Raw genomic sequence first — 55534 nt, 5'->3', positions numbered from 1 at the left:
CCGCACCATCAATCCTTCTTCGGGCGCCCCGTTTTCAGCTGCGGCAGGCCGGCCAGCACGTTTTGCAGGGTCGCCAGGTCGATCTGGCTGATCAGCGCCACGCCGATGCGCAGCAATTCGCTTTTCTTGATCTCGAAACCGGCCTTCAAGCAGGCTTTCTTGACCTGGCCCAGGACTTCGTATTCCGCTTCCGGCATGGTGAAGCTGTCGCGCACCAGTTTCGGCTTGCGGGCTTTTTCCTTGACGGCGGCGACCTTGGCGACCGGCGCTTTTTTCGCTGGCGCAGGCTTGGCGGCCGCCTTGGCTACCGGTTTGGCGGCGGCTTTCGCGGCCGGCTTGGCGACGGTTTTCACCGCAGGCTTGGCCGCCGGCTTGGCGACAGCTTTCACGGCTGGCTTGGCTGCCGGTTTGACGGCGGCTTTGACGACGGCTTTGGCCGCAGGCTTGGCAACGGCGGCCTTCGCTGCCGGCTTGGCGGCTGGCGCCTTGACCGCGGCTGGCTTGGCCGCCGCTGGTTTGGCTGCCGCCGGCTTGGCGACTGCCGGCTTGACGGCGGCTTTTGCCACAGGCTTGGCGGCTGGTTTCGCAGCTGGTTTAGCGGCGGGCTTGGCAGCCGGGGCGGCCTTGGCCGCTGCCGCATTGATCGAAGCGCTGGTAGGGAACATCGATACGGGCGCGCTGTCGGCTTTTTTCGCTGGGACGGTTTTGGTCATGGATTTTCCAATCTAGTAATTAATATAAACAATATATACTGTTTTTTGAAATCTTGCTTGCTGCACATCAAGTCATGTGCACGACATGACCTCCTAGGCGCTGGCGCGGATGGTAAAATCGACCCCGACCTCATCCCAGAATTCCTGCTCCTTCTCGATCCAGAACGACACGGTGGGATGGTGCGCCACCCAGCCGCGCTTGATATCGAGTTCGATGCGGTTCTTCATGCGCAGGCGCAGTTCGCTGAAATCGGCTTCGATACGTGCATGCATGAGCAGGATCGACAGGCGCAGCGCCAGCACGGCCTTGGCAAAATCGGGGTCGGACAGCACTTCGCCGATCTTGCGCAAGTTGCCCTTCTGCGCCAGGATCAGCCGGCTCATGGTCTTCTGTTCGCGCGTGGTAAAACCGGGCAAATCCGCGTTCTCCACGATATACGATGCATGCTTGTGGTAGCCCGTCTGCGACACGGCCAGGCCCACTTCGTGCAGCAGGCTGCTCCAGCGCAGGGATTTCACCAGGGCGTCGGACGTGGGCTTGAGCTGCGCATACATGGCCAGCGCCTGCTCGGCCACCCGGCCGGCGCGCTGCTGGTCGATATGGAATTTCTCCATGCAGCCCTGCACCGACTGTTCGCGGCGGTCGCGCTTGGTCGAGCGCAGGTACAAATCCCACATCACGCCCATGCGCAGACCCGCCTCGATCGGCGTCATGGCGGGAATGGCCAGTTCGCGGAACAGGCCGATCAAGATGGCCAGGCCGCCGACGATGGTGCTGGCGCGGTCGGGGCGCAAGCCGGGCATGTCGATGCGGCTGGTGTGACCGAGCTCGATGAAGCGGCGCGCCAGTGCGTCGAGGCTGGCGCTCGTGAGCAAGCCGTCGCCCAGCTTGTTGCGGGCGATGATGTCAGCGATGGTGCGGATGGTGCCGGAAGAGCCGTAAGCCGTCTTCCAGTGCTGCGGGCGGTACGGCGGCGCGGCATCCTCGAAATGGCTGCGCGCCGACAGGATGGCCGCCTCGAACGACGGCGCGTCGATGCGCCCGCCGATGAAGAACGACAGGCTTTGCTTGACGGTGCCCAGGCTGAAGGACTCGACGCGCTCGATATCGTTGCCGCGTCCCAGTATCAGTTCGGTCGAGCCGCCGCCGATATCCATCACCAGCCGGCGTTCGCCGGGAATGGCCAGCGCATTGGCCACGCCCATGTAGATCAAGCGCCCTTCTTCCTCGCCCGAGATGATCTCGATCGGATGGCCGATGGCTTGCTCGGCCAGCGGCAGGAAGACGGCGCCGTTGCGCGCCACGCGCATGGCCGACGTGGCCACCACGCGCACGGCATCGAGTTCGAAGCCGGCGAGAATGGCGCGAAAGCGCTGCAGGCAGGCCAGCGCGCCCTGCATGGCCGCCTCGGTCAGGTCGCCATTGGCATCCAGGCCGGCAGCCAGGCGTATCGGGTCGCGCACGCTCTTGACCACGCGGATCGTGTCGCCATCATGCTTGCCGACGTGTAAACGAAAACTGTTGGACCCCAGGTCCACCGCTGCATACATACTGGCCTCTTGTCTTGTCATTACTGTGCCAACTGAAAAAGTTGGCAAAATCAGTTACTAAACTATATAAATCATTTAAACGATTTAAAAATCCTACCACACTACCCTCATCGTATGACAGCGGCGTGACAGGATTGTGACAAAACGGCGGCCAGCCGTGGCGCTTACGGCACGATGGTGGTAAATAAATAAACGGCGAAAATCACCAGGTGCACCGTACCCTGCATGACCGTGGTGCGGCCCGTGCCCAGCGACAGGGTGGCCACCATCAGCGACAGCAGCAACAGCACCGTCGACTTGATATCGAGACCCAGGGTAATCGTCAGGCCCGTGGCCAGCGACACCACCACCACAGCCGGAATAGTCAGGCCGATGCTGGCCAGCGCGGAGCCGAGCGCCAGGTTCAAGCTCGTTTGCAGGCGATTCGCGCGCGCGGCGCGCACGGCGGCCAGGCCTTCGGGCAGCAGCACGATGGCGGCGATGACGATGCCGACCAGGGTTTTCGGCGCACCCATGGCGGCAATCGCCGTCTCCAGCGCGGGCGCCAGCGACTTGGCCAGCAACACCACGGCGCCCAGGCACACCAGCAGCGCGCCGGCGCTGACCCAGGCGACGGTGGGCGTGGGCGGCGCCGCATGCACCTCTTCATCGCCGACGGCTTCCTTGGGCAGGAAGTAATCGCGGTGGCGCACCGTCTGCACCAGCACGAAGGTGCCGTACAGGACCAGGGAAATGACGGCGATGAAGATCAGCTGGCTGGAATTGTAGAAGGGGCCGGCGGCGCTCGATGTGTAGTTCGGCAGCACCAGGGTCAGAACGGCGATGGCCGCCAGGGTGGCCAGCGAAGCGCTCACGCCCAGCAGGCCGAAGCTCTGCTCGCGGTGGCGCCCGGCACCCAGCAACAGGCAGATGCCGACGATGCCGTTCAGGATGATCATGATGGCGGCAAACACGGTATCGCGCGCCAGCCCCGTCGTTTCCGGTCCGCCGGCCAGCATCAGCGAGACGATCAGCGCCACCTCGATCAGGGTCACGGCCAGCGCCAGCACCAGGGTGCCATACGGTTCGCCGATGCGGTGCGCCACCACTTCCGCGTGGTACACGGCGGCCAGCACGCTGCCGATCAGGCCAGCCACCAGCAGGATCTGGTAGGCGCCGCCGACATTGAAGGTGGAACCGAACAGGAACAGCCAGCCGGCAACGGGGGCCGCAAGCGGCCATACAGGCAGGGATTTGAGCATTTTCATTATGGGCCTGGCAAGAGTAAAAAAGAGGAACTGCGGTGCGGACGGCACAGGGCAGCCTGGCGTGCGCTCGATAGCATAACTTGCTTAGCTTAAATGAAAGTTAGGGAATGCACACGTTCGGGCAGCGGCGCCCCGCGCCTTGCTCACCGTTCGAGCGCCTTGCTGTGATGCACCTGCTTGCTACCAGTAACTATAGTCCCTTTGGTAACATGCCGTTGCAATTTTCTTGTGTTTTTGCTTCCGGCTGGCATCATAATGCAAGGCCCGCCCTCGCGGCACCGACCAAGGACAGACCATGATTTCCGTAAACAGCGCCGCCATGCGTGCGTTCATCCTCGCGGGCAGCTTGCTGAGCGCCGCCGCACACGCGGACACACCGCCAGCGCAGGTCGACGCGAACTGGGCCACCGCGCCCGCGCCTGCCGCACAGTCAAGGTGGCAAGACAGCCTGCCGCCCGCGCCGCCCGTGGAACCACGCGAAGAAAAGATCCTGCCCAAGAGCGAATGGCTGACCGTCGAACCGATGAAGGCGCCTGACCATCGCTGCGATCCCGGCCTCGATGCCTTGTTCTTGCCCAAGGAATGCGGCAAGGAACCCAGCTGGCTCGGCTCGCGCAAGAAGTAAGCGGGCTTACACGTCCAGCGTACTGGCGCCTTGCGCCTCGACGACGCGATTGCGGCCCGCCTGCTTGGCCGCCTGCAGCGCCTCGTCGGCCCGCTTGAACAGGCTGACGGTGCTGTCTTCGGCACGGATGGTGGTCACGCCCAGGCTGGCCGTCAGTTGCAGCACGGCGCGCTCCGTCTTGACGGGCAGCACTTCGACGGCGGCGCGGATGCGCTCGGCCACCATCAGCGCATCGGCCAGGGTCGTGCGCGGCAGCTGGATGGCGAATTCGGCGCCGCCCAGGCGGCCCATCAGGTCGCTGTCGCGCAGCTGCTGGCGGCAGGTATCGACGATGGTTTTCAGCACCGCGTCACCCACCGGATGACCGTAGCTGTCGTTGACTCTTTTAAAGTGGTCGATATTGAGCACCACCAGCGCCGTCGGCAAGCCGGGCCGGCGCGCCAGTGCCATCCACGGCGCCAGCGCCTGGTAAAAGCCGCGCCGGTTCGGCACGCCCGTGGCCGCGTCGAGCACTTCCAGGCGCGCCAGTTCGCCGCCCAGCTTTTCACGCGACAGCAGCAGATAGCCGAAAGCGTTCGTCAGCATCATCAGGTACAGGGCGCCGAAGCCGGCCAGCTGCATCAATTCCGCATCGAAACCGGGCACAGCGGCGGCCAGCACGCCGCGCGCGGCGATCAGCAGCGACAAAATACCCATGCTGACGACGAGGAAGCGGCGCAGCATGCTCGCCTCGCGCCATTTCAGGCACAAGGCCGCCACGCCGGCGAGGAAAAAGCCGGCCACGATCAGCGAACCGCCAGCGCTGCGCAGCAGCGGCGCCACGTCGAACAGATAGCAGGCGGCGAACAACGTCACCGACAGCCCCAGCGCCGGCAGCACGGTGCGGCGCCAGCCGCTGCGCCCGGCCGCCTGCCACAGTGCGCCCGCATCGAGCGCCATGCCGGCAAACAGCAGGCTGTTGCCCAGCAAGATGGAGAGAAAATCGGGCAGCACGCCGCGGAAATACAGCAGGCACCAGGCCACGGCCTGGCATTGCTTGGCCACCGCCCAGGTGGACATGCTGAGCGACTTCTTGCGCTCATACTCGAAGAAGAACAGGGCCGCGCACAGGCTCAGGTTGCCGAGCGCCAGGGCCAGTACCAGGGTCTTGATATCCATGGGTTACGCCGTCGCCGCGCAGGCGCGGCAGGCCAGGTCAGATTTCGTGTTCGACATTGGTGCTGCCGTCGCCGATCTTGCTGGCCCACGCCTGCACGAAATACTGTTTTTCCACCTCGCTGGGCGCCTCGTGCCAGAAGACGATGAGGGTGCCCTTGTGGTCGTGGATTTGCGCCACTTTTTCAATGAAGCCGACGTTGGCGGCCTGGTCGGCCAGCGCCGCCGCGTAGCCGTACACGCGCGTCAAGCGCTCGATGCGGTCGGGCTCCGTAAAACTGTTCGTCGCCGTAATGATGGGGTGATCCAAAAACATGCTTGTCTCCATGGTGCCCGACTGCGCGGCCGTGCCGCCGCGCGCCGATATACGCATGCTCGGCGCGGATTAATCGGGTATGCTCACGGGAGCTTATCAGATTTCTCTGAATGCAACAAAGCATCTCCCCCAGTCCACTCAGCGAAGTCGTCCCATGCCGGAAAACAGAAGCACCACCCCGCTTGCCCCGCAGGTGCATACCTGTGGCGACCGGCGCCGCCTGGAATTCCAGCCCGGCATGATCCAGAGCGAAATGCTGCTGTCGCGCCCCGACCATCTGCTGCTGCGCTATGCGCGCGCCATGATGTGCTTTACCCTGTTCGTGCCCCGTCCCCGCCACATCCTGATGGTGGGACTGGGCGGCGGTTCGCTGCTGAAATTCTGCCACCGCCACCTGCCCGACACCCGCATCACGGTGCTGGAACTGCGCGCCGACGTGATCGCCCTGCGCGAGCAATTCATGCTGCCGCCCGACGACGCGCGCCTGCGCATCGTCGAGACGGACGCCGTCAGCTATATCCGCCAGCATCCGGGCTGCGCCGACGTGCTGCTGCTCGACGGCTATGACGAAACGGGCTTGCCGCCGGCACTGGGCAGCGCGCGCTTCTATGCGGACTGCCTGCGCGCCCTGCTGCCCGGCGGCGTGCTGGTGGCCAACCTGTTCAGTTATGACGAACACTACCCCGCCATGCTGGCGCGCCTGATGCTCACCTTCCGTGGCGCCGTGTGCCACTTCGACGGCATCGCCGGCAATAACCGCATCGTCTTCGCCGCCAAACCCGGGCAAGGCGCCGACGGCCGCGCCGTGCGCGTGGTGCGCCTGGTGCGCTGGCGGCGGATAGCCGGCCTGGCGTTCCTGAACCGCTGGCTGCCGGCATGGCAGTTGTGGCGCCTGCGCCGCCGGTCAGGCGCGGGCAGCGACTGAAAGTCGTCTTCCCCGGTCATAGATATTGTTGCTTATTAGCAGTAATTTGGTGCAAAATCCGCATGATGGATGTGGTTTATGACAAACTACCGCCTGCGTGGGGCCGGCAGGCGCCGCCGAACCCAAGTGTCCATGAAGTGAGATAGGAAAAACCATGCTGCGTGGCCGCCTGCCATTGTCGATTTCCGCCGCGGCCGCGCTGACCTTTGCCTGCGGCGTCAGCGTGACGGCCGTGCTGTTTGCCGCCATCAGCCAGCTCGAATACGACAAGATGGGCCTGAGCCTGCAGCAGCGCGCCGGCGCCAGGGTGGCCGCCATCGAGCAGGGACTCGACGATGCGGTCGAGGTGCTGACGACAACAAACCAGCTGTTTGCCGCCGTCGTGCCCGTCACCCGGGAACAGTTCCACGACTTCACCACGCCGCTGCTGCAACGCCACCCGTTCATCCAGGCCTTCAATTTCCACCGCATCGTGCCGCATGCGCAGCGCTCCGCCTTCGAGACGGAGCTGCGGCGCATCGTGCCCGACTACGCCATGACGGAAATGCGCGACGGCGTCGTCGTGCCTGCGACGACGCGCGCCAGCTACCTGGTGGTCGACTACCTCGAACCCCTGCAGGGCAACCGCCCCGCCTTCGGCCTGAACGTCAGCCCGAGCGGCGTGCTGGCGCGCGCGCTGGAACAGGCGATCGTCAGCGGCCAGACCACCGCCACCGGCCTGCTGGCCCTGGCGCAAGGGCCGCAACGGGGCTTCGTCATCGTGCGCCCCGTGTACCGCCACGGCGTGCCCCTGCAAACGATACAGCAGCGGCGCGCGGCGCTGATCGGCGATACGGCGGTCATCGTGCGCGCCGGAGAACTGGTGCAGAAAATCCTCGCCGGCGCCGACCTGCTGGGCGACTCGCAGCTTGAGCTCAGCGTCTACGCGGACGCCGGCGCCGACCCGCGCCAATTGATCTTCCGGCATGGCCAGGCGCCTGCCGACGAACCGGGCGGCGCCTGGGAGTCGCTGCCCCGCTGGCTGCACTTTGCCTACCACAGCCATTACGACCGGGCCTTCGTTTCCGCCGGCCGGCCCTGGCATGTGCGCGTGGTGGCCCATCCGCGCCCCTTCCTGGCCGACCATCTGGGCTCCCTGTTCACCCTGATCACGGGTTTGCTGTTCAGCGTACTGACGGCCGCCTTCGTGCAATCGCTGACGCAGCGCTCGCGCCGCGTGCAATTGCTGGTGGAGCAGCGCACGGCCGACCTGAAACGCAGCAATGAGCTGCTCAGCGCCGACGTGCGGGCGCGCCAGCGCACGGAGCGCGCCTTGCAGGAAAGCGAAAAGCGCTTCCGCCGTCTGCTGGCCCTGTCTTCGGACTGGTACTGGGAACAGGACGCCAACTTCTGCTTCACCCACATCACCAGCGGTTTCACGGACAAGTCGAACATGCCGCTGGAACGCTTCATCGGCATGACGCGCTGGGACAACAACCCGGAAATGCGCAATTCGCGCTGGGGCAAGCAGCATATCGCCAACCTGGAAGCCCACCTGCCCTTTTCCAACCTCGAATATGCGATGCACGACCGCGATGGCCAGCTGCGCTGGTTCAGCATCAATGGCGAGCCGCTGTTCAACGAGCTGGGCGACTTTCGCGGCTACCGGGGCACGGGGTCCGAAATCACGGAACGCAAGCTGGCCGAGCAGCAAATCCAGCACATCGCCCACCACGACGTGCTGACAGGCTTGCCCAACCGCGCCCTGCTGCGCGACCGCCTGGCGCAAGCGATGGCCCTGTCGCGCCGCAAGAACCGCGCATTATGGGTGCTGTTGATCGACCTGGACCGGTTCAAGTTCGTCAACGACAGCCTTGGTCACAAGGCGGGCGACCTGCTGCTGAAAACCATCGCCACGCGCTTGCAGTCCAGTCTGCGCGAAAGCGACACGGTGGCGCGCCTGTCGGGCGATGAATTCGTCGCCATCCTGTGCGAGCAGGCCGACGAAGTGCTCAGCGGCGCCATCGTGCAGCGCGTGATGGATGCCGTGGCGCAGCCGGTGCTATTGGATGGCAAGGAATTCTTCGTCACCTGCAGCATCGGCGTGGCCGTCTACGACATGTCGCGCTACGACGCGCCCGGCGACGTGACCCTGAATGGCGAGACGCAGAACCTGATCGAGCAGGCCGACATCGCCATGTACTGCGCCAAGAAACAGGGCCGCAACAACATCAAGTTCTACACGACGGCCATGAACCAGGCCACCCTGGAGCGCCTGCGCATCGAGACAGCGCTGCGCAACGCCCTGGAACGCGAGCAGTTCGTGCTGCATTACCAGCCGCAGGTGGACCTGGCCAGCGGGCGCATCGTCGGCGTGGAAGCGCTGCTGCGCTGGCAGCATCCGGACCTGGGCATGGTGGCGCCGCAGCGCTTCATCGCGCTGGCGGAGGATACGGGCCTGATCGTGCCGATCGGCGCCTGGGTCATGCGCGAAGCGTGCGCGCAGGTGAAACGCTGGCATGCGGCGGGACTGGACACCTTGCGCCTGGCCGTGAACCTGTCGGCGCGCCAGTTCAACGAGCCGAACCTGGTCGCGTCGATCGCCGACGTCCTGCTGGAAACGGGCTTGCCGCCCGCCTGCCTGGAACTGGAACTGACGGAAAGCCTGTTCATGCACGACGTGGCGCTGGCCGTCAGCCAGCTGCACGACATGAAGGCGCTGGGGGTGCAGCTGTCGATCGACGACTTCGGCACCGGCTATTCCAGCTTCGCCTACCTGCGCACCTTCCCCATCGACGTGCTGAAGATCGACCGCAGTTTCGTCGGCGACGTGGCGCGCGACGCGGACGACGCGGCCATCGTCGTCTCCATCATCGCCCTGGCGCACAATTTGAAGCTGCGCGTGGTGGCCGAAGGCGTGGAAACGGCGGAGCAGCTCGATTACCTGCGCCGCCATGGCTGCGACGAGGCACAGGGCTATTATTTCAGCCGGCCGCTGCCCGCCCATGAGGTGGAAGCCCTGCTGCGGGCGGAAGAATCGCACGTCATGCTGTAGGCGACGGCGGCACCCTTGCCCCGAGTTCGAGCTCGTCCCAGTCGTCGTCCAGGCCGGATTGCGCCAGCAGGGAAGCCACATCCGTGGCATGCGCCGGATCAATGTCCTGCTCCGGATGCGGCCACACGAAATCGCATTCCGTGCAGACGATCACCTGCTGGCCCGTCTTGCGGACCGTGGCGTGCACCAGGTCGCCATATTCGTCGCAGGTGGGGCATTGCATGCCATGTGCGCTCATGTCCGGGCCTTACAGTTTCTGTTGCAGGAATTCGAGGAAGCAGCTGATGCGCTGCGCCAGCTGCGTGTTGCGGTAGTAGACGGCGTGGATCTGCTGGCGGTAGCCCGTGTAAAACGGCTGCAGCACCCGCACCAGCCGGCCGGCAGCGATGTCATCCTTCGTCATGAAGTCGGACAGGCAGACGATGCCCTGGTCGTGCAACGCCAGCTGGCGCAGGGTTTCGCCGCTGGACGCGGCCAGCGCCGGCACGATCTGCAGGCTGTTGCCCGCTTCGTGGCGCAGCGGCCAGTTATTCCCCAGCTCATATTGCGCAAAACCCAGCAGCGCATGGCCGGACAGCGCTTCCGGCGTAGCGGGTTCGCCGTGACGCGCCAGGTAGGCGGGCGTGGCCAGCACGTGCAGCGGGCTGGCACTGAGCGGGCGCGCATGCAGGGTCGAATCGACCAGGGCGCCGATGCGGATGGCGATATCGGTGCGGTGTTCGAGCAGGTCGGCGATCTGGTCGTTGCTGGTCAGCTCCAGGCGGATGTCCGGGTACATGGCGCGAAACTCCGCCACGTGGGGCACCACGCAATGGAGCATGAAGGGCGAGGCGGCATCGACGGACAGTCGCCCGGCCGGCTTCTGGCGGCGGATGCGGATCGACTCTTCCACGTCTTCCATCGACGCGAGGATGGCGCGCGCCTTGTCCAGGAACAGCTGCCCCTCTTCCGTCAGCTCCATGCGCCGCGTGGTGCGCGTCAGCAGCGAGGTGGCCAGCTTGTCTTCCAGGCGCGACAGGGCGCGGCTGACGCCCGAAGTGGTTTGTCCCAGGTGCACGGCGGCCGCGCTCAGGGTGCCGCTGTCGATGACGGTGACGAAGATTTTCAGGTCGTCCGAATTGATATCCATTGTTGCCTTATTATTGCCACATTGTTGCGCTATTTTCACATATCGCGCCATTATAATGGAATCATGGCAACAGTGATGGCAAGGGATAACGTCAGGCAACGTAGAACAAAATGGCGATAAAATGACAGCTACTGCCGGCCAGCACGAACAGGTGCCAGATGCCGTGGCCATGGCGCAGCTTGTGGTCGGTGGCATAGAAAGCGATGCCGCCCGTATAGCACAGCCCGCCTGCCACCAGCCACAGGAAACCGTTCCACTCGAGCGCCGCCAGCAGCGGCTTGATGCCGATGACGATCAGCCAGCCCATGGCCACGTAAATCACCAGCGACAGGATGCGCGCGCCTTTCGCGTACACGTATTCCTGCACGATGCCCAGCAAGGCCAGGCCCCAGACGACGCCGAACAGGGACCAGCCCCACGGCCCGCGCAGGGTCACCAGCATGAAGGGCGTGTAGGTGCCCGCGATGAGCAGGTAGATGGCGCAGTGGTCGAGCCGCTGCAGCATGGCCTTGGCCTTGCCGCGCACGCTGTGGTACAGGGTGGAAGTGAGGTAGAGCGTGAGCAGCATGGCCGCATACACGCTGCAGCTGACGATTTTCCAGGGATCGCCCGTGCGGGCCGCCGCGACGATCAGGATGACGCCGCCGATGGCCGCCAGCGCGGCGCCCACCGTATGGGAAATGCTGTTGAACCGTTCACCGTAATACATGCTTGACCGCCCGCCGCGTTAAAAACAGGCTCATCGTACACGCTTGGGGAGATCGGGGTGCGCGGTTTGCGCAAGGCAGGGACCGGAAAAGCGGGGGCGCATGCGATTGCCGCCCCGCTTGTTGCCGCTCAGGCTATCAGGCAGCTTCCGCCTTCTTGCGCGCGGGACGGCGCGCCGGCGTCTTACGCGGCGCCTTGGCCGGCTTGTCTTCCGCCACGGCAGCCACTTCCACCGGCGCCGCTTCAACGACAGGCGCAGCTTCCACCACAGCTTCTGCCGCCTTCTTGGCCGGTTTCTTCGCCGCAGCCGCCTTGCGGGCCGGCGTGCGCGGCTTGGCCTTCGGCTTGGCTTCGGCGGCGGCTTCCACCGGCACTTCGGCTACCGGCTCAGGCGCAGGCACGGCTTCCGCCACCGGCGCCACCTCGACGGCGACAACTTCGGCGCGCGCTTCGCGGGCGCCATCGCCATTCTTGCGGCCACCGCGGCCATTGCGGCGCGAACCGCGCTTGGCGTTGCCCTCGTCTGCAACCACCTCGGCCACCACTTCGGCGGCGGCTTCGGCCACTTCGTGCTGCACTTCCGGCTGCGGCGCCGGTGCATACTGCTCGATGACGACGGCTTCGGCGTCGGCCACCGGCACGAAGGCCTGTGGCGCGGACTCGCCGCGGCGTTGCTCGTTCTGCTTGCGGCCGCCACGGCCATTGCGGCGCGAATCGCGGCGGCTGCCGCCTTCGCGGTGATTGCCCTCTTCCGCCGTCACGCCGGTCTCGCCGCCGGCCTCGTTGGCTGTATCCGCGTTCACGGCGGCCGGCACGGCCACCAGGCCGCTGCTGCGGTAGACATAGGCGCCCGATTTTTCATCGCGGCCAAATTCCAGCAAGCCGCGCGTCTGCGCTTCTTCCAGCAAGTTGCCGAAGGTGCGGAAGCCGTAATACGACTCGCTGAAATCGGGCTTGCGGCGCTTGATCGCTTCCTTCAGCATGGAGGCCCAGATCTTGCCGCTGTCGCCACGCTCGGACACCAGCGCGTCGAAGGTCTCGACGGCCATTTCGATCGCTTCCGTCTTGCGCGATTCGTACTTTTCCTTGCGGCGCACTTCTTCGTCGGGCGAACGCTTGGCGGCCGGGGTTTCGCGCGCGTCGCGCTTGGCGGCCGTGCGGCGGCTTTCGCGCACCAGGTCATCGTAGAAAATGAATTCGTCGCAGTTGGCCACCAGCAGGTCGGAAGTCGACTGCTTGACGCCCACGCCGATCACCTGCTTGGCGTTTTCGCGCAGTTTCGACACGAGCGGCGAAAAGTCGGAATCGCCGCTGATGATGACGAAGGTATTCACGTGGGCCTTGGTGTAGCACAGGTCCAGCGCATCGACCACCAGGCGGATGTCGGCCGAATTCTTGCCGGACTGGCGCACATGGGGAATTTCGATCAGCTCGAAGTTCGCCTCATGCATGGTGCCCTTGAAACTTTTATAACGGTCCCAGTCGCAATATGCCTTCTTGACAACGATGCTGCCCTTCAGCAGCAAGCGTTCAAGGATGGGCTTGATATCGAATTTTTCGTAATTTGCATCTCGCACGCCGAGCGCGACGTTCTCGAAGTCGCAAAACACGGCCATGCTGAGGTTTTCTGGGGATGACGCCATAAGGGTGAATTCTCGCTGATGATAAGGGCGGACGGGAAGCGCAACGCCTCCCTTTTCGCCTAGTATATTCGCCCGCCCCCCGTTTCGGCGACAACTATCGTGCGCGGCCGCCTATTGTGCGCCGCCAGCGGCGCTCGCGCTGGCGCCGGCGACCGGCCAAACGACGCTTTCATCGACCGAATACAGCTGGCACGGCAGGTTGCTGCGCCGCTGGCACGAGGCCAGCGCGCGCACATCGGGGCTTTCGCCCTCCTCGGCCCAGCCCCAGGCGCCGCTGGCCGACAGGGCAAAGGCGCGCGGCGCGGTTTTTTCCAGGAAGACGCGGTAGGCGGCGCGCCCCTGCTCTTCCAGGTAGGGCACGGCGGCAATATCGTCCTGCGGCGCGAAATGCGTGGCGGGCGGCGACGGCGCATCGGCCACGCGGTAGACCTGGCGCACCGGCATGCCGATTTTCTGCAGGAAGCGCTCGGTGGCGGGCAGCCACACGGCCACGCCGTCGCGGCTGCCCAGGGTCAGGTGGGCGTCGCGCTTGAACGGGCCATAGGCGACCAGTTGCGCCCGGCCGCCGGAACCGGTAAAGGAATTGAACAGCCGCCGCGCCAGGGCGGGCCCGAAATAGGAATCGTTGGCGCCATACAGCCACAGGCTGGGAATGTGGTTGTAGGCGCCCAGGGTGGCGAAGGACTTGGCCAGCGCCCCTTGCCAGTCGCAGCCGGGCATGTCGACGCGCAGGCCGCCGGAAAAATTGAGCACGCCGCGCACGCCGGGCAGCACCCGGGTGGCCAGCGCCAGCGCCGCCATGCCGCCATACGACTGGCCCGCAACGACGACGCGCTCCGGGTCGACCCAGCTCTGGCGGCGCGCATAGGCCAGCGCGACGAGCAGGTCGCGCGCCTGGCCCTGGGCGTTGCCCAGCATGTCGCAGCCGAAATCGCGGTAGGCGCCCGTGGAACGGGCAAAGCCGGCGCGCATGGGCAGCATCACCGCATAGCCACGGCGCACGAATTCGGTGGCCATATAGATGAAGCGCTCGCGCGCCTGCAGTTTCGCCGGCCCGGCCTGCTTGCCGTGATTCATCAGCAACAGGGGAAACGGGCCGGGGCCGGCGGGACGGAACACCGTCGTCTCCAATGTCTCGCGCAAGCCGTCGCCGGCCGGCACCATGATGATTTGCTCGTTCAAGCGCGCATCGAGCGGCAGTAAGGCAGAAGCAGGCTGAGCTTGCAGGGTCAGGCAAGGCCAGCTGAGCAGCAAAGCCAGGCAAAGGCGGCGTACGAGGGGAGAAATGGCAGGCTCCATGCGAGATTTCCCAGCCAGTCTAGGCAGTGAAAGGGCGCAGGACAATATTAAAACATTATGGATGGGTAACTTTTTTTGCAGTCATCGACGGCGCGGAAAAATGTTGCCTTGCACCAACCACATAGCGCCCGCATGGGAGTAAACTAGGAGCCTTCTGAAGGAGTTGCCATGTCCATATCCGCCCTCACCACCGGTACCTCGGGGCTGACCGCCAACCAGCGCGCGCTGGATGTGGCCGCCAACAACATCGCCAATGCGAATACGCCCGGCTTCCAGCCGCAACAAGCCGAGTTCCAGGAGTCCAGCCCTGCCGGCACGGGCGTCACCCTCTCCGTCGAAGGGCGCAAGCTGGCCGCCGGCGAAAGCGTCAGCGGCGCCAATGCGAATGCGGCCAAGGCGGCCGAAAGCCGGCCGAACGGCGTCGGCCTGGCGTCAGAACTGACGGATAACCTCGTCTACAAGGCCGGTTTTAATTTGTCGGCGAATGTCGTCAAGGCGGCCGACCAGGCTTTGGGCAGCCTGATCGACGTCAAGACCTGAAGCAGCAAACATCCACGGTGACTATCGGCAAGATAGTCTAATTTTTCATTTCCAGCGCCAAGGGCGCCATCGCCGGTTGAATCAGCGCCAGCAGCCGTTCGGCGGGAATGCCGTCGCGCGCCTGCACCGACAAGCCATGCAACAACGCCGCATAGTAGTCGCCCAGCGCCTGCACGTCCGCCTCCTCTTTCAATTCTCCCGCCAGCTGCGCCGCGCGCAGGCGCTCGATGACGGCCTGCGTGCGCGCGCGGCGGTGCTGCGCCAGCCAGTCGGAGATTCCCGCGTTGTCCGCGCTCGTATTCGTGGCGGCCGTGACCACCATGCAGCCCTGCGGCTGGCCGCTGCGCGTATATAGCAGCACGGCTTCTTCCAGCATGCGCGCCACGGCGTCGCGCACATTCAGGCTGGCCGCCAGCGCATGCACGGCGAATGCGCCCTCGCCCGTTTCATACAGTTCCACGGCTTCGCGGAACAACTGCTCCTTCGAGCCGAACGCCGCATAGATGCGCGCCGAGGCGATGCCCAGCGCCGCCACCAGGTCGGCCATCGATACGCCTTCATAGCCGCGCGTCCAGAACGCGTCGCGCGCTTTTGCCAGCGCCAGCGCGCGGTCAAATTCCCTCGGTCTTCCTGCCATTTTCATCCTTTGCTTGCAAACTGGCGGCCAGTATAACGCTTGCAAGCCACACCGATTCCGCATTTATTTTGCATCACGGCCTTGACCGCGCAGAAAATTTCGCCTATTCTTTGTCGATCGACAAACAATAGGAGCCGATATGAAAACCATCCAAGGACCAAGCCTGCACCTGGCACAATTCGCCGCCGATACGGCGCCCTTCAACACCCTGCCCGCCATCGCCGAGTGGGCGGCCGGCATGGGCTTCAAGGCCCTGCAGATCCCCGCCTGGGATGCACGCCTGTTCGACGTGGCGCAAGCAGCCCACAGCCAGCAATACTGCGACGACCTCGTCGCCATGCTGGCCAGCCATGGCCTGGTCATCAGCGAACTGACGACGCACATCCTCGGCCAGCTGGTCGCCGTGCACCCGGCCTACGACGCGCTGTGCGACAGCTTTGCGCCGGCGCACCTGCACGGCCAGCCGGCGGCGCGCACCGAGTGGGCCATCGAGCAAGTGAAACTGGCGGCCGTGGCCTCGAAGCGCCTGGGCCTGACCGACATGGGCACGTTCTCCGGCTCGTTCGCCTGGCCCTACCTGTTCCCGTTCCCGCAGCGCCCACCCGGCCTGATCGAGGCGGCCTTCGACGAACTGGCGCGCCGCTGGCTGCCCATCCTCGACGTGTGCGAAGAACAGGGCATCAACCTGTGCTACGAAATCCACCCGAGCGAAGACCTGCATGACGGCATCAGCTTCGAGATGTTCTACGAGCGCGTGGGCCGTCACCCGCGCTGCAAGATGCTGTTCGATCCGAGCCACTTCGTGCTGCAGCAGTTGAACTACCTGGAATTCATCGACATCTACAAGGACCATATCCGCATGTTCCATGTGAAGGACGCGGAATTCAATCCGACGGGACGGCAAGGCATCTACGGCGGCTACCAGTCGTGGGAAAACCGCGCCGGACGCTTCCGCTCGCTGGGCGACGGCCAGGTCGATTTCAAGGCCATCTTCTCGAAGATGGCGCAGAACAACTACGCGGGCTGGGCCACGCTGGAATGGGAATGCTGCCTGAAGGACCAGGAAGTGGGTGCGCGTGAAGGCGTAGCCTTCATCAACGCCCACATCATTCCCGTGACCGACAAGATCTTCGACGACTTCGCCGGCGCCCCCGTCAGCGCGCAGCAGATCAATACCCTGCTTGGCATCACGCACAACTAATTAACTGAATCAATACAAGGACTTGCCATGCATCAGAATGAAGACAGCTACACCCACGACTACGTGCGCATCGACGGCCAGCGCCTGCATTGCGTCATCGCCGGCGAAGGCAAACCCGTGCTGCTGATCCCCGGCTGGCCGCAAACCTGGTACGCCTGGCGCCACGTGATGGCGGCGCTGGCCGCCCAGGGCTACCAGGCGATCGCCATCGATCCGCCCGGCAGCGGCCACTCGGAACGTCCGGCCGGCGGCTACGACACGGGCGCCGTTGCCGCCACCCTGCACCGCGCCATGCTGGCCCTGGGCCATGCGCAGTACGATGTCGTCGGCCACGACATCGGCATGTGGGTCGGCTATGCGCTGGCCAGCGACTTCCCGCAGGCCGTGACGAAACTGGCGCTGACGGAAGCCGTGATCCCGGGCCTGGCGCCGGCGCCGCCGATTTTTGTCGCGCCGTCCGACAACATCTTCCTGTGGCACTTCATGTTCAACCAGGTGCTGGACTTGCCGGAGATGCTCACGGCCGGCAAGGAGCGCGAATACATCCGCTTCATCCTGGACCGCTGGTCGTACCGCCGCGACAAGGTGGCCGTCGACGTGTATGCGGACGCCTATGCCACGCCGGGCGCCCTGCGCGCCGGCTTCGCCTACTACCGCGCCATTCCGGAAACCATCCGGCAAAACCTGGAGCGTGCGAAAAAGAGCCTGGCCATGCCCGTGCTGGCCATCGGCGCCGACCATGCGACGAATGACGCGCCATTGCTGACCATGCAGGGCAAGGCGGACATCTTGAAAGGCGCCATCGTCGCCGAATGCGGCCACTTCATCATGGAAGAACAGCCGGAAGCCTTCATCGCCCACCTGCTGCCGTTCCTGGCCGGAGAAGCCGCATGAGCCTCGATCCTCTGATCGCCGCCTGGCTGGAACAGACAAGGGATGCGCCGCCGCCCGCCTCGCTGGCGGACTTGCGGGCCGCCACGGAAACGGGGCTGCGCCAGTTGCACGGGCCGCTGGAAGACGTCGCCTCGATCAAGGATTACGTGCTGCCTGGCGAGCACGCGCTGACCGTGCGCGCCTACGTGCCCGCCGGCGCGGACACAAGCAAGCCCCTGCCGGCCATCGTCTTTGCGCATGGGGGCGGCTGGTGTCTGTGCTCGCTGGACCTGTACGACAATCCGTGCCGCGCACTGGCCAACGCCACCGGCTGCGTGATCTTTTCCGTCGACTACCGGCTGGCGCCCGAGCACAAATTCCCCGTGCCGCTCGACGACTTTTACAGGGCAGTCTGCTGGGTGGCGGACCATGCCGAAGCGCTGGGCATCGATGCGAAGCGGCTGGCCGTGGGCGGCGACAGCGCGGGCGGCAACCTGGCGGCCGCCGCGGCCCTGATGGCGCGCGACCAGGCCGGTCCCGCGCTGGCGCACCAGCTGCTGCTGTACCCGGCGCTCGATTTCGCCTTCGACACGCCGTCCTACCAGCGCTATGCGGAAGGCCATTCGCTGACGCGGGAAGCCATGCGCTTTTGCTGGTCGGCCTATCTGAACGAGCCGGCTGAAGGCGCGCAGCCCTATGCGGCGCCCCTGCGGGCAACGTCGCTGAAGGACTTGCCGCCGGCGACCGTGCTGGTGTGCGAGTACGATCCGCTGCATGACGAAGGTGAGGCCTATGCGCGGTATTTGCGCGACGACGGCGTGGCGGCGCAATGCGTGCAGCTCGACGGCATGATCCATGCGTCGATCCACATGCTGGGCTTGACGCCAGCGGCGCGCGGCCTGTTCGACGTGGCGGGCCAGGCCATGCGGCAAGCGCTGGCGGCATAAAAAAACGCGCCGGGGATGGCTCCACGGCGCGTTTTTTCCATCAGCTTATCGTCACTCCACCAGCTTGCGCACCTCGATGCCGTTCAGCCACTTCACGTGGCGCGGTCCCGTGCGGATGTCCTTTGCCGAAATGAGGGCGATTTCGCCATCGTTGTCGTCGAGCGCCTTGCCGTTTTTTTCGTAGTAGACGATCACGCCCTCGCCGGCCGGCGCGTTATACAGCTCGCCCCAGGAAAACACCACGGCATAGCCGTCGGTGGCCGTGGCGATGATGGCAAGCTTCTTGACGTCGTTGTGGCCCGGCGCATCGAGCACCGCCTTGTCGAGGATATCGCGCAGGCGCACGCCCTTGTAACTGGTGATGGTTTCGGCCTTCTCGCCGTTATGGCGCGTGACGGCGATTTCCCCGCCGTTGGCCGGCGGCAGCTGGCGCAGGTCGGCCACCTTCAGGGTCAAGGGCGTTTCCACCACGCCCGTCACGGTCAGCGCGTGGCTCATATTGTCGCGTGCCGGCGCCGGGTCTGCCCACGCGGGCACCGCCGCCAGCAGCGCCGCCGAAACGAGGCTTGTCAGTATTGTCTTCAACATGCTGTGTCCTTTCATGAAACATTCAAAAAATCAGAATTGGTACTGCGCATTGGCCAGCCAGGTGCGTCCAGCGCTGGGAAAACCGTCGGCCAGCGCGTAATTGCGGTCGCCCAGGTTCGCCACGCCCGCTTCCAGGGTCAAGGCCGGCAAGGGACGGTACACAGCCTTCAGGTTCACGGTCGTAAAGCCGCCGAGTTCCAGGGTGTTCGACACCCAGCGTCCGCTGTTCGATTCGGCGATGGCCACCACGTCCACCTGGCGCGCCGCGTGCAGCACGGCGTGCGCCGTCAGCTTGTGGCGCGGCACGTCCGTCAGGCGCGTGGCGCGGTCGCTGACGTTCCTCATGTCCGTGTAGGTGTAATTGCCGCCGAAATCCAGCCAGGCGCCGGCGCTGCCGCGCAAGCCAAGTTCCACGCCGCTGATGTGCGCCCTGCCCGCGTTGCGCATCTGCGAGCGCACGCCCGAGACATTCGCCACGCTCTGGATCTTGTCCTTCACGTCGCTGTAGAACAGCGCCGCTTCCACCTTGGCGCCCTGCACGTTTCCTTGATATCCCAGCTCATAATTCATCGCCTCTTCCGCGCGCAGGGCCGGGTTTTCGATATACGTGCCCAGGCGCTGCGAGTAGCGGTCCTTCAGGGTCGGCAGGCGCGACTTGCGCGCCACGGTGGCGTACACGCGCGCATCAAGACCGACCTTGCGGAACAAGCCAGCCTGCAGGTCCGTGGCCGATTGATTGGCTGGCAAGGTGTAGGCATTGCCGGCGCTGTAGACAGTGTCCGGGCGCAGTTCATTGCGCGAGACGCCCAGCGACAGTTCCGTCGCCGCATCGAGGGCGATGCTGTCTTCCGCGCCCAGGGTCCACAAGGCATCCTTGTACCAGGTGGTGCGCACGCCTTTTGCGTCGAGTTCCTGGTGTTCGTCGGCCTTGTAGCTGACCACAAAACGCAGGCTGTGCGCGGCCAAGCGGAACGATTCGAGTTCCACCGCGCCGCCATTTGTACGGTCGTTATAGATGCTGCGCCCGCCGCTGACGCTGCCCTGGCCGCTGGTTTTCAGGGTCGCGTAGCTGCCGTTCGTGTAGGAGGTGATTTCATTGTCGTAGCTGTCGTGGTACAGGCGCAGTTTCAGGCGCTCGGCGTCGCCCAGGCGCGTCTGCGAGACGAAGTACACGCTTTCCTTGTTCCAGTACGGCCATTGCCAGTAGCGCGCGCCCACGGGATTGGTCGATGGCGGCTGGCCCTTTTCACCATGCTGCTTGTAGTAGCTCAATGCATACTCGTCGCCCGCCTGCGCGCCATCGGGCGTGTAGCCCACCTTGAACGACAGTTTATGATCCTTGCGGTAGGAATTGTTGCGCATGCCGCCGTCTTCCGTGGCCGTGGGGCGGAAGTCCGACGACATGGGAAAACCGTCGCTGTCGATATACGACACGCCCGCCTGAAGATACCACAGGCCCTGGTTGGTGCCCACGTTGGCCGACACCTGGCGCTCGCTGCCCGAGCCGAAACCGATGGACGTATCGCCTTCCATCCGCGCGGACGGCTTGCGCGACACCAGGTTGATAGCGCCGCCCAGGGTATTGGCACCATACGCCACGGAACTGTAGCCCTTGGCCACCTGGATGGCGGCCAGGTCGCTGGTGGTGAAGCGGTTGAAATCGACATAGCCGTCGTACGGCACGTAGACGGGAATGCCGTCGATGTACAGTGGCACCTGGCGCGCATCGAAGCCGCGGATGGCGACGGTTTTTTCATTGCGCGAATTGGTCGACAGCGACACGCCGGACAGCAGATTCAATGCGTCACCCACATTGTCGCGGTTAAAGCGGCGCATCTCGGCGCGGCTCACTTGCGCGCCCACCTGCTGTTCCATTTGGCCTGCCTGCTCGCGCTGGCCGATCACCGTCACCGTGCCCAGCACGAACGGCGCCGCCGCATCCACGCCATCGTTGCCCGCCGTTTGCTGCGCCTGCGCCATCTGTGCCATCTGCGCCAGCGCCAGCATCACGGCGCCTGCCATTACCTGTTTCAACATCGTTTCGATCTTTCCACTCTCGTTATATATCGTCTTATATAGCGATACTCAAAAAAGCGGCCACGCATGCGGTGGCCGTCACCCAACAGCGCAATATACAGACGTATATAGCGATGCTCAAGCGACAAGACCAAAAGCACGCGCGCAGGTCAATTTTTCACGCTTTTTTCATGCACCGCAGCATTTCGCTGTGCGAACGAATGTTTCACAAAACGGTTGACACGTCCAATTTGGCTAGGCAAACTGATTTCCAGGGAGCCTGAAAATGAATGCAAATATGACAAATATTCAGACCGCAGCAGATCCGGAACTCATCGTCTTCAGCGATGACGAGGAAGGCAAGGACCGCCAGTTCGTCAACGCGCTGGCGCGCGGGCTGGAAGTGCTGCGCTGCTTCCGTCCCGGCGAAGTGTTCCTGTCGAATGCGGACATGGCCAAGCGCACGGGCATCCCGAAACCGACGATTTCACGCCTCACCTATACCCTCACCAAACTGGGCTACCTGAATTACTCGGACAGCCTGGGCAAGTACCAGCTGGGCGCCGGCGTGCTGGCCCTCGGTTACCGCATGCTGTCGAACCTCGACGTGCGCAAGATGGCGCGCCCGCTGATGGAAGAACTGGCCGAACATGCGCAAGCGTCCGTCTCGCTGGGCACGCGCGACCGCCTCAGCATGGTGTACGTGGAAACGTGCCGCAGCAGCGCCAACGTCACCCTGCGCCTCGACGTCGGTTCGCGCATCCCCCTGATGACGACCGCCATGGGCAAGGCCCTGCTATGCATCCTGCCGCAGGCCGAACGCGACTACCTGATGGATCACGCCAGGGTGCACGAGACGGAACGCTGGCCGCGCATCAAGGCCGGCATCGAACAAGGCTTCAAGGATTACCAGGACCGGGGCTTTTGCATCTCGGCCGGCGAATGGCAGAACGACGTGCATGCCGTGGGCGTGCCCATGCTGGGTGCCGACGGCGAACAGGTGATGGCCTTCAATTGCGGCGGCCCCGCCTTTTTGCTGTCGCGTGAAAAACTCGAGTCCGACCTGGGACCGCGCCTGGTCGCCCTGGTCAAGACAGTGGAAAAAAACCTGGGCCGCGGTTAGACTGCGCGCCCCCTCTTAATTACAGTACCGAGGACCCCGATGATACGCGACGAAGAAACCCTGAACATCCTGCTCGACAGCATCGCCCGTTTCGTGCGCGAAGTGCTGGTGCCGAACGAGGCGCTGGTGGCCGAAACGGACACCATCCCGCCCGCCATCGTGGCGCAGATGCGCGAACTGGGCCTGTTCGGCCTGTCGATCCCGGAAGCCTACGGCGGCCTGGAACTGAGCATGGAAGAAGAAGTCCGGGTCGCGTTTGAAATCGCCCGCACCTCGCCCGCCTTCCGCTCGCTGATCGGCACGAACAACGGCATCGGCTCGCAAGGCATCGTCATCGACGGTACGGAAGCACAGAAACAATACTATCTGCCCAAGCTGGCGGCCGGCGACATCATCGGCTCGTTCGCTTTGACGGAAGCGGGGTCAGGTTCCGACGCCGCGTCCCTGCGCACGACGGCCGTGCGCGACGGCGACTTCTATATCCTCAACGGCAGCAAGCGCTATATCACCAACGCGCCCGAAGCGAGCATTTTTACCGTCATGGCCCGCACCGACCCCGTCAAGCGGGGCGCATCGGCCATTTCCGCCTTCATCGTGGAAAAGGACACGCCCGGCCTCTCGCTGGGAAAAATCGATAAAAAGATGGGCCAGCAAGGCGCGCATACCTGCGACGTGATCTTCGAGAACTGCCGCGTCCCGGCGGCAAACCTCATCGGCGGCAAGGAAGGCGTGGGCTTCAAGACGGCCATGAAAGTGCTCGACAAGGGCCGGCTGCATATCGCCGCCGTCTGCGTGGGCGCGGCCGAACGCATGCTGACCGACGCCCTCGCGTATGCGATGGAGCGCCAGCAGTTCGGCCAGCCCATCGCCGAATTCCAGCTGATCCAGGCCATGCTGGCCGACAGCAAGGCGGAAATCTACGCGGCGCGCAGCATGGTGCTCGACGCGGCGCACCGCCGCGACAACAAGGAAGACATTTCGACGGAAGCGTCGTGCTGCAAGCTGTTCGCCTCCGAAATGTGCGGCCGCGTGGCCGACCGCTCCGTGCAGATCCACGGCGGCGCCGGCTATATCAGCGAATACGCGGCCGAGCGCTTCTACCGCGACGTGCGCCTGTTCCGCATCTATGAAGGCACGACGCAGATCCAGCAGATCGTCATCGCCCGCAACATGATCAAGGCAGCGCAAAAGTGAAGGAGGCCGCCATGGATATTCCCGCCCTGCTGGCCGGCTTGCCGGCGCGCCTGTCGGCCATCCCCGCCCACTGGGCGGCACGTGCGCCGGACGCGCCCGCGCTGCATGAAGCTGGCCGCAGCTGGACCTATGCGCAGCTGCAGCACAGTGTGGAAGATGCCGCTCGGCTGCTGCGCCAGCTGGACGTGCGCGCCGGCGACCGTCTGATGGTGGTGGGAGAAAACGGCGCGCTGCAGGTGGCGCTGATCTTCGCGGCGGCCAGCATCGACGCGTGGATCGTCAACGTCAACGCGCGGCTGTCGGCGCGCGAGATCGATACCATCGCCACGCACAGTTCCGCGCGGCGCGTGCTGTTCCTGGCCGGCGCCTCGCCGGAAGCGGCCGCGCATGCGGCACGTCTGGGCGCGGCCAGCGCCACGGTCGACGGCATGGGCGAGCTGCTGGTCGGCGACTTGAACGAGGCTACTATCGTCGAAGACACGGTCCCCGGCAATGAACAGGTGGCCGCGCTGATCTACACGACGGGCACCACAGGGCAGTCGAAAGGCGTGATGCTCACGCACCGCAACCTGCTGTTCATCGCCGCCGTGTCCAGCACCCTGCGGGGATTGAGCAGCACCGACCGCGCCTACGGCGTGCTGCCGATTTCGCACGTGTACGGCCTGGCCTCGGTGGCCCTCGGCACCCTGTATGCGGGCGCCGCCCTGTACCTGGTGCCGCGCTTTTCCGTCGATGGCCTGCTCTCGGCCCTGAAGGACGACGGCTTGACCATCGTGCAGGGCGTGCCCGCCATGTACGCGAAACTGCTGCAAACCCTGGGCGGCGCCGATACCCCGCTGCCGACGAAGCTGCGCTTCGCGTATGCGGGCGGTTCGCCGCTGGCGCCGTCGCTCAAGCACGAGGTGGAAAAGCTGCTGGGCACCGCGCTGCACAATGGCTATGGCATGACGGAAAGCGCGCCCACCATCAGCCAGACGCGCCTGGAAGCGCCGCGCCGCGACGACTCCGTCGGCACGCCGATACCGGGCGTGGAGGTGCGCGTGGTGAGCGTCGACGGCCTTGATGTGGCGCCGGGCGAGCCGGGCGAATTGTGGATACGCGGGCCGAACGTCATGGCCGGCTATTACCGCGAACCGGCCATGACGGCGGCCACCATGCGCGATGGCGGCTGGCTCAATACGGGCGACATGGCGCGCCAGGATCCCGACGGCGCCCTCTTCATCGTCGGCCGCACCAAGGAGCTGATCATCCGCTCCGGCTTCAATGTGTATCCGCTGGAAGTGGAAACGGCCCTGAACGCCCACCCGTCCGTGGTGCAGTCGGCCGTGGTGGGACGCACCGTGGCCGATGGCAACGAGGACGTCATCGCCTACGTGGAGCTGGACCCGCGCCAGCCCGCCAGCGTGGCACAATTGCAGGCCTGGCTGGCGCAGACCCTGTCGCCGTACAAATGCCCGTCCGCCATCATCGTCATGGACGCGCTGCCGGCCGCCGCCACGGGCAAGATTTTAAAGGGGCAGCTGCGGCAAATGGCGCAGAATGCACGATAAGTTGACCATGTATTACCAGAACCGACAATAAAACCAAGCCACATCACCGGAGGAGACACGATGAAACGCACCTACACACGCATCGCCATGGCAGCACTGGTTGCCAGCGCCTGGATGACGCAGGCCAGCGCCGACGAATTCCTGGTCGGCGCGGAAATCCCGCTGACGGGCAACCTGGCGCGTGTCGGCGCCGGCATGCAGGAAGGCATCATGGTCGCGGCCGAAGTCTTCAACAAGACCAACGGCAAGCACACCATCAAGATCATCACCGTCGACGACGAATCGGCGCCCGCCAAGGCCATCGCCGCCGTGGAAAAGCTGGCCAGCCAGGGCGTGGTGGCCATCACGGGCGGCTATGGCTCGAACAATATCTCGCCCGCCTCGGACACGGCGAACAAACTGGGCCTCGTCTACATCACCTCGGGCGGCGTGGACGACAGCCTGGTGTCCAGCGGGCGCAAGAATTTTTTCCGCATCAATAACACGGCCGGCTACGAAAAAGCCATGCTGGGACTGCTTGCCGACGTGGGCGCCAAATCCGTCTCCATCGTGTACTCGACCAAGGACGCCACCACGGGCCTGGCGAAGGACGTGGAAAAAGCCCTGGCAGCCAAGGGCGTGAAAGTGACGACGCACTCGTTCGACCCGGCGATTACGGACTTCAAGCCCATCATCAACAAGATCAAGCTGCAGGACAAATCGGAAGTGGTGGCCATGGTCGGCTATGAAAACGACTATGTGGGCATCATCCGCGCCGCCCGCGTGCTGAAGCCGAAAATCAAGGCCATGGTGGGCGTGTGGTCGCTGGCCACACCAAAAATGGCGGCCGACTTCCCCGACCTGATGCCGAACGTCTTCGGCACGGCCCTGCTGCCCTTCCCTACCGAATTCAAGACGGCCGACGGCAAGGCCTTCAGCGACGCCTACAAGCAGCTGTACAAGAAGGAACCGGACTACCTGGGCCAGTTCGGCTATGTGCAGTCGATGCTGCTGTTCGAAGCCATCGCGCGCGCAGCCGACAAGGGCACCATCAAGAAAGGCGGCGTGGCCGAGGAAATGCGCAAGACGGACCGCGAAACCCTGATCGGCCGCGTGCAGTTCGCCGCCAACGGCGACAACCAGAACTTCGTGCACCGCATGGCGCAGCACCAGGACAAGAAAGTGGTGATCGTCTGGCCGAAGGAACACGCGACGGGCAAGCTGGCCTATCCAGCCCTGCCCTGGTAGGCAGCCTCCCGCTGCGCACGCGCGCGTCCAGCAGGACGCGCACCGATGAACGGCAGCCAAGGCGCATCTTCGCGATGCCCTTCGGCTGCCTGACGGGATGACGACATGACAGAATTAATCTTGCAAGCCCTGTATTCGGGCTTGCTGCAGGGCGGCTCCTACGCCCTGATCGCACTGGGACTGGCGCTGGTCTTCGGCACCATGAAAGTGATCAACCTGGCGCACGGCGAACTGGTGCTGCTGGCCGCCTACATTGCCTACAGCGTCGAATCGGGCCTGGGACTCGGTCCCATGTTCGCCATTCCCATCGCGCTGGTGATCGTCAGCCTGACGTCCGTGGGGGTCTACCTGATCGTCAGCCGCATCAAAAAGGACCGCGAAATCAATTCGCTGATCCTCACCTACGGCATCGGCGTCATCCTCACCAATTTCATCCTGCTCGTGTGGAAGGCCGACATCCGCTCGACGTCGTCGAGCTGGCTGCAGGAAGGGTTTGAAATCGGCCCGTTTTTCAGCATGCGCAGCGAAGTGATTTTCTTTGGCGTCAGCCTGGTGCTGATGGCGGCGCTGTGGCGCTGGCTGTCCACCAGCTGGTATGGCCGCGCCGTGCGCGCCGTCTCCAGCAACCGCGACGCGGCCAAGCTGATGGGCATCGACCCGGGCCGCACGGAACTGGTGTCCTTCCTGGTCGCCGGTATCCTGGCCGCCTTCGCGGGCGTCGCCCTGTTCAGCTATGGCGTGATCCAGCCCGCCTACGGCGGCGCGCTGACGGTGAAAGCCTTCATCATCACGGTATTGGCCGGCATCGGTTCCATCCCCGGCGTGCTGCTGGCCGCCGTGCTGCTGGGCGTGGCCGAGGCGCTGACCGTCACCCTGGCCAGCTCCGCGCTGCAGGAATTGTCGGGCATGGTGCTGTTCCTGCTGGTGCTGTTCATCATGCCGAACGGCTTGTTCGGCGCACAACGGAGGCGCGGATGAAGCGCTCGACACTGATTTCCACGGCGGGCCTGCTGCTGGCCGCGTATATCGTCGTGCCGCTGGCCCTGGGCGCCAACCAGTATGTGATGAGCATGGTGGTGGCGGCCCTGATCATCGGCGGCGTGGCCATGTCCTGGGCCCTGCTGGGCAACTTGGGCGGCATGGTCAGCTTCGGCCACGCAGCCTTCTTCGGCGTAGGCGCGTATGTCTCCGCGCTGGCCACCGTAAAACTGGGCTTGCCCGTGTTTGCCGCCATGCTGCTGGGCGGCGCGGGCGCAGCCGTCGCCGCCGTCATCATGCTGCCCGTGCTGCGCCTGCGCGGGCCGTACTTTGCGCTGGCCATCCTCGCCTACGCCCACATCTTCCGCATCCTGGCCACGGAATGGAGTTCCGTCACGGGCGGCGCCGGCGGCATCAACAATATCCCGGCCCTGCCCACCGTCTTCGGCTTCGACCTGGCCAGCAAGACAGGCGCCTACCTGGTGGTACTGACCCTGGTGGTGGCGTGCGCGTTTGCCTACAGCCGCATCCGCGCCAGCCATTACGGCATCGCCCTGCGCGCCATGCACGACAGCGAAGACGCCACGCGCGTCGTCGGCGTCAACAGCACCTTGCTGAAAGGCGCCATGCTGCTCGTGTCGGCCTTCATGGCGGGCCTGTTCGGCGCCTTCAACGCCCACTACATCAATTTCCTGGAACCGGACTACGCCTTCAACAGCCTGTGGGTGACCTTGCCCATCGTGGCGGCCATCTTCGGCGGCTACCGCACGATACTCGGCCCCGTGCTGGGCGCCGTGGTGGTCTACCTGGTCGACCAGCTGATTTTCAAGTCGCTGATCCCCACGGGCCACCAGCTGGTGCTGGGCATGCTGCTGGTGGCGATGATCGTCTTCAGTCCGAACGGCTTGCTGCCGCTGCTGCGCAAACTCGTCAAAGCGAAGGAAAAAGCACATGCTTGAACTCGATAATGTGTCCGTGCGCTTCGGCGGCCTGACGGCCGTCGATTCCGTCACCCTGAAGGTGGGCAGCCACGACGTGATCGGCCTGGTGGGCGCGAACGGCGCCGGCAAGACCACCCTGTTCAACGCCATTTCCGGCCTGGTGCGCCCCACCAGCGGCGGCATCCGCTTCGAGGGGCGCGACATCATGGCCACGCCCATGTATCAGCGCGCGCGCCTGGGGCTGGGCCGCACCTTCCAGATCCCGCAGCCCATGCATGAATTGACGGTGCGCGAAAACCTTGTCGTGGCGCAGCGTTTCGGCACCGGCAAGGTGGACATGCGCAAGATCGATGAAATCCTCGACTTCACGAGCCTGGCGGACAAGGCGCAGCGCGACGCGGCCAGCGAACTGGCGCTGACGGAATTGAAGGCGCTGGAAGTGGCCAAGGCGCTGGCGACGAACCCGAAACTGCTGCTGCTCGACGAAGTGCTGGCGGGACTGGAAACGAACGGCAAGCGCCGTTTCATGGGCATGCTGAAGGATTTGCATGCCGCCTTTGGCGTGGGCATCGTCATGATCGAGCACGATATCGAAACCATCAGCAATCTGTGCCAGCGCGTGGCCGTGCTCAATTTCGGCCAGCTGATCGCCGACGGCACGCCCGATGCGGTCTTCCGCGACCCGGCTGTCATCGAAAGCTATACGGGAGCCGCGCATGCTTAACATAGAGAATCTGCGCGCCGGCTATGGCGCCATCAATGTGCTGTGGGATGTGTCGCTGTCCATCCAGAAGGGCAAGCTGACCACCATCATCGGCCCGAACGGGGCCGGCAAGACCACTCTGCTGCGCGCCATCATGGGCCTGCTGCCCGTGGGTGCAGGCAGCATCGCGCTCGATGGCACGCCCATCAACGGCACGCCGACGTGGAAGATGAGCGACGCGAGGGTCACGATGATACCCGAGGGGCGCATGACGTTCCGCGACATGAGCGTGGAAGAAAACCTGATCATGGGCGCCTTTCCGAAGGAGCACCGCAGCCACATGCCTGCGCGTCTGGCGGAAGCCTACGCCATGTTCCCGCGCCTGCACGAGCGCCGCAGGCAGCTGGCAGGGTCCCTGTCCGGCGGCGAGGCGCAGATGCTGGCCATGGCGCGGGGCTTGATGTCGGATCCATCGCTGCTGATCATCGACGAGCCGTCGCTGGGCCTGGCGCCGCTGGTGGTCAACGAACTGTTCGAGATCCTGGCGCGCCTGAACGATGGCAAGCGCACCATCATTTTAGTGGAGCAGAACACGGCGCGCGCCGTGGGCGTGGCCGACCACGTCTACCTGATGCAAAGCGGCAAGGTGGCGCTGTCGCAGACGGCCTCAGGGGTCGACCTCGAGCACCTGCATGCGCTCTACTTTGCGCGCTAGTCGGCGGCAAACACCAGCCCCGGCATCTTCGCCACGCAATCGAGGTTCAAGGGCGCGCGCGGGTCGCGCAGGAATGCCAGTGTCAGCTGTCCGCCGCAGCGGTTGAACATGGCGCCATGCGCCTGGCCCGGTATCTGCACGAAGCGCGCGTTGGGCATGCTGCGCAGCAGGCGCCGGCCCCAGGCTGGCGGCGTCACGGGATCGAATTCGCCGGCCAGGATCAGCACCGGCACGTCGCTTTTCACGGCATCGTTTGCCTGCGCCGCAGCCGCTGCAACGCGCCAGGCGCCGCACATCCCGGGCGTCGCCGTGCGGTTATCCACGCCGCCCAGCCCCAGAGCCGGCGCCACTTGCGCGGCCATGCGGCCGGACTGCTCGAACGGCATCTCCTCGCCGCACCAGATCGACAGGCGCAGTCCCCAGTTGAAGCTGGAAGGAGCGCTGCGCAGCAATGGCAGCAAGCCTTGCGGACGGCCCTGCCCCGCTTCGCTGATCAGGCGAGGCAAGGCGGGGATCAGCGCGGGCTGCTGCAAGCCCTCGGCCAGGGCATTGACGATGTCGCGCCGGCGCAGCACGCGCCCGGGCGCCGCGATGCCGTCGCGGTCCGCGCGCGCAAGCAGCGCGTCCAAGCGTCCGCGCAAGTCCGGATAGCGCACGTCGCACGCAGGCTCCGTCGCGCAGCCGTCGAGGACCAGGTCGATGGCGCGCCGCAGCGGCGCGGCGGCCATTTCGTCATAGTTGATGTCAACCGGCAGCACGGAATCGAGCACCACGCTGCGCACGCCCTCGGGATGGCGCGCCAGCACCGTCTGCGCCAGGCGGGTGCCGTAGGAGTAGCCGATCAGGTTCCACTGCGCGATGCCGAGCAGGCGGCGCAGATCGTCGAGGTCGTCCGCCGATTCCGCCGAGGTGTAGCCATCGAGGTCGATGCCGGCCGCCACCAGCCCGGCGCGGCAGCGCACAACGGCTTCGGTCTGCGCGGCCGACGTGGCCTCCGCCGCCCGCAGCGCGTTCAGCTCAGGACAGGCGAGCGAAGGCTCCGCATGCTTGTTGCCGCGTCCTTCCAGCAATATCTGGTCGCGTTCCAGCAGGAAGGGATTGCCTTTGCCGCTGCTGCGCCCGTCGATGCTGCTCAAGCCCGGCCCGCCGGGGAGATACACGACGGGATCGGCGGCGGGCGTGGCCGCGCCGCTACGGAAAATCATGACCGGCAAGGCGATGGCGCGGCTGTCGGCCTTGCCCCGATGTTCGGGTACGGTCAGCATGCCGCACTCTATCTTTTCGCCGGGCAGCACCGGCACTGCGCAGGCGGACGGTACGAAGGCCGGTTTGACGGGCAGTGTGTCCGGCGCGGCGGCGCAGGGCTGCGCCGCTGTTACCAAACACGCGGCGGCAAGCATGGAACGGCGAAATGGAAGCAAGGAACCTCCTCGGCAGCATGGGCATACGACAGGATGGAATGGCAGACGGGTCACTCATTTAGTTGCCAGATTACCACGCAATCGCGGCCCTGGCCGCAAGAATCTGCTACCCGGCCGGGGTGCCGTTCGACCGGCCTGCGGCCGTCACTCGTCGTCCTCGTCGTCGTCGGCCAGCTTGTCAAACACCTGCAGCTCGGCCTTGCTCAGTCCCGTCATCACGAAGGGATCATCGGCAGGAAAGCGGCCAGTATCGACCAGCATGCGCAGCTTGCTCAAGCGGTCGCCCAGCGCCAGCGCTTGCGCCTGCGGATCGGCGTGGCCATCGGCACCGGCCTGCCCGATCGCGCGGGTCACGGACTCGGGAAACTCCCATAATTCGGCGATCCGTACCGACAAGATGCGCGCTTGCGCAAACACCTGGGCAATGAAGGCGTCCGATTGCGGGAAGGCATCGGGCGCGTGCATCTGGTCGATCAGGCGGAACGCCACCACCAGGCCCACATTGGCCATCAGCCCCGCCAGATAGGCGTCGAAGGCGTTGGCCTGCATTGCGGGCGCGACCAGGTTGGCCGCCAGCGCACATTTCTCGGACTGGCGCCAGATCAGCGGCGCCGTGCGTATGGTCAACCCGCCGCTTTGCATGCTGACGATGGGGCGGAAGGCGACGCGGGCGAGCAGCATGCGCATGCCGTTTTGCCCCAGCAGCATGATGGCGCCTTCCATATTGTTGATCGACGGACTGGCGTTGTAGCGCGAATGGTAGCGGGGCCGGTTCGCTTCTCGGTAGACCTCGGCGACCAGCGGCACGTCCTGGGCCAGCTGGCGCGACAGCTCGGCCGCGCTCATGTTTTCATTTTGCAAGGTACGCATCAACTGCGGAATGATGGCCGGAATGCGCGGCACCAGCGCGGCGCCGGCGATCGGTTCACTGGCCAGGCGCGTCAATTCGTCCAGAATCTGCTGTTCGGCCTGCGCTGTCGCCTGCGCCGAACCGGCGGCCGCCAGCCAGCGGTAGTAGATGGCATCGATTTCGGCGATGGTGGCTGGCTGCCGTGTCATCTCGGGCGACGCCGCTGCCGTGACTGGCGCAAGCTTGCTTTTTTCGCCGCCGTTCAGTAATTTTCCTATCCAACCCATTTTGCTTTTCCAGCCCTATATGCATCACTATCGCGACATCCGCTGCGCGATTTTACTTGATGACAGCCGTGCCGGTGCGGCGGGCGTGGCCGCCTTGGTCCACCTGCCGCAAAGTGCTACAGTGGCGCTCTCGCAGTTTCCCCCTCTTTGCAAGGTAAATCATGAGCAACATGCTGGCCCGCTACGTCACCACCCAGGCGTACAACAACGCCTGGAGCAACCACCGCCTGCTGAAAGCCTGCGGCGAGCTAAATCTGGCCGAATTCCAGGCGACGCGCGTCAGTTTTTTCCCCACCATCCAGTTCACCCTGAACCACATCCTCACATGCGACTGGTTTTATCTCGACGCGCTGGAGCGCGAGCTGCGCGGCGAGGCGCCGCATGCCGACTGCTATGCCTTCTTTGAACAGGACGAGCCATTTACCGACTGCGCCACGCTGCAGGCGGCCCAGCATGCATCCGACGCGCGCCTGATCGCCCACTGCCGCAGTCTGTGCGACGCCGACCTGGCACGGCCCGTGACGATCCTGCGCGACACGCCGCAAGTCGACACGCGCCAGCGCATGCTCGCGCATTTGTTCCAGCACCAGATCCACCACCGGGGGCAAGTGCACGCCATGCTGGCCGGCACGCGCATCGCGCCGCCCCAGCTCGACGAATTCTATTGCGCCGGCGAAGCGGGCGAGCGGGCGCAGGATTTTGCGGAACTGGGCTGGACGGAAGACGACGTGTGGGGGCCACGCTGAATGCAAACATGAGAAAACTTCTTAGATGCAATTGAAATAAGAGAAATCGCAGCTAACGATAGTGCTAGAGCAGCAAGTTGTTGATCGGAATACCCACTACAAGTCTTGAACAATGCTACGTATGCAATCCTCGATACCATTGTCGCGGGAAACTTCACTGTTGGGTTGCAGCGAAATATGACCTACTTTGGCGCGGATACCAGCCACGAATCGTCAGTTGTCTTCGAATAGTCCGCCATACGCGGCATCTCCATTACAGCAAAATGGCTCATGCACAGATTGAAGTGAAATCTTTGAAGTGGCATACTCGTCCATCGGAAAGAAAGCGCCCCCAGGCTCACAATATATCGCGAAATCGCCTTGTTTCATACCGCAGTTTTCACAGTGGTTCATCCAATATGAGCTGTTGGTAGTTTTGCTGAAGTCCACGTAATAGTGACGTGTTATCAGTTTAAGACGAGCGATAACGGTAGGTGGAAGATCAGTAACGTAAAGAGCCATCGCCGAACTATCGTGCTCATACCATTCATCGACACCGTCCTCGTCCTGTTCTACCGTCTGATGCCCTGGTGGCAAAACAAATCCATATACTCGCGTCAACTCGTCGCACTTCCAGCAAACTGTCTCTGTTTGAGCGATACCATAACGCTGTGATCGAATATTAACGTCCGGTACCGTCGGCAGCCAACGACCAAAAGCACTGGAGTCCACACCGTCAGGCACAAACCAAACCTTCAGGGTAGCATCCCATCGAGCTCCAAGTTGCTTGGCTTCGTCTTTCTCAGAAAACGGTACGTTGAGATTAATACGTGCCATACGGTTCCCCCTCACCTTTTATTAGTCGTCAATAATAAAATTGATTGGCGTCACCACAACACTGACTTCGCACAACCGAATATCCTTGAATTATATAACGAGCCAGTGCCAGGTAAATTCCGCTTCCGAACAATTCTTGCTTTTTAAATGCATCAATTAACCGCAACAATATTCTCGGCCTCAAAAAACCAATGGATAAGAAACTCGGATTCCAGAGGCTGCTTATCGCAGATGCAAAATCTTCTTATTTTTAAAATTCATCATCCCAAACAATAATTTTTCAAATGCAAATTAGCTGTAGTTTGATGACCAAACCAAGTCTAACTTTTCTAATGAGGAAATGTATTTGAGGACGAAGTATGCTTTTGTTTGACGAATGTAGAAGCTTCATCTGATGGTTTACTAGCGGCCGGAATTATTCCCCGGCGTGGCAGCACACGCACAGCTTGTTACCATCGAGGTCGCGGAAGTAGGCGCCATAGTAATGGGCGTGGTAATGGGGCCGCAGGCCGGGTGGCCCTTCGCACACGGCGCCCAGCGCCAGCGCGGCCCGGTGGCAGCGGTCCACCTGCGCGCGGCTGGCCGCCAGCAAGGCCGTCATCTGGCCATTGCCGGGAGCCGCCGGCAAGCCGTCGTGCGGCGCCGTCAGCACGAACAAGGGCCGCGGCGCATCCTGCGCCATCCAGCCCGCCCAGGGCTTGTCCCGGTCATGGAATTTTTCGATCAAGCCCAGCTCTCCCAGCAGGGCAGTGTAGAACGCGTAAGCGCGGGGAAAGTCGTTGGTGCCGAGACAGATATGGGACAGCATGCTGCTCCTTCATGAATTCATGCATGTGCGGCGAGATGCGCGAGCTGATTATAATGGCGCATCGCATTCCCACACGATCCCATGCCAGACCTCGACCGCCTTCAGTTGTTCGCCCCCTCCAGCGCCGACCTTTCCGCCTTGCTGGCCTTCGAACTGGAAAACCGCGCGTACTTTGAAAGCTGGGTCACGGCGCGCGCGCCATCCTATTACCACCAGGAAGCCATCGCCGCCGCCATCGAGCAGGCGCAGCGCGAGCGCCAGCAGGACCTCGCTTACCAATACCTGGCCAAGCTGGACGGGCAAATCATCGGCCGGGTCAACTTGACGGCCGTCACGCGCCCCTATTTCAACAAGGCGACGCTCGGCTACCGCATCGGCGAACGGTTCGGCGGACGCGGCTACGCCACGCGCGTGGTGGCCCTGCTGCTGGAAGAGGCTTTCGGCACGCTGGACCTGTGGCGCGTGGAAGCGACGGCGCGGCCGCAAAACCTGGGCTCGGTCGCCGTCATGCAGCGCAACGGCTTTCACCAGTATGGCCGTTCGGAAAAAGCCATGCGCTTCCAGGATGCCTGGTCGGACTTGCTGTACTTTGAACGGCGCAAGGAACACGCGGGCGCCTGAAAAACCGAGCAACTGCTCTCTAAAACAGGCGGCCCTTACCTGATGTTGTAAAATAGGCAAATGTGGCGCGACGTCGGCCATGTCGCTTGCCAGCCTTTCGCGCACGCGGATGCACTCACACTCAGGGAACAACATGCGCAATACAGACAAAAAAGCCTACCTCGTCGGCGGCGGCATCGGCTCGCTGGCCGCGGCCGCCTTCATGATACGCGACGGCGGCATGCAAGGCAGCAACATCACCATTTTCGAAGCGTCACCCGTGACCGGGGGCAGCCTCGACGGCGGCGGCAATGCCGAAGATGGCTATACCCTGCGCGGCGGGCGCATGCTGACCACCGACAATTACGAGTGCACCTGGGACTTGTTCAAGAGCATCCCCTCGCTCGAGCATGCGGGCCAGAGCGTCTACGACGAAACCGTCGCCTTCAACGAACTGCACCTTCCCCACTCGCGCGCGCGGCTGGTCGACCGCAACCGTTTCAAGGTCGACGTCAGCAGCATGGGCTTTTCCATGCAGGACAGGCTGGAATTGCTGAAGCTGACGGAAGCGGACGAAGACACGCTGGGCAGCAGCGCCATTACGGACTGGCTCTCGCCCGCATTCTTCGACACCCGGTTCTGGACCATGTGGGCCACCACGTTCGCCTTCCAGCCCTGGCACAGCGCCGTCGAGTTCAAGCGCTACCTGCACCGCTTCATGCTGGAGTTTTCGCGCATCGAAACCCTGGCCGGCGTCAAGCGCACCGTCTACAACCAGTACGATTCGCTGGTGCGCCCGCTGGTCGCCTGGCTGCAGGCGCAAGGCGTGAACCTCATCATGGATTGCACGGTGACCGATATCGAGGTGCAAGAATCCGATGGCCGCCTGAGCGCCACCGCCATTGCCTGCCAGCGCCGCGGCCTGGCCGACGTGGTCCCCGTCGCCGCGGACGACCTGGTGTTTTTCCAGAATGCCTCGATGACGGATGCGTCCAGCTATGGCAGCATGCACCGCGCGCCCGCCAGGCGCACGAAGCACGACAGCCAAGGCTGGCGCCTGTGGGAAAAGCTGGCCGAGGGACGCCCGCAACTGGGCCGTCCCGCCGCCTTCAACAGCAGCATCCCCGAATCCTACTGGGCCTCGTACACGGTCACCCTGAAGGACGGCGCCTTCTTTGACAGAATGGAACGCTTCACGGGCAACAGCGCGGGCACGGGCGGCCTCGTCACCTTCAAGGACAGCAACTGGCTTATGTCCATCGTGCTGGCGCACCAGCCCCATTTCGCCGGCCAGCCCGCGGGCGTGCAAGTATTCTGGGGCTACGCGCTGCACCCTGACCGCATCGGCAACTTCGTCGCCAAGCCCATGTCCGACTGCAGCGGCGAAGATATCCTGCGCGAGCTGTGCGGCCACCTGAACTTCGACCTCGACATCTTGGCCACGGCGAACTGCATTCCCTGCCGCATGCCGTACATCACCAGCATGTTCATGCCCCGCGCGACGAGCGACCGTCCCCTGCCCGTGCCGGCCGGCTCCGTCAACCTGGCCTTCGTCAGCCAGTTCGTGGAAATCGCCGACGATGTCGTCTTCACCGTGGAATACTCGGTGCGCGCGGCGCAGACGGCCGTCTACCAGCTGCTGGACGTGCAGCGGGAAGTGCCGGCCATCCACGCGCACGACAAGTCGCTGAAGGTCAAGCTGGACGCCGTCATCAAGGCGTTCAAATAGCCGTATTTTGCGGGCTCAAGGCCGTTTTCAGGCTATCGGCCGCGACTTTGTGGCAGCGCAAGGCACCGTGATAATGGACTGATAACGTCAAGGTTCGGGAATCTTATCTATCTTGCAAAGTCCAACATGAAAGTGCGGCTACGCCTGTTCGAACACGTGCTGCTGGTGCTGGCATTGGCCGTCGCCATCTTCGCCGCCGCCATCGTGCTGGCACGCATGACGCAGTGGGCGGAAGCGCAGGAATTGCCCGTCTACCTCGTGCAGGGCATGCACCTGGTAGGCAAGGTGCTGTTTTTCCTGGATGGCTGCATCGTCATCGCCGTCAGCAGCATTCTGACCGCCCGGCTGTTCCGCATGCTCACCAAGGAGGATTTATGAACGACCTTCACTACCTGTTCACGCTCCGGCATCCGCGCCGCTTCTGGTGCAGCGCCATCGTCATCGCCGTGGCCTCGGCCATCCTGCTGGGCCCATGGCTCGACAGTATTCCCTGGCTGGTGGCGATCCCCTTCGTGGCTGGCGGCTTGCTGGTAGCGCTCGGCGAGCTGTGGGATGAGATGCACGGCAAGCGCCGGCGCAACGGCGACGACGACGCGCATGCGCCGTGCCGGCATCCCTGAAACCGGCGTAGTGATGCGTGCACACAACAATGGTCACGCCATCGGCCGCGCCTGCGTTGATTTAAGACTGGCTTCAGCCTCGCCGTGCATCGTGATATGGCGCCAGCAGCAATGGCGCTTCCCTTCACCCTCACGGGCACTGCCCAGCGAAAGAGCCGACATGAGCACATGGATGCGCGCCAACAAAGGTTTTTTGATGTTCCTCCTGCTGTTCGGCGTGTTCCGCACGGCCGTGGCGGACTGGAATCCCATCCCGTCGGCGTCGATGCGCCCCAACCTACTCGAAGGCGACGTGGTCTTCGTCAATCGCCTCGCCTTCAACCTGAAAGTGCCGCTCACCGATATCGTGCTGCAGCGCCTGGGCGAACCGCAGCGGGGCGACATCGTTACCTTTTCCTCGCCGAAAGACGGCACGCGCCTGATCAAGCGCATCATCGCCCTGCCCGGCGATACGGTGGAAATGCGCGATGAGCAGCTGGTCATCAATGGCCAGCCCGCCCAGTACACAGCGCTCGACACGGCCCCGGAAACCATCGCCCACGTGGGCCAGCTGACGGCGCAGCGCATCCGCGAACGCAACCAGACCGAGCAGCACCGCATCCAGGTCTTGCCGCAAATCGCCGGCGCGGCGCGCAGCTTTGGCCCCGTGACGGTGCCAACCGACCATTTCCTCATGCTGGGCGATAACCGCGACAACAGCGCCGATTCGCGCTACTTCGGCTTCGTGCCGCGCGCGTTGCTGATCGGCAAGGCCGAGCGCATCCTCGTGTCGGCCAATATCCAGGAGCATTGGCAGCCGCGGCTGCAGCGCTTCGGCATGAAGCTGGAATAAACATCCCTCCTGCAACGGCGCCATGCTTTTCGGTTAGCATGGCGCATCATGCAAAATTTTTCCTCAGCCAGCCTGCGGTCCGCCAGCGACGATCTTGCCCTCGAGCAACTGGCGCAGTTCCTGCGGCGCCATCCCGACGTGCTGCTGCTGACGGGCGCCGGCATCAGCACGGCGTCCGGCATACCCGATTACCGCGACACGCAAGGCGTGCGGCGTGGCAATGCGCCAGTGCAAGGCCCCGATTTTCGCCGCCAGGAAGCCGTGCGCCGCCGCTACTGGGCGCGCAGCATGGTGGGCTGGCCAACCCTGGCGCGCGCTACGCCGAATCCCGGTCACCTGGCCATCGCGCAACTGGCCCGGCGCGGGAGAATAGGCGGCCTGGTCACGCAAAACGTGGATGGACTGCATCAGCAAGCGGGCAGTACCGCCGTCACGGAGTTGCACGGCAGCATACATGGCGTGGTCTGCCTCGATTGCCATACCCGCCACACGCGCCGCCTGATCCAGGATCAGCTCGAACACGACAATCCGCAGCTGCTGGGCGCCACGGCCACGCCGGCGCCCGATGGCGACGCCTTGCTGGAGCCGTCGCAGCTGGCCACCTTCCACCTGCCCGTCTGTCCCCGCTGCGGCGGCACCCTGCAGCCGGACGTGGTGTTTTTCGGCGATGGCGTACCCGCCGCCTGTGCGGCCGAAGCCGAGCGCAAAATGATGGAAGCTGGCGCCCTGCTGGTGGTGGGCTCGTCCGTCATGGTGTATTCCAGCTTTCGCCTGTGCCGCATGGCAGCCGAAACGGGCAAGCCCGTGGCCGCCATCAACCTGGGCAAGACGCGCGCCGACCATTTGCTGGCCTTCAAGACGGAAGCGCCGGCGCAAGATACCCTGCCGCTCATCGCGGCCATGCTGGATTGATGCGGTCCCTGCCGCCGCCACGGGAATCGGCACGCATGCTGGCCGGTGCGGGCATCGCCGTGCTGCTGCATGTGCTGCTGTGGCAAGTACTGCGTTCAAACAAGCTGCCGGTCCCCCCTTTGCTGCCGCAGCGCAGCACGCAAATGCTGTTTTTGGCCCCCGTAGCGCGGCCCGCGCGCCCCCTGCCGCCAGCCGTCTCAAAAAGCCAGGCGCGGCCCCGGCATGCCGTGGCCATCACGCCAGCGCCAGCAGCAATGCCCGCGCCCGCTGCCGACGCCGCAGCATTGCCACCGCCCGCTGCGCTCGATCTTGACACCTTGAAACGCCAGGCCAGGGAAGCGGCGCGCCAGGAGGGGCCATCCCTCACCGGGCCAGCATTGACAATCAGCAACAAGACGGCGCAAGCCATCACCAGCGCCGCGCGGCCCAGGTGCGACAACGATTACAAGCCACGGCTGGGCAATGTGGAATTCACCGGCCTGGCCAAGCTGCCCTTCCTGCTGAAAGGCGCGACGGGCGACAGCGGCTGCAAGTGGTGACGCGCCGCCGGCGCCCGCCCATGACAGCGCTCCCCCACTCTGGCTATACTGTGAGATTAACGAGGAGAATTCATGCTGGAACTGTTGAGTGAACACGCCTGTTTTGGCGGGGTACAACGCTTTTATCGCCACGACGCGCAAGCCATCGGCTTGCCCATGCGCTTCTCGGCCTTCATTCCCGATACGGCGCCAGGCAGCGTGGCCGCCACCAAACGCCCCGCCCTGTTTTACCTGGCGGGTCTGACTTGCACGGAAGAAACGTTCATGATCAAGAGCGGCGCGCAGCGCGTGGCCGCGGAAGAAGGCTTGATCCTGATCGCCCCCGACACCAGCCCCCGTGGCGCGAACATCGCGGGCGAGAGCGACTCCTGGGATTTCGGCGTGGGTGCCGGCTTTTACGTGGACGCCACCGAGGCGCCGTGGAGCAGCCACTACCGCATGTACAGCTACATCCTGGAATTGCGTGCCCTGCTGGAGCAGGAACTGGCCATCGATGCGCAGCGCACGGGCATTTTCGGCCACTCGATGGGCGGCCATGGCGCGCTGGTGCTGGCCTTGCGCAACCCGGCACTGTTCCGCTCCGTTTCCGCCTTCGCCCCCATCGCCGCACCGAGCCAATGTCCGTGGGGCAAGAAAGCGTTCACGGGCTACCTGGGCAGCGACGAGGCCAGCTGGCAGCAATACGACGCCAGCGCGCTGATGCACGGCCTGCAGGGCCAGCCGCCACTGTTCCCCGAAGGCATCTTGATCGACCAGGGCCTGGCCGACAAGTTCCTTCCCGAGCAACTGTTCCCCGACGTCTTCGAAGCGGCATGCCGCGACGCTGGCCAGCCCCTGCAGCTGCGCCGCCATGCCGGCTACGACCATGGCTATTACTTCATCGCCAGCTTCATGGAAGAGCACGTGCGCTTCCATGCGAAGAACTTGCGCGCCGCCTGAGCCGCTGCGCTACTGCGCCGTGCTGGTATGCCCGTTGAAATGGCGCGTGTACCAATCCGTGGCCAGCAAGGCGGCCTGGTGGCGCGTGTCGGGGCCGCCAGGGGCGGCGATCTGTTCCAATTGTTTGTCGCAGCGCAAGGTGGCGAACGCCATGCGGTTCAGGCCAGCCACGTCGGGGTCGCGCCCGCCCACGATCAGCAGCGACGGCACGCGCACATTTTCCAGCGCCGCCTTGCCGGCCATTTCCACCTGGCCATCGCACACAGCCAGCGCGGCGATTTCCGCGCTGCGCCAGGCCGCCAGCTGCATCACGACGGCCGCGCTGGTGCCATAGCCATACAGGCCGCAGGGCAAGCGCCGCGTGGACGGGTCGAGCTGCAGCCAGCCCAGGGCTTTTTCCAGCTGGCGCGCCAGCAGCACGATATCGCTGCGCACGAAATACGCGTGGCCATTGCTGCCGCCGCCAGGCTCGACGCCGCCCTGGTCGAAGCGCAGGGTGGCGATGCCCGCCCGCAAAAAATCCTGGGAAGTGGCGTGACTGGAAGCGCCCAGGTAGTCGCTGTCGGCGCCTGCACCGTGGGCAAACAGGACGATGCCCACCGGCCGTTCGGGCATTTCAAGCACGCCATCCATTTGAAGTTCATCGGCCGTAATGCTGACAAATTGTTCTTGCATGGTTGCCTCCGCAATCGAGCTGGGATCAAGCTAAAGCTGAAGTCAAGCTGTACGCTGATTTTACGCTGATCTTGCCGGGCCGGGGACAGCCTGCGTGCCCCGGGCGGCTAACTTCAGTGTAGCAGCCCGCGGCCATTCCTGCGCAGCCGTTCGCGCATCGTCACCGGCAAGGCAGGACTATACGGCGCCGTGCCGGTCCAGCCCCTTCAGCACGGCTTCCGGGCGGATCGGCAAATGCCGCACGCGCGACGCCACGGCGGCGAAGATGGCGTTGCCGATGGCCGGCGCCACGGCCGTCGTGGGCGGTTCGCCCATGCCCGTCGCCGTATGCGTGCTGGCAACGAATTCGATGTCGAGCTCGGGCACGTCGGCCATGCGCAGGGGCGTGTAGGTATTCAAGTTGGTATCCTTCACTTCGCCGTTCAGGAAAGCCGTGCCCTCATGCAAGGCCATGCTCACGCCCCACAGGGCGCCCCCTTCCGCCTGCGCCAGCGCGCCATCGGGGTCGACGATGCTGCCCGCATCGATCACCATGAACAATTTTTCGACTTTCACCATGCAAGTGCTGCGGTCCACCTTGACCCGGGCGACGCACGCCGTCCAGGTGGGCATGTCGCGTTCCTGGCCGAACGTGGCGGCAATGCCCAGGCCCGTGTCGGGCGGCATGGCCTTGCCCCAGCCCGCCTTGTCCGCCACGCGCTGCAGCACGTGGGCCAGGCGCGCAGCGCCGCCGACGGCGTTCGGCGCACTGCCCGCATTGCGGCCCGACGCCTGCAGCAAGGACAGGCGGAACGCCAGCGGATCGACCTTGGCCGCCTGCGCCGCCTCGTCCATGAAACTTTCCACAGCCCAATTCGTCCAGCCGGGGCCCACGGAGCGCAGCCAGCCGGGGCGGAAACTGCTGTTGGCCAGGTCGTTCGACACGGCCCGCACGCGCTGCGCACCCACCGCATACCAGTGGTCGGCGCCGGCGATGGCGAACGGGTCATACGGATGGCCCTGCGTATCCTTGGCCAGGAAGGCGGGGATCATGGCTTGCGTGGGCCAGCCGGCGCTGGCCTCGTGCACCATTGCCGACACCTTGCCCGCGTCGTCGAACGCCATGCGCACATGCTGCACGGACGGCGAACGGGGCGAATCGAAGCGGGCATCGTCGGCCCGCGTGCAAATCATCTTGACGGGCCGCCCCACGGCTTGCGCCGCCAGGGCGGCCGGCACGCAATAATCGCCATTCAGACGCCGCCCGAAACCGCCGCCCAGCAGATAGGTGTGCAGCATGACCTTGCTCTCCGGCACCTTCAGCGCCTGCGCCAGCACGGGCAGGATCAACGATTGCCACTGGTTGCCCGCATGAATGTGCCAGACGCCGTCGATTTCCTGCGCCAGGGCATTCACGGGTTCCAGCTGGAAATGCAGCACGGTGCTGGTCGTGTAGTGGCGCTCCAGTTGCAGGCTGGCATCCTTGAACGCTTGCTCCACGCCATCATCATCGACCACGCGCGCGCCCAGGCTGGCGTCGGCCAGCTGCTTGGTGGCGTAGTTGAGGATATCCTGCTCCGCCACGTGGGCCGCCGCGCCGGCCCGCCATTTCACTTGCACCAGGTCGGCCGCGCGCACGGCGGCCGCATACGTTTCGGCCACCACCATGACCCAGCCGGGCACCGTGCCGCTGGGATCTTGCAAGGCGAACGAACGCAGGTAGCCCTTGACCTTTTTCGCGGCCGCATCATCGATGGACACCACTTTCGCGCCGTAGCGCGTGGGCGGAATCTTCGGGCGCGCATACAGCATGCCCTCGACGTGCGCATCGATGCCGTACACGGCCGCGCCATTGAGTTTCGCGGGAATGTCCAGCGCCTGCACGTGCTGGCCGATCAGGCTACGCTGCTGCGGCGTTTTCAGCACGATGGCTTTCAATTGCTCCGGCGTGTACTGGCGCGCCAGTTTGCCACGGCGCACGATGTCGCCATAGCTGATCGACCTTCCCCGGCCATGCACGACGCCCAGCCTGGCGTGGCAGGCGGACACGGGCACGCGCAGCAGGCGCGCGCCCTCCTCGACCAGCGCCAGGCGCCCGGCCGCGCCAGCACGGCTGAGCGGGTCGAAATTCTGCCAGACGGACCAGCTGCCGCCCGTCACCATCAAACCCCATTTCGGGTCCGTGTCCACGTAATGCAGGCGTATCTTGCTCCAGTCCGCTTCCAGCTCTTCGGCGACGATGCGCGCCAGGGCCGTACCAATATGCTGGCCCATTTCCGCCTTGGCGATATTGACGGTGATCATGCCATCGCGGCCGATCTGGAACCAGATGCTGGGGTCGAACACGGGCGCGGCCGGCTTGGCAGGCGGCACGCGTGCCACCTTGCTGTCGGCCAGGGAACTGTCGGCGCGCAGGAAGGCCAAAGTAAACCCCGTGCCGGCGGCGGCGATCAGGAAACCGCGCCGGCCCAACGAGCTGGGACGGGCAGCAGAATTTTCTTTCGGCAACTTAAACACCGGGCGCCTCCTGCATGCCGGCCGCCAGCTTGATGGCCTTGCGGATGCGCACATACGCCATGCAGCGACACAGGTTGCCGCTCATGACGGCATCGATATTCGCATCCGTCGGCTGCGGATAATCTTTCAACAAGGTGGCCGCCTGCATGATCTGGCCCGACTGGCAATAGCCGCACTGGGGCGCCTGCGTGGCCAGCCACGCCCGCTGCAAAGGATGCGTGCCATCGGGCGAGAGGCCTTCGATGGTGGTGATGGCGCAGCCGGCCACGGCGGCAATCGGCGTGATGCACGAACGCATGGCGCGGCCATCCACGTGCACGGTGCAGGCGCCGCACATGCCGATGCCGCAGCCAAACTTCGTACCCTTCAAGTTGACTTCATCGCGCAACACCCACAGCAGGGGCGTCTCGGCGTCGGTCTCGGTGCCGAAGGGCTGGCCATTCACGGTAATGTTATACATAAGAAACTTTCAAGAGTTACTTGCCGGCGCGCGTGCGCGCCACGGCCGCTTCCAGGTTCGTCCAGGCCGGCTGGTGGCTGCGGCTGCGGCGCAGATAGGCGGCCAGCTGGGCCACGTCATTGTCCGTCAGCGAGGCGGCAAAGCCGGGCATCAGCACGCCGGGCATGGCCGCATCCTTGCTGATACCGTGCAATATCACCTGGATCAGGTTGGCGGGATCGGGCGCGCTGACGGCGCTGTTCAGGCTCAGTTCCGGGCGCAGGGCCACGGGCCGGCCGTCGCTGTTCGAGTGGCACGACGCGCAGGCAGCCACGTACAGGCTGGCGCCACGGTCGTTGTCGACCAGGCTGACCCTCTGCGAGCGGGCGATGCCGGCCTTGACCACGGCATCCGTATCGACCTGGCGTTGTTCAGCGCCGGCCACGCCGGCAAAATATACGGACAGCGCGCGGATATCGCTATCGGGCGAGGCGCCCATGCCTTCGTGCACGACGGCCGACATGGGCCCTGCCGCCACGCCGTGCAGGGCCGTCGCGCCCGTGCGCAGGAAGGCGTACAGCTCGTCCTGCGTCCATGGCAAGGGGGCCGAGTTGGCGCTGGTCAAGGCCGGCGCATACCAGTGGTCGATGGCCGCGCCCAGATAGGGCGAACCGGCCAGCTCGGCGCCCAGCGCATTGCGCGGCGTGTGGCAGGCGGCGCAATGGGCCAGGCCTTCGGCCAGGTAGCGGCCCCGGTTCCAGTCCAGTCCTTGCGCAGGATCAAGCTGGAAAGGCGCTGGCTTGAAAAACAGCAACTTCCAGCCCGCCTGTAGCGGCCGCAAGTTCAGGGGAAACGGCACGCTGTTGGCGGGCGCCATCGCATACACGGGCGGGCGCGTCATGAAATACGCGTACAAGGCCGTCAGGTCAGCCTCCGAGACGAGGTTGAAATGGGTGTACGGAAAAACGGGGTACAAATGGGCGCCATCGCGGCCCACGCCTTCGCGCATGGCCCGCTGGAAGGCGGCCAGCGACCAGCGGCCGATGCCCGTTTGCCGGTCGGGCGTGATATTCGTCGCGTAGATCGTGCCGAACGGCGTGGCCAGGCCGTGGCCGCCCGCGTAATCGGCGCCGTCCCTGGCCGTATGGCAGGCGGCGCAATTGCCCATGCCCGCCAGGATGCGGCCCCGCTCCACCACTTGCGGGGAAAATGCCGTGGCGGCAGGCGGATCGATGGGCGCCAGCGCGGGGCGCCAGTAATACAGATACGCGGCCAAGGCCGCCACGATGAGCAATGCCAGCGACAACAGCAGGCCGGTGAAGATTTTCTTGAGCAAAACAGGAACCAGTGAAAAGTAAAGGCCAGGGTGTAAGCAAGGCGCACGGGCCGCCGGCCAACGGCGGCGGTAACAGGGCCACAGTGATAATCTTACCGCGATTGTGACTTGTTGTATGTACGCAATGACACGCAGGCAACGCCGCAGGCGGGCTGCGCCTTATAATCAGCGTTTCAGCACGCCGCCGCTCCTTCATGCATACCGTTACCATCATCCTCATCCTCGTCCTGACCGTCGTCCTGTGCGGCTTTCTCGCCCGCTCGCGCTGGGTCAGGCTGCCGCTGCCCCTGATCCAGATCGCCGGCGGCACGGGATTGGCCTTGTTTGGCGTGCAAGTGCCGCTCGACCCCGACATTTTCTTCCTGCTCTTCATCCCGCCACTGCTGTTTCTCGACGGCTGGCGCATCCCCAAGGGCGCCTTCTTTTCCGACGCGCGCTCGATCCTGATGCTGGCCATCGGCCTGGTGCTGTTTACCGTGCTGGGCATGGGCTTTTTCATCGACTGGCTGATCCCCAGCGTGCCGCTGGCCGTCGCCTTCGCGCTGGGCGCCATCCTGTCGCCGACGGACCCCGTGGCCGTCTCGGCGATCGCCGCCGGCAACCCGATCCCGCCGCGCCTGATGCACATCCTCGAAGGCGAATCCTTGCTCAACGACGCTTCGGGCCTCGTCTGCTTCACGTTTGCCGTGGGCGCCATGATGACGGGCGGCTTTTCCATCGGCGCCGCCTCGCTGAGTTTCCTGCAGGAAGCGGGCGGCGGCATCGTCATCGGCCTGGCCATCTCGTGGGGCGTTGGCCTGGCGAATAAATGGCTGGTGAGCAAGGTGGGCGAAGAACCGGGCCTGCAAATCCTCATCAGCATCCTGATCCCGTTCGCCGCCTACCTGGGCGCCGAGCAAATCCACGGTTCCGGCATCCTGGCCGCCGCCACGGCGGGCGTATCCATGCATTATGCCGACCTGATCGGCCGCCCGCTGGCCGCCACGCGCACCCAGCGCAAGGCCGTGTGGGATACCGTGCAACTGGTCTTGAATGGCGTGATCTTCGTCATGCTGGGCGCGCAGTTGCCCGCCACCGTGGCCGGCTTGCCGGCCGCCTCCGCCGAAATCGGCGCCGGCAGCGCCTGGAAGCTGCCCCTGTTCGTCATCGCCATCACGGTGGGGCTGACCTTCATGCGTTTCCTCTGGGTCTTCATTTCCATGAAACTGACCCTGTTCAAGCACCACAAGAAAATCGCGGGCGAACCGAAGGATGCGGCGCTGCTGGCGCGCCCCAGCCTGCGCCTGCTGCTGGTGGCGTCGTTCGCGGGCGTGCGCGGCGCGCTGACCCTGGCCGGCATCCTGACCCTGCCCCTGTTCTTGCCCGATGGCAATCGTTTCCCGGCGCGCGACCTCGTCATCTTCCTGGCCATGGGCGTGATTCTGCTGTCGCTGCTGCTGGCCAGCGTCACCCTGCCCCTGCTGACCAAGGGCCTGGTGTTCGCGCCGCCCGCGCGCCGTTCGACGGAAGAGCGCAATGCCCGCGCCGCAGCCGCCGAAGCGGCCATCGCGCGGCTGGAAAAAGTGTGCGAAGGCATCGACAAGAATGACAAGCAGCAAGTCGTCACGGAAGCGGCCAACCGCCTGATCGAAGCCTACCGGCGCCGCCTCGCGTATGGCGAAAGCAGCAACGACGAGGCGATACGCTTGCAGGAACTGGCCAAGGCCGAGCGCGCGCTGCGCCTGGAAGCGCTGAATGCGGAGCGCGATGAACTGTTCCGCCGCCGTATTTCAGGCGAGCTGGACGACACCATCCATTTGCGCCTGCTGCGCGAAATCGACTTGCTGGAAGCGACACTGGAAGAATAGCAACACTCTGGCGTGCCACGGCAGTGTTGACAAGTAATTCTCATGGTAAAGAATGCAAGTTTTCACATTCGTGTTTATAATGCAAGGTTGTATGGCGTAGCGCCGTGATTTACTTTCAACCGGGACTTCCGTAGAGTCTGTGTTGCTGAGTAACAGTATAAGTAGCCACCCGACCCGAATAAAGACACCGACGCCGTGCCCTCTTCCCCCCGCCACCGGCAGCGCTCCGCGCCGCCAGCCCTGTTCGCTGTCGTGCTGCTGGCTTCGCTGCTCGCCGGCACCGCGCTGGCGCCGTGCGCGGCATGGGCGCAAGCGGGCGCGGCGGCCGACGCCAGGCGTCCCGCCGAGGTGGCCCAGGTCCTGTTTGGCATCGTCAGCTATGTGCGCTGGCCCGTGGCGCGCCAGGAAGTGCGCGTCTGCATGGTCGGTGCACCCCGCTACGGCGCGGCCATCGTCGACACGCCCGCCTCCAGCCTGGGCCAGCGCATCCGCGTGAAAATCCCGGCGCTGGCAAGCGCGGCCAGCGAATGCGACGTCGTCTACCTGGGCAGCCTGCCCGAGGGCGAACGCGAGCACTTGCTGGCGCAGCTCATCGGCAAGCCGATTTTATCGGTCGCCGAACCCGGCACGTCGTGCACCGTGGGCACCATGTTCTGCCTGCGCCTGAACGAGGCGCAGATCGGCTTTGACGTCAACCTCGACGCCATCGCCCGCAGCGGCCTGCGCGTGCATCCGAACGCCTTGCAAATTGCACGTCGCAAGGGACCGCCGCCATGAGCGCCCGCATGAGCACCAAGCCTGCCCGCACGCCCCGCCCTACGCTCGACAGCGTGCTGCGGCGCGCCCACCTGAGCGTATCGCTGATCGCCGTGCTGGCGGCCGGCCTGACCCTGACGGCCGTAGCGCTGCTGGCCCTGCGCGTGTATTCGGACCAGAACCTGCGCCTGGTGGCCCGCTCGATGAGCTACACGGTGGAAGGAGCCGTCGTCTTTGGCGATTCCCAGGCCGCCAGGGAAGCGCTGGCCTTGATAGGTGTCAATGAAGATATTGACCAGGCGCAGGTGAGCGACACGGCCGGCAAGGTGCTGGCCCGCTGGGAACGGGGGCAACATGGCACGCGCTACTACATCGAACGCGCGCTGACGGGCTGGATGCTGCCCGATTCGCTGACCTTCCCCATCACGCGCAATGAACAAGCCATCGGCAACATCACCCTGGTGCCGCACAGCCGCAGCCTGCTGCCCTTCCTGCTCAGCGGCCTGGCCTGCCTGCTCGCCTGCCTGGTGCTCAGCCTGGCCGTCGCCGTGCGCCTGTCGCGCCGCATGGAAACGGAAATCACGTCGCCCCTGCGCCACCTGGCGGAAACGGCCCACCGCGTGCGGCGCGACCGCTCGTTCGAACTGCGCGTGCCGCCAGCCAATATTGCCGAGTTGAACCAGATCAATGACGACTTCAACGCCCTGCTCGACGAACTGGAAGCATGGCAGAGCCATCTGCAAAAGGAAAACGCCTCGCTGTCGCACCGCGCCAACCACGACAGCCTGACGGGCCTGTCGAACCGCGCCTTCATGGAAGCGGAGCTGGAACGCGCCATCCTCGAAGCGCGGGTCGGCAATGGCAAGGTGGCCGTGCTGTTCCTCGACAGCGACCGCTTCAAATACATCAACGACACCTTCGGCCATGCCTCGGGCGACCGGGTGCTGGTGACGATCGCCGCGCGCATCAAGCAGCAATTGCGCGAGGGCGACCTGGTGGCGCGCCTGGGCGGCGACGAATTCGCCATCCTGCTCAAGCCGCTGCGCAACAGCAGCGACGCCATGCACATCGCCGACAACATCATCGCCGCCATGGCGCAAGCCATTGAACTGCCCACTGGTAACAGTATCGTCAGCTCGCTGACCATCGGCGTGGCCGTCTTCCCCGACCACGCCATCGACGCCGTCTCGCTGGTGGGCGCGGCGGATGAAGCCATGTACCGCGCCAAGCAGGCGCAGCGCGGCACGCGCCAGGTGGCGCGCCTGCCGCAACCCCATATTCACCCCTGAACCAAGGAGCAACACCATGCAATTTCTCTACAAACAATTACGCCGCGGCGTCCTCGGTCTGTTCATGCTGGGCCTGCTGGCCGCCTGCCAGAGCACGCCAGAAGTCAAACCGCTGTTCAACGCCGAGCAAGTCGCCACCTTGAAGGAGCAAGGCTTCAACCAGACCGACGAAGGCTGGGAACTGAGCTTTACGGACAAGCTGCTGTTCGAATTCGACGCCGCCAAGCTGACGGCACCGAGCCGCAACGCCATCCAGAAAATCAGCGCCGCCCTGCTGAAAGTGGGCATTACCCACATGCGCGTGGAAGGCCATACGGATAACGAAGGCACGGAAGCGTACAACAACAAGCTGTCGCTGGCGCGCGCCAACGTGGTGGCCGACGCCATGAGCGCATCGGGCATTCCGCGCGACAACATCACCGTCAAGGGCCTGGGCATGAGCAAACCGGTCGCCTCGAACGCCAGCAAGACGGGCAAGGCGGAAAACCGCCGCGTCACCGTCATCGTTTCGGCGCCTTGACCTTGCACTTGGACGTGCCCGCCGTGCGCTGGGTCGTGATGGGCGTGTCCGGCTGCGGCAAGAGCGCCGTCGGCAGCCTGCTGGCCGAGGCCCTGCAGGTGCCCTACGTGGAAGGCGACGACGTGCATTCCCCGCAAAACGTGGCCAAGATGGCGGCCGGCATCCCGCTCGACGATGCCGACCGGGCCGGCTGGCTGGCCGCCCTGCGCGAGCGCATCGCCACGGCGCGCGCGCAAGGCAGCGGCCTCGTCGTCTCTTGCTCGGCCCTGAAGCGCGCCTACCGCGACGTGCTGCGCGCAGGCGACCCGGCCCTGCGCTTTGTCCACCTGGACGGCCCGCGCGCCGTGCTGGAAAGCCGCTTGCAGCGCCCGGGCCACTTCATGCCCGCCAGCCTGCTCGACAGCCAGCTTGCCACCCTGCAACCGCTGCAGGCGGACGAGGCCGGCATCGTGCTCGATATCCGCCAGCCGCTGGCCGTGCTGCTCGAACGGATCCTGCAAACGCCCTGACTGGCGGCCGTGCGGCTGGACAGCCCGCGGCCCCCTGTGTAGACTGGCGCGCACTTTCATGAGGGATTTCTATGAGCACACCAACGACAAAACCAGCACCGGGCCCGGAATTCTGGGAACGCGCCGACCAGGTCATCGCCCTGGCCAATGAGCAATGCATGCACAGCGGCGGCAATGAAGTGGCCACCTCGCTGCTGTACGCGGCCGCCCGCTTCAACGCCTTCCTCGTCGCCAGCAAGAGCAACGACGTGGCCAAGATGCAGGCAGAGAAGGAAGGCGCCGTGGCCTTCTTCACGGAACAGTACAAGCGCATGCTGACCGACAACTTCAACGATTACATCACCAACTTCGACAAGTACACGCAACCGTCGTCGGCCCCCAAGGGCTGATGCCAACGGCCAGCCTGGACAGTCACCGCGTCCGCGCCAGCCACGCTGGCGAAGTGCTGGACGGCGTGGTGCGCTACGCACCGCTGCCATCGCTGTGGCTGACGGCCATGCTGGCCGGCGCCGTGACTGGCGCCCTGCTCTTCTTCAGCTGGACGGGCGTGGCGCTGTTTATCGTCAGCACGGCCATCGTCCTGCTGTTCGGCCACTCGCTGGGCAGCCACCGCAAACTGATCCACGACAGCTTCGCATGCCCGCAATGGCTGGAATATGTACTCGTGTACCTGGGCGTGCTGGTGGGCCTGAGCGGCCCGCTGGGCCTGCTGCGCCAGCACGAGCTGCGCGACTATGCCCAGCGCCTGCCCGATTGCCACCCCTATCTGCGCCACGGCGCCGGCTTCTGGCGCGATGCCTGGTGGCAACTCCACTGCCGCCTGGACCTCGACCGCCCGACCCACATCGCCATCGAGCCGCGCATCGCGCACGACCGTTTTTATCGTTTCCTGGAAAAAACCTGGATGCTGCAGCAATTGCCGTGGGCCATGCTGTTCTACGCCTGGGGCGGCTGGGGCTACGTCTGCTGGGGCGTCTGCGCGCGGGTCAGCGCCGGTGTGCTGGGCCACTGGCTGATCGGCTACTTCGCCCACAACCATGGGCAAATGCACTTTCATGTCGACGGCGCCGCCGTGCAAGGTCGGAATATCCGCCTGACCTCGCTGCTGACCATGGGCGAATGCTGGCACAACAACCATCACGCGTATCCGGGTTCAGCCAGGCTGGGCCTGCTGCCGGGCGAATGGGACCCGGGCTGGTGGATGCTGCTGCTGTTGCGGCGCCTGGGCCTCGTCTCCGGCCTGCGCCTGCCGCACGACTTGGCGCCGCGGCCGGAACTGCGCCAACGGCTGCCCGCCGATAGTTATTGACCAATCGTTCACCAATGCATATAGTGGAAGCAGATACGGGACATCCCGCCCCGCCGCACGCATTGCATACACACCATGGCCAGACCGCGCAACTTCGACGAAACGACCGTCATCAGCCAGGCTGCCGCCGTCTTTGGCAGCCTGGGCTACAACGCCGCATCGATCGATGACCTGGTCAAGGCGACCGGTTTGCTGCGCGGCAGCCTGTACAAGGCATTCGGCTCCAAGCGCCATCTGTTCGAGCGCGTGCTGACGCAGGCGCTGCAGCCTGGCTGGCCGGCGCGGGAAGAAGCGGTCGATTTGCTGATCATCGCCTTGAAGGAACTGGCGCCCTCCGACGCCGCCATCACGGCGCTGTGCCGCGCCGCCGTGCAGGACACGGGCGCCGGGACGGCCCGCCTGCTGGGCGAACGCCTGTTAAGCCATCTGGATCAACCACCAAAGGAGACACCATGCCTGTCCTCGAATTGAACGACGATGCACTGACCATCCGCCTGGCCCTGTGGGAAAAGCTGGCCTCCTTTCACGGCAACCTGCGTATTCCCCTGCAGCATGTGCGGGGCGCCACCGACGATGACGGCTTTCGCGGCACGGCACTGGGCTTGCGTGCCCCGGGCACCAACCTGCCTGGCGTCATTTCGGCGGGCACCTACCACAAGGGTGGCGACCGCCAGTTTGTCTTCATGACGCGCGGCACGCAGCCGCTGGTCATCGAATTGCAGGGCGAAAAGTGGGCGCGCCTGGTACTCGGCGTGCCTGACGCGCGCGCCATGGCGGCGCGCATCAATGCGCTGGCCACGGCGCCAGCTTGACGCATCAGCCCGGCTCGCCCGTCAGGTAATTGTTCTTCACGCGCACGTAGTGCTCGGCCGAATAGCGCAGGTAGGCGATCTCGGCCTCGGTCAGTGCGCGCACCTTGGCGGCGGGACGGCCCACGTACAAATGGCCGCTTTCCAGCACCTTGCCCGGCGACACCAGGCTGCCCGCACCCAGCATCACGTGTTTTTCCACCACCACGTCATCCATGACGATGCTGCCCATGCCGATCAGGCACTCGTCGCCGATGGTGCAGCCGTGCAAGATCACGGAATGGCCGATGGTGACGTACTTGCCGATGGTCAACGGTGAACCGTCGGGCTTGGCCGCATTCCTGTGCGACACGTGGCCCATGGAAAAGTCCTGGATATTGCTGCCTTCGCCGATGACGATGCGGTTGACGTCGCCGCGCAGCACGCTGTTGCACCAGATGGAACAGTCGTCGCCGATCTGTACGTCGCCAATCACTTGCGCCGTGTCATGCAGGTAGACGCGCTCGCCCAGTACGGGGCGGGTATTCAGGTAAGAGCTTACAGGCATTGTCTTCTCGTTTCTTTAACATTAAACAACAGATTTCACACCCAGCCGGCGGCCAGCGCAAAAATCGCCAACCCATGCGCGAGGGATGCGCCCAGCAAGCCGGCACGGCAATATACCAGCCCCGCCACCACGCCTTCGATCACGGTGAACACGAGGATGGGCGCGCCCACCTGCGTGACGGTGGTGGCGAGAAAAGCATGGCACAGGCCAAACAGCAGGCCCGACACCAGCGCCGCGCGCCAGGCCGGCAGCCAGGCGCGCAATTGCTGCTGCAGCAAGCCGCGAAACAGCAATTCCTCATAACAGTTGGCCGCCAGCGCAAAGCCCAGCAGCAAGGGCAGCGCGGATGGCGCAACGGGCGCCAGGGACGGCAAGCCGGACAGGGCTTTCAAGCCCGTCGCCAGGGCGATGATCACGCACGCGCCTGCCACGCCCAGCAACACGGACAGGGCCGGCCGCGTGCCCAGCCAGCGGATCTGGCGGCGCGCCTCGCTTTCCAGCCAGCAAGTACTCGCCACCAGGGCCAGCGACATGGCCCCCAGCGCCAGCAAGACCGGCGGCGGCGCCGTGAAACGCAAGCCGCCCGCCGCCACTTGCCAATAGCCGTGCGCCGTCATCGCGTCGCGCGCCAGCACGAAAAACAGCATGTGCACGAGCACGCGCAGCAGCGGCACCGTCCGGGGAACGGCCAGCAGCAAGGCGGCGCAGACGAGGAAGGCGGGCGTGATCGCCAGCAGATACTGCGCCAGGGAAGTGATCTCGGGCATCGTTCAATCGTTCAATCGTTCGATAGTGCCAACGGGCACGGGCGCAGCAATTGTATGCGGCGGCCGGCAACATGGGCAAGCTGTCCGGCGATGCCGCCGTCAAGCCGCCTTGCGCCAGCCATGCATCAGCCCATGCGCCGCCAGCCCGGCCGCCAGTCCCCACAGGGCGCCGCCCACGCCCAGCAGAGTCACGTTCGCGGCCGTGGCCAGGAAGGTGACCAGCGCCGTTTCGCGCATGCGCACGTCCGCCATCGCCTGCGCCAGGCTGTTGCCGATGGCGCCCAGCAAGGCCAGGCCCGCCAGCGCCGTGATGAAGGGGCGCGGCAAGACCGTGAACAGGCTGGCCAGGGTGACGCCGAAGATGCCCACCAGGATGTACAGCACGCCGCACGCCAGGCCCGCGACATAGCGCTTCGACGGGTCCGCATGCGCATCCTTGCCCGTGCAGATGGCGGCCGTGATGGCGGCCACGTTGAAGGCGTGCGCGCCGAATGGCGCCATGAGCAGCGAACCGAGTCCCGTCACCGTCAAAATGGGATTGGCGCTGACCTGGTAACCGTCATTGCGCAACACCAGCATGCCGGGCATGTATTGCCCAGTCAGGGTGATCAGGAACAGGGGCAGCGCCACGCCCAGCAGCGACGCCACGGAAAAGCGCGGCATCTCGAACACGGGCGCGGCCAGGGCCAGTGCGATGCCTTGCGTATCGATGCGCCCCTGCGCCAGCAGCAGGGCCAGGCCGATCAGCATGATGCCGACCACGGCAAAGCGCGCCGTGAAACGGCGCAGCACGGCGTACGACAGCAGCAATACCGCCACCAGCAGCGGATCGGCGCTGGCGCCGCCGAACGCGTTCACGCCGAATTGCAGCAGGATTCCGGCCAGCAAGCCGGCGGCGATGCCGCCCGGTATCAGCCGCACCAGGCGCTCGAAGGCGCCCGACATGCCCAGCAAGATGAAGGCGATGGCGGACACGATGTAGGCGCCGATCACCTCGGCATACGGCGTATGCGGCATGACGGTGGCCAAAAAGGCCACGCCGGGCGTGGACCAGGCCGTGATGATGGGTGCGCGGTAACGGTAGCTGAGCCAGATGCCCGTCACGCCCACGCCGATGCTCAGCGACCAGACCCAGGACGCCGTCTGCGCTGCGCTCAGCTGGGCCAGCTGGGCCGCCTGGAATACCAGCACGAAGGTGCCGCCATAGTTGACGAGGACGGAGATGAAGGCCGCCATGGCGGGGGACGCCAGGTCGCGCCAGCGCGCCCGTGTCGTGTTGTCGATCGAAGCCGATGATGTGGAACTGGTCTGCATGCGTGTGCCCTTGCCTGAGGTTCAAAAGGGGCATCTTAACGGCCACATGGACTGCTCAGGCAGGCCACTTTACGCATTCACAACAGACCACTTGAGCGCTCACCCCAGCGCGCGGGCCAGGCGGACGATGCCGCTGTCGATCTCGTGCGGTGTGAGCGCGGCAAAGCCCAGCAGCCAGCCGCCCCGCTCTGGCGGCCTCGCGTACAGCCGGCTCAGGCCCGGCAGCACGATGCCCGCCTGCGCC

58 protein-coding genes (1 of these 58 cut by a window edge) are annotated in these 55534 nt (G+C 64.7%); 33 read left to right on the top strand and 25 right to left on the bottom strand.

Translation table 11 applies throughout. The annotated features are described in order from the left end of the window. Nucleotides 1-8 precede the first annotated feature (8 nt). The 3 genes from VPH40_RS24860 to VPH40_RS24850 form a co-directional block, all read right to left on the bottom strand. Nucleotides 9-713 carry a hypothetical protein gene (locus tag VPH40_RS24860; protein ID WP_328574792.1) on the bottom strand — a complete coding sequence of 235 codons (705 nt, stop codon included), beginning with the start codon at nt 711-713 and terminating at the stop codon, nt 9-11. Between the two features lie 93 nt (nt 714-806). Further along, nucleotides 807-2264 (bottom strand): Ppx/GppA phosphatase family protein, encoded by a 1458-nt coding sequence (locus VPH40_RS24855; RefSeq protein WP_070259030.1) that lies wholly within the window; start codon nt 2262-2264, stop codon nt 807-809. 164 nt (nt 2265-2428) lie between these two features. Continuing rightward, nucleotides 2429-3511 (bottom strand): calcium:proton antiporter, encoded by a 1083-nt coding sequence (locus VPH40_RS24850; protein WP_099664517.1) that lies wholly within the window; start codon nt 3509-3511, stop codon nt 2429-2431. Nucleotides 3512-3806: 295 nt separating this feature from the next. Here VPH40_RS24850 and VPH40_RS24845 point away from each other — a divergent pair, with 295 nt between their 5' ends. Further along, nucleotides 3807-4136 (top strand): hypothetical protein, encoded by a 330-nt coding sequence (locus tag VPH40_RS24845; RefSeq protein ID WP_328574791.1) that lies wholly within the window; start codon nt 3807-3809, stop codon nt 4134-4136. A gap of 6 nt (nt 4137-4142) precedes the next feature. Here the strand turns inward: VPH40_RS24845 and VPH40_RS24840 are convergent, their stop codons facing one another. Together VPH40_RS24840 and VPH40_RS24835 are read right to left on the bottom strand one after the other, a co-directional pair. Beyond that, on the bottom strand, nt 4143-5294 hold the full coding sequence (locus VPH40_RS24840; RefSeq protein WP_251351212.1) for a GGDEF domain-containing protein: 1152 nt from the start codon (nt 5292-5294) through the stop codon (nt 4143-4145). A 37-nt stretch (nt 5295-5331) separates the two neighbouring features. Next, nucleotides 5332-5607, bottom strand: a complete 276-nt coding sequence (locus VPH40_RS24835; RefSeq protein WP_034757372.1) for a hypothetical protein — start codon at nt 5605-5607, stop codon at nt 5332-5334. Between the two features lie 154 nt (nt 5608-5761). On the opposite strand from VPH40_RS24835, the gene VPH40_RS24830 reads away from it, so the two are divergent. Together VPH40_RS24830 and VPH40_RS24825 are read left to right on the top strand one after the other, a co-directional pair. Further along, on the top strand, nt 5762-6532 hold the full coding sequence (locus VPH40_RS24830; RefSeq protein ID WP_328574790.1) for a transferase spermidine synthase: 771 nt from the start codon (nt 5762-5764) through the stop codon (nt 6530-6532). A 154-nt stretch (nt 6533-6686) separates the two neighbouring features. After that, nucleotides 6687-9566, top strand: coding sequence for a bifunctional diguanylate cyclase/phosphodiesterase (locus tag VPH40_RS24825; protein ID WP_328574789.1), 2880 nt, complete (start codon nt 6687-6689; stop codon nt 9564-9566). Here the strand turns inward: VPH40_RS24825 and VPH40_RS24820 are convergent. From VPH40_RS24820 to VPH40_RS24800, 5 genes are all read right to left on the bottom strand, one after another. Next, nucleotides 9556-9804: a hypothetical protein gene (locus tag VPH40_RS24820; protein WP_099664520.1), complete on the bottom strand. Its 249-nt coding sequence runs from the start codon at nt 9802-9804 to the stop codon at nt 9556-9558. The two genes, VPH40_RS24825 and VPH40_RS24820, sit on opposite strands and share 11 nt — an antisense overlap. 9 nt (nt 9805-9813) lie before the next feature. After that, complete coding sequence (locus VPH40_RS24815) at nt 9814-10695, bottom strand: LysR family transcriptional regulator (RefSeq protein WP_099664521.1); 882 nt, start codon at nt 10693-10695, stop codon at nt 9814-9816. A 91-nt stretch (nt 10696-10786) separates the two neighbouring features. Continuing rightward, a complete protein-coding gene (trhA, locus tag VPH40_RS24810; protein ID WP_289898971.1) occupies nt 10787-11404 on the bottom strand; it encodes a PAQR family membrane homeostasis protein TrhA in 618 nt (205 codons plus the stop codon). 136 nt (nt 11405-11540) lie between these two features. Then, nucleotides 11541-13046, bottom strand: a complete 1506-nt coding sequence (locus tag VPH40_RS24805) for an NYN domain-containing protein (protein ID WP_328574788.1) — start codon at nt 13044-13046, stop codon at nt 11541-11543. 111 nt (nt 13047-13157) lie between these two features. Continuing rightward, nucleotides 13158-14345: a dienelactone hydrolase family protein gene (locus VPH40_RS24800; RefSeq protein ID WP_328574787.1), complete on the bottom strand. Its 1188-nt coding sequence runs from the start codon at nt 14343-14345 to the stop codon at nt 13158-13160. A gap of 168 nt (nt 14346-14513) precedes the next feature. Between VPH40_RS24800 and VPH40_RS24795 the strand changes: the two genes are divergently transcribed. Beyond that, nucleotides 14514-14885, top strand: a complete 372-nt coding sequence (locus VPH40_RS24795) for a flagellar basal body protein (protein ID WP_251351204.1) — start codon at nt 14514-14516, stop codon at nt 14883-14885. Between the two features lie 37 nt (nt 14886-14922). Here VPH40_RS24795 and VPH40_RS24790 read toward each other — a convergent pair whose 3' ends face one another. Beyond that, nucleotides 14923-15522 (bottom strand): TetR/AcrR family transcriptional regulator, encoded by a 600-nt coding sequence (locus VPH40_RS24790; protein ID WP_328574786.1) that lies wholly within the window; start codon nt 15520-15522, stop codon nt 14923-14925. 139 nt (nt 15523-15661) lie between these two features. Between VPH40_RS24790 and VPH40_RS24785 the strand changes: the two genes are divergently transcribed. From VPH40_RS24785 to VPH40_RS24775, 3 genes are read left to right on the top strand one after another with little or no spacing between them, the layout of a single operon-like run. Beyond that, on the top strand, nt 15662-16723 hold the full coding sequence (locus VPH40_RS24785) for a sugar phosphate isomerase/epimerase family protein (RefSeq protein ID WP_328574785.1): 1062 nt from the start codon (nt 15662-15664) through the stop codon (nt 16721-16723). Nucleotides 16724-16750: 27 nt separating this feature from the next. Beyond that, a complete protein-coding gene (locus VPH40_RS24780; protein ID WP_077402718.1) occupies nt 16751-17617 on the top strand; it encodes an alpha/beta fold hydrolase in 867 nt (288 codons plus the stop codon). After that, nucleotides 17614-18543 (top strand): alpha/beta hydrolase, encoded by a 930-nt coding sequence (locus tag VPH40_RS24775; protein WP_328574784.1) that lies wholly within the window; start codon nt 17614-17616, stop codon nt 18541-18543. Before VPH40_RS24780 ends, VPH40_RS24775 begins: the two co-directional genes overlap by 4 nt. 51 nt (nt 18544-18594) lie before the next feature. On the opposite strand, the gene VPH40_RS24770 is transcribed toward VPH40_RS24775, so the two are convergent. Together VPH40_RS24770 and VPH40_RS24765 are read right to left on the bottom strand one after the other, a co-directional pair. After that, nucleotides 18595-19131, bottom strand: coding sequence for a molybdopterin-dependent oxidoreductase (locus VPH40_RS24770; RefSeq protein WP_305061508.1), 537 nt, complete (start codon nt 19129-19131; stop codon nt 18595-18597). A gap of 30 nt (nt 19132-19161) precedes the next feature. Beyond that, a complete protein-coding gene (locus VPH40_RS24765) occupies nt 19162-21168 on the bottom strand; it encodes a TonB-dependent receptor plug domain-containing protein (RefSeq protein WP_328574783.1) in 2007 nt (668 codons plus the stop codon). Between the two features lie 277 nt (nt 21169-21445). Between VPH40_RS24765 and VPH40_RS24760 the strand changes: the two genes are divergently transcribed. The 8 genes from VPH40_RS24760 (at nt 21446) to VPH40_RS24725 (ending at nt 29578) form a co-directional block, all read left to right on the top strand. Further along, on the top strand, nt 21446-22270 hold the full coding sequence (locus VPH40_RS24760; RefSeq protein ID WP_099664531.1) for an IclR family transcriptional regulator: 825 nt from the start codon (nt 21446-21448) through the stop codon (nt 22268-22270). A 39-nt stretch (nt 22271-22309) separates the two neighbouring features. After that, nucleotides 22310-23464, top strand: a complete 1155-nt coding sequence (locus tag VPH40_RS24755; protein WP_328574782.1) for an acyl-CoA dehydrogenase family protein — start codon at nt 22310-22312, stop codon at nt 23462-23464. 11 nt (nt 23465-23475) lie between these two features. After that, nucleotides 23476-25014: a class I adenylate-forming enzyme family protein gene (locus VPH40_RS24750; RefSeq protein ID WP_328574781.1), complete on the top strand. Its 1539-nt coding sequence runs from the start codon at nt 23476-23478 to the stop codon at nt 25012-25014. Nucleotides 25015-25074: 60 nt separating this feature from the next. Beyond that, on the top strand, nt 25075-26241 hold the full coding sequence (locus tag VPH40_RS24745; RefSeq protein ID WP_305053226.1) for an ABC transporter substrate-binding protein: 1167 nt from the start codon (nt 25075-25077) through the stop codon (nt 26239-26241). 105 nt (nt 26242-26346) lie between these two features. Then, nucleotides 26347-27219: a branched-chain amino acid ABC transporter permease gene (locus VPH40_RS24740; RefSeq protein WP_035817692.1), complete on the top strand. Its 873-nt coding sequence runs from the start codon at nt 26347-26349 to the stop codon at nt 27217-27219. After that, complete coding sequence (locus VPH40_RS24735; protein ID WP_328574780.1) at nt 27216-28178, top strand: branched-chain amino acid ABC transporter permease; 963 nt, start codon at nt 27216-27218, stop codon at nt 28176-28178. The genes VPH40_RS24740 and VPH40_RS24735 overlap by 4 nt, the downstream gene beginning before the upstream one ends. Beyond that, nucleotides 28171-28884: an ABC transporter ATP-binding protein gene (locus VPH40_RS24730; protein ID WP_305057170.1), complete on the top strand. Its 714-nt coding sequence runs from the start codon at nt 28171-28173 to the stop codon at nt 28882-28884. The genes VPH40_RS24735 and VPH40_RS24730 overlap by 8 nt, the downstream gene beginning before the upstream one ends. After that, the gene (locus tag VPH40_RS24725) at nt 28877-29578 is read left to right on the top strand and encodes an ABC transporter ATP-binding protein (RefSeq protein ID WP_328574779.1); all 702 of its coding nucleotides are present in this window, start codon (nt 28877-28879) and stop codon (nt 29576-29578) included. Before VPH40_RS24730 ends, VPH40_RS24725 begins: the two co-directional genes overlap by 8 nt. On the opposite strand, the gene VPH40_RS24720 is transcribed toward VPH40_RS24725, so the two are convergent. Continuing rightward, nucleotides 29575-30843 carry an alpha/beta hydrolase gene (locus VPH40_RS24720; RefSeq protein ID WP_328574778.1) on the bottom strand — a complete coding sequence of 423 codons (1269 nt, stop codon included), beginning with the start codon at nt 30841-30843 and terminating at the stop codon, nt 29575-29577. The two genes, VPH40_RS24725 and VPH40_RS24720, sit on opposite strands and share 4 nt — an antisense overlap. Nucleotides 30844-31143: 300 nt before the next feature. Then, on the bottom strand, nt 31144-32058 hold the full coding sequence (locus tag VPH40_RS24715; RefSeq protein WP_328574777.1) for an HDOD domain-containing protein: 915 nt from the start codon (nt 32056-32058) through the stop codon (nt 31144-31146). A gap of 239 nt (nt 32059-32297) precedes the next feature. On the opposite strand from VPH40_RS24715, the gene VPH40_RS24710 reads away from it, so the two are divergent. Beyond that, nucleotides 32298-32882 carry a DinB family protein gene (locus VPH40_RS24710; RefSeq protein WP_328574776.1) on the top strand — a complete coding sequence of 195 codons (585 nt, stop codon included), beginning with the start codon at nt 32298-32300 and terminating at the stop codon, nt 32880-32882. Between the two features lie 213 nt (nt 32883-33095). Here VPH40_RS24710 and VPH40_RS24705 read toward each other — a convergent pair whose 3' ends face one another. Both VPH40_RS24705 and VPH40_RS24700 read right to left on the bottom strand, forming a co-directional pair. Further along, entirely contained in the window at nt 33096-33698 is a 603-nt protein-coding gene (locus tag VPH40_RS24705) for a DUF5710 domain-containing protein (protein WP_328574775.1), read from the bottom strand. Nucleotides 33699-34113: 415 nt separating this feature from the next. Then, a complete protein-coding gene (locus tag VPH40_RS24700) occupies nt 34114-34506 on the bottom strand; it encodes a VOC family protein (RefSeq protein WP_251351188.1) in 393 nt (130 codons plus the stop codon). Nucleotides 34507-34587: 81 nt separating this feature from the next. Here VPH40_RS24700 and VPH40_RS24695 point away from each other — a divergent pair, with 81 nt between their 5' ends. From VPH40_RS24695 to fghA, 8 genes are all read left to right on the top strand, one after another. Next, the gene (locus VPH40_RS24695; RefSeq protein ID WP_328574774.1) at nt 34588-35127 is read left to right on the top strand and encodes a GNAT family N-acetyltransferase; all 540 of its coding nucleotides are present in this window, start codon (nt 34588-34590) and stop codon (nt 35125-35127) included. Nucleotides 35128-35236: 109 nt separating this feature from the next. Next, complete coding sequence (locus VPH40_RS24690; protein WP_442906686.1) at nt 35237-36835, top strand: oleate hydratase; 1599 nt, start codon at nt 35237-35239, stop codon at nt 36833-36835. A gap of 126 nt (nt 36836-36961) precedes the next feature. Then, complete coding sequence (locus VPH40_RS24685; RefSeq protein ID WP_328574772.1) at nt 36962-37213, top strand: hypothetical protein; 252 nt, start codon at nt 36962-36964, stop codon at nt 37211-37213. Then, entirely contained in the window at nt 37210-37455 is a 246-nt protein-coding gene (locus VPH40_RS24680) for a hypothetical protein (protein WP_251351185.1), read from the top strand. The genes VPH40_RS24685 and VPH40_RS24680 overlap by 4 nt, the downstream gene beginning before the upstream one ends. A 160-nt stretch (nt 37456-37615) precedes the next feature. Continuing rightward, complete coding sequence (lepB, locus tag VPH40_RS24675) at nt 37616-38287, top strand: signal peptidase I (RefSeq protein ID WP_328574771.1); 672 nt, start codon at nt 37616-37618, stop codon at nt 38285-38287. Between the two features lie 48 nt (nt 38288-38335). Next, a complete protein-coding gene (locus tag VPH40_RS24670) occupies nt 38336-39199 on the top strand; it encodes an NAD-dependent protein deacetylase (RefSeq protein ID WP_328574770.1) in 864 nt (287 codons plus the stop codon). Then, nucleotides 39199-39738 carry a hypothetical protein gene (locus VPH40_RS24665; protein WP_328574769.1) on the top strand — a complete coding sequence of 180 codons (540 nt, stop codon included), beginning with the start codon at nt 39199-39201 and terminating at the stop codon, nt 39736-39738. The genes VPH40_RS24670 and VPH40_RS24665 overlap by 1 nt, the downstream gene beginning before the upstream one ends. A 72-nt stretch (nt 39739-39810) precedes the next feature. Then, nucleotides 39811-40677: an S-formylglutathione hydrolase gene (gene fghA / locus VPH40_RS24660; RefSeq protein ID WP_328574768.1), complete on the top strand. Its 867-nt coding sequence runs from the start codon at nt 39811-39813 to the stop codon at nt 40675-40677. A 9-nt stretch (nt 40678-40686) separates the two neighbouring features. On the opposite strand, the gene VPH40_RS24655 is transcribed toward fghA, so the two are convergent. The 4 genes from VPH40_RS24655 to VPH40_RS24640 form a co-directional block, all read right to left on the bottom strand. Beyond that, nucleotides 40687-41352: a dienelactone hydrolase family protein gene (locus VPH40_RS24655; RefSeq protein WP_077402643.1), complete on the bottom strand. Its 666-nt coding sequence runs from the start codon at nt 41350-41352 to the stop codon at nt 40687-40689. 177 nt (nt 41353-41529) lie between these two features. After that, nucleotides 41530-43848: a xanthine dehydrogenase family protein molybdopterin-binding subunit gene (locus VPH40_RS24650; protein ID WP_328574767.1), complete on the bottom strand. Its 2319-nt coding sequence runs from the start codon at nt 43846-43848 to the stop codon at nt 41530-41532. Then, nucleotides 43841-44308 (bottom strand): (2Fe-2S)-binding protein, encoded by a 468-nt coding sequence (locus VPH40_RS24645; RefSeq protein WP_034782880.1) that lies wholly within the window; start codon nt 44306-44308, stop codon nt 43841-43843. The genes VPH40_RS24650 and VPH40_RS24645 overlap by 8 nt, the downstream gene beginning before the upstream one ends. A 16-nt stretch (nt 44309-44324) precedes the next feature. Continuing rightward, nucleotides 44325-45623: a cytochrome c gene (locus VPH40_RS24640; RefSeq protein WP_328574766.1), complete on the bottom strand. Its 1299-nt coding sequence runs from the start codon at nt 45621-45623 to the stop codon at nt 44325-44327. Between the two features lie 194 nt (nt 45624-45817). On the opposite strand from VPH40_RS24640, the gene VPH40_RS24635 reads away from it, so the two are divergent. The 9 genes from VPH40_RS24635 (at nt 45818) to VPH40_RS24595 (ending at nt 52665) form a co-directional block, all read left to right on the top strand. Further along, nucleotides 45818-47470 (top strand): Na+/H+ antiporter, encoded by a 1653-nt coding sequence (locus VPH40_RS24635; protein WP_328574765.1) that lies wholly within the window; start codon nt 45818-45820, stop codon nt 47468-47470. Nucleotides 47471-47665: 195 nt separating this feature from the next. Beyond that, complete coding sequence (locus tag VPH40_RS24630; RefSeq protein ID WP_289898996.1) at nt 47666-48247, top strand: YfiR family protein; 582 nt, start codon at nt 47666-47668, stop codon at nt 48245-48247. An 8-nt stretch (nt 48248-48255) separates the two neighbouring features. Beyond that, the gene (locus VPH40_RS24625) at nt 48256-49515 is read left to right on the top strand and encodes a diguanylate cyclase domain-containing protein (RefSeq protein WP_289898997.1); all 1260 of its coding nucleotides are present in this window, start codon (nt 48256-48258) and stop codon (nt 49513-49515) included. A gap of 16 nt (nt 49516-49531) precedes the next feature. Further along, on the top strand, nt 49532-50035 hold the full coding sequence (locus tag VPH40_RS24620) for an OmpA family protein (protein WP_328574764.1): 504 nt from the start codon (nt 49532-49534) through the stop codon (nt 50033-50035). 38 nt (nt 50036-50073) lie between these two features. Continuing rightward, complete coding sequence (locus tag VPH40_RS24615) at nt 50074-50544, top strand: gluconokinase (protein ID WP_328574847.1); 471 nt, start codon at nt 50074-50076, stop codon at nt 50542-50544. 71 nt (nt 50545-50615) lie between these two features. Beyond that, on the top strand, nt 50616-50933 hold the full coding sequence (locus VPH40_RS24610) for a DUF3144 domain-containing protein (RefSeq protein WP_092712778.1): 318 nt from the start codon (nt 50616-50618) through the stop codon (nt 50931-50933). Beyond that, nucleotides 50933-51853 carry an acyl-CoA desaturase gene (locus tag VPH40_RS24605; protein WP_328574763.1) on the top strand — a complete coding sequence of 307 codons (921 nt, stop codon included), beginning with the start codon at nt 50933-50935 and terminating at the stop codon, nt 51851-51853. Before VPH40_RS24610 ends, VPH40_RS24605 begins: the two co-directional genes overlap by 1 nt. Before the next feature lie 75 nt (nt 51854-51928). Next, complete coding sequence (locus tag VPH40_RS24600) at nt 51929-52324, top strand: helix-turn-helix domain-containing protein (protein WP_328574762.1); 396 nt, start codon at nt 51929-51931, stop codon at nt 52322-52324. Continuing rightward, a complete protein-coding gene (locus VPH40_RS24595) occupies nt 52306-52665 on the top strand; it encodes a hypothetical protein (protein WP_099664554.1) in 360 nt (119 codons plus the stop codon). Before VPH40_RS24600 ends, VPH40_RS24595 begins: the two co-directional genes overlap by 19 nt. A gap of 4 nt (nt 52666-52669) precedes the next feature. Here the strand turns inward: VPH40_RS24595 and VPH40_RS24590 are convergent, their stop codons facing one another. From VPH40_RS24590 to pdxR, 4 genes are all read right to left on the bottom strand, one after another. Beyond that, nucleotides 52670-53209 (bottom strand): gamma carbonic anhydrase family protein, encoded by a 540-nt coding sequence (locus tag VPH40_RS24590; RefSeq protein ID WP_099664555.1) that lies wholly within the window; start codon nt 53207-53209, stop codon nt 52670-52672. Between the two features lie 35 nt (nt 53210-53244). Next, entirely contained in the window at nt 53245-53976 is a 732-nt protein-coding gene (locus tag VPH40_RS24585) for a CPBP family intramembrane glutamic endopeptidase (protein ID WP_328574761.1), read from the bottom strand. Between the two features lie 99 nt (nt 53977-54075). Then, nucleotides 54076-55212 (bottom strand): benzoate/H(+) symporter BenE family transporter, encoded by a 1137-nt coding sequence (locus VPH40_RS24580; RefSeq protein WP_328574846.1) that lies wholly within the window; start codon nt 55210-55212, stop codon nt 54076-54078. Nucleotides 55213-55389: 177 nt separating this feature from the next. Next, nucleotides 55390-55534, bottom strand: the 3' end of a protein-coding gene (gene pdxR / locus VPH40_RS24575) for a MocR-like pyridoxine biosynthesis transcription factor PdxR (protein WP_328574760.1). Its footprint extends 1331 nt past the window's final position; the window shows 145 of its 1476 coding nt (coding positions 1332-1476); the start codon falls outside the window, past its right edge — the gene reads right to left on this strand; its stop codon occupies nt 55390-55392.

The organism is Janthinobacterium sp. P210005 (assembly GCF_036231865.1).
GTDB lineage: Bacteria > Pseudomonadota > Gammaproteobacteria > Burkholderiales > Burkholderiaceae_D > Janthinobacterium > Janthinobacterium kumbetense.
The sequence above is the reverse complement of the archived record's forward strand: the minus strand, read 5'-3'. Positions and strand labels throughout refer to the sequence as shown.

Excerpts from the sequence above, each read along its gene's own strand:
- VPH40_RS24860 (WP_328574792.1), bottom strand. The coding sequence starts at position 713 with ATGACCAAAACCGTCCCAGCGAAAAAAGCCGACAGCGCGCCCGTATCG.
- VPH40_RS24855 (WP_070259030.1), bottom strand. The coding sequence starts at position 2,264 with ATGTATGCAGCGGTGGACCTGGGGTCCAACAGTTTTCGTTTACACGTC.
- VPH40_RS24850 (WP_099664517.1), bottom strand. The coding sequence starts at position 3,511 with ATGAAAATGCTCAAATCCCTGCCTGTATGGCCGCTTGCGGCCCCCGTT.
- VPH40_RS24845 (WP_328574791.1), top strand. The coding sequence starts at position 3,807 with ATGATTTCCGTAAACAGCGCCGCCATGCGTGCGTTCATCCTCGCGGGC.
- VPH40_RS24840 (WP_251351212.1), bottom strand. The coding sequence starts at position 5,294 with ATGGATATCAAGACCCTGGTACTGGCCCTGGCGCTCGGCAACCTGAGC.
- VPH40_RS24835 (WP_034757372.1), bottom strand. The coding sequence starts at position 5,607 with ATGTTTTTGGATCACCCCATCATTACGGCGACGAACAGTTTTACGGAG.
- VPH40_RS24830 (WP_328574790.1), top strand. The coding sequence starts at position 5,762 with ATGCCGGAAAACAGAAGCACCACCCCGCTTGCCCCGCAGGTGCATACC.
- VPH40_RS24825 (WP_328574789.1), top strand. The coding sequence starts at position 6,687 with ATGCTGCGTGGCCGCCTGCCATTGTCGATTTCCGCCGCGGCCGCGCTG.
- VPH40_RS24820 (WP_099664520.1), bottom strand. The coding sequence starts at position 9,804 with ATGAGCGCACATGGCATGCAATGCCCCACCTGCGACGAATATGGCGAC.
- VPH40_RS24815 (WP_099664521.1), bottom strand. The coding sequence starts at position 10,695 with ATGGATATCAATTCGGACGACCTGAAAATCTTCGTCACCGTCATCGAC.
- trhA (WP_289898971.1), bottom strand. The coding sequence starts at position 11,404 with ATGTATTACGGTGAACGGTTCAACAGCATTTCCCATACGGTGGGCGCC.
- VPH40_RS24805 (WP_328574788.1), bottom strand. The coding sequence starts at position 13,046 with ATGGCGTCATCCCCAGAAAACCTCAGCATGGCCGTGTTTTGCGACTTC.
- VPH40_RS24800 (WP_328574787.1), bottom strand. The coding sequence starts at position 14,345 with ATGGAGCCTGCCATTTCTCCCCTCGTACGCCGCCTTTGCCTGGCTTTG.
- VPH40_RS24795 (WP_251351204.1), top strand. The coding sequence starts at position 14,514 with ATGTCCATATCCGCCCTCACCACCGGTACCTCGGGGCTGACCGCCAAC.
- VPH40_RS24790 (WP_328574786.1), bottom strand. The coding sequence starts at position 15,522 with ATGGCAGGAAGACCGAGGGAATTTGACCGCGCGCTGGCGCTGGCAAAA.
- VPH40_RS24785 (WP_328574785.1), top strand. The coding sequence starts at position 15,662 with ATGAAAACCATCCAAGGACCAAGCCTGCACCTGGCACAATTCGCCGCC.
- VPH40_RS24780 (WP_077402718.1), top strand. The coding sequence starts at position 16,751 with ATGCATCAGAATGAAGACAGCTACACCCACGACTACGTGCGCATCGAC.
- VPH40_RS24775 (WP_328574784.1), top strand. The coding sequence starts at position 17,614 with ATGAGCCTCGATCCTCTGATCGCCGCCTGGCTGGAACAGACAAGGGAT.
- VPH40_RS24770 (WP_305061508.1), bottom strand. The coding sequence starts at position 19,131 with ATGTTGAAGACAATACTGACAAGCCTCGTTTCGGCGGCGCTGCTGGCG.
- VPH40_RS24765 (WP_328574783.1), bottom strand. The coding sequence starts at position 21,168 with ATGTTGAAACAGGTAATGGCAGGCGCCGTGATGCTGGCGCTGGCGCAG.
- VPH40_RS24760 (WP_099664531.1), top strand. The coding sequence starts at position 21,446 with ATGACAAATATTCAGACCGCAGCAGATCCGGAACTCATCGTCTTCAGC.
- VPH40_RS24755 (WP_328574782.1), top strand. The coding sequence starts at position 22,310 with ATGATACGCGACGAAGAAACCCTGAACATCCTGCTCGACAGCATCGCC.
- VPH40_RS24750 (WP_328574781.1), top strand. The coding sequence starts at position 23,476 with ATGGATATTCCCGCCCTGCTGGCCGGCTTGCCGGCGCGCCTGTCGGCC.
- VPH40_RS24745 (WP_305053226.1), top strand. The coding sequence starts at position 25,075 with ATGAAACGCACCTACACACGCATCGCCATGGCAGCACTGGTTGCCAGC.
- VPH40_RS24740 (WP_035817692.1), top strand. The coding sequence starts at position 26,347 with ATGACAGAATTAATCTTGCAAGCCCTGTATTCGGGCTTGCTGCAGGGC.
- VPH40_RS24735 (WP_328574780.1), top strand. The coding sequence starts at position 27,216 with ATGAAGCGCTCGACACTGATTTCCACGGCGGGCCTGCTGCTGGCCGCG.
- VPH40_RS24730 (WP_305057170.1), top strand. The coding sequence starts at position 28,171 with ATGCTTGAACTCGATAATGTGTCCGTGCGCTTCGGCGGCCTGACGGCC.
- VPH40_RS24725 (WP_328574779.1), top strand. The coding sequence starts at position 28,877 with ATGCTTAACATAGAGAATCTGCGCGCCGGCTATGGCGCCATCAATGTG.
- VPH40_RS24720 (WP_328574778.1), bottom strand. The coding sequence starts at position 30,843 with ATGCTGACCGTACCCGAACATCGGGGCAAGGCCGACAGCCGCGCCATC.
- VPH40_RS24715 (WP_328574777.1), bottom strand. The coding sequence starts at position 32,058 with ATGACACGGCAGCCAGCCACCATCGCCGAAATCGATGCCATCTACTAC.
- VPH40_RS24710 (WP_328574776.1), top strand. The coding sequence starts at position 32,298 with ATGAGCAACATGCTGGCCCGCTACGTCACCACCCAGGCGTACAACAAC.
- VPH40_RS24705 (WP_328574775.1), bottom strand. The coding sequence starts at position 33,698 with ATGGCACGTATTAATCTCAACGTACCGTTTTCTGAGAAAGACGAAGCC.
- VPH40_RS24700 (WP_251351188.1), bottom strand. The coding sequence starts at position 34,506 with ATGCTGTCCCATATCTGTCTCGGCACCAACGACTTTCCCCGCGCTTAC.
- VPH40_RS24695 (WP_328574774.1), top strand. The coding sequence starts at position 34,588 with ATGCCAGACCTCGACCGCCTTCAGTTGTTCGCCCCCTCCAGCGCCGAC.
- VPH40_RS24690 (WP_442906686.1), top strand. The coding sequence starts at position 35,237 with ATGCACTCACACTCAGGGAACAACATGCGCAATACAGACAAAAAAGCC.
- VPH40_RS24685 (WP_328574772.1), top strand. The coding sequence starts at position 36,962 with ATGAAAGTGCGGCTACGCCTGTTCGAACACGTGCTGCTGGTGCTGGCA.
- VPH40_RS24680 (WP_251351185.1), top strand. The coding sequence starts at position 37,210 with ATGAACGACCTTCACTACCTGTTCACGCTCCGGCATCCGCGCCGCTTC.
- lepB (WP_328574771.1), top strand. The coding sequence starts at position 37,616 with ATGAGCACATGGATGCGCGCCAACAAAGGTTTTTTGATGTTCCTCCTG.
- VPH40_RS24670 (WP_328574770.1), top strand. The coding sequence starts at position 38,336 with ATGCAAAATTTTTCCTCAGCCAGCCTGCGGTCCGCCAGCGACGATCTT.
- VPH40_RS24665 (WP_328574769.1), top strand. The coding sequence starts at position 39,199 with ATGCGGTCCCTGCCGCCGCCACGGGAATCGGCACGCATGCTGGCCGGT.
- fghA (WP_328574768.1), top strand. The coding sequence starts at position 39,811 with ATGCTGGAACTGTTGAGTGAACACGCCTGTTTTGGCGGGGTACAACGC.
- VPH40_RS24655 (WP_077402643.1), bottom strand. The coding sequence starts at position 41,352 with ATGCAAGAACAATTTGTCAGCATTACGGCCGATGAACTTCAAATGGAT.
- VPH40_RS24645 (WP_034782880.1), bottom strand. The coding sequence starts at position 44,308 with ATGTATAACATTACCGTGAATGGCCAGCCCTTCGGCACCGAGACCGAC.
- VPH40_RS24635 (WP_328574765.1), top strand. The coding sequence starts at position 45,818 with ATGCATACCGTTACCATCATCCTCATCCTCGTCCTGACCGTCGTCCTG.
- VPH40_RS24625 (WP_289898997.1), top strand. The coding sequence starts at position 48,256 with ATGAGCACCAAGCCTGCCCGCACGCCCCGCCCTACGCTCGACAGCGTG.
- VPH40_RS24620 (WP_328574764.1), top strand. The coding sequence starts at position 49,532 with ATGCAATTTCTCTACAAACAATTACGCCGCGGCGTCCTCGGTCTGTTC.
- VPH40_RS24615 (WP_328574847.1), top strand. The coding sequence starts at position 50,074 with ATGGGCGTGTCCGGCTGCGGCAAGAGCGCCGTCGGCAGCCTGCTGGCC.
- VPH40_RS24610 (WP_092712778.1), top strand. The coding sequence starts at position 50,616 with ATGAGCACACCAACGACAAAACCAGCACCGGGCCCGGAATTCTGGGAA.
- VPH40_RS24605 (WP_328574763.1), top strand. The coding sequence starts at position 50,933 with ATGCCAACGGCCAGCCTGGACAGTCACCGCGTCCGCGCCAGCCACGCT.
- VPH40_RS24600 (WP_328574762.1), top strand. The coding sequence starts at position 51,929 with ATGGCCAGACCGCGCAACTTCGACGAAACGACCGTCATCAGCCAGGCT.
- VPH40_RS24595 (WP_099664554.1), top strand. The coding sequence starts at position 52,306 with ATGCCTGTCCTCGAATTGAACGACGATGCACTGACCATCCGCCTGGCC.
- VPH40_RS24590 (WP_099664555.1), bottom strand. The coding sequence starts at position 53,209 with ATGCCTGTAAGCTCTTACCTGAATACCCGCCCCGTACTGGGCGAGCGC.
- VPH40_RS24585 (WP_328574761.1), bottom strand. The coding sequence starts at position 53,976 with ATGCCCGAGATCACTTCCCTGGCGCAGTATCTGCTGGCGATCACGCCC.
- VPH40_RS24580 (WP_328574846.1), bottom strand. The coding sequence starts at position 55,212 with ATGGCGGCCTTCATCTCCGTCCTCGTCAACTATGGCGGCACCTTCGTG.